The 57,671-nt window shown below is 44.3% G+C and carries 43 protein-coding genes and 1 tRNA gene (2 of these 44 cut by a window edge); 13 read left to right on the plus strand and 31 right to left on the minus strand.

Annotation, left to right across the window (positions count from 1 at the left end):
- Positions 1-1,615 carry the 3' portion of a DNA gyrase subunit A gene (gene gyrA, locus FEM55_RS03485; protein WP_138279911.1) on the plus strand. The gene continues 1,019 nt to the left of window position 1, outside the view, so 1,615 of the gene's 2,634 nt are visible here — the last part of the coding sequence; the start codon falls outside the window, past its left edge; it ends in the stop codon at positions 1,613-1,615.
- Between the two features lie 75 nt (positions 1,616-1,690).
- The gene (locus FEM55_RS03490; RefSeq protein WP_138279912.1) at positions 1,691-3,148 is read left to right on the plus strand and encodes a tetratricopeptide repeat protein; all 1,458 of its coding nucleotides are present in this window, start codon (positions 1,691-1,693) and stop codon (positions 3,146-3,148) included.
- Between the two features lie 61 nt (positions 3,149-3,209).
- Here FEM55_RS03490 and FEM55_RS03495 read toward each other — a convergent pair whose 3' ends face one another.
- The 8 genes from FEM55_RS03495 to FEM55_RS03530 all read right to left on the minus strand — a co-directional run bounded on the left by FEM55_RS03495 (position 3,210) and on the right by FEM55_RS03530 (position 16,673).
- A complete protein-coding gene (locus tag FEM55_RS03495) occupies positions 3,210-4,448 on the minus strand; it encodes a hypothetical protein (RefSeq protein ID WP_229209072.1) in 1,239 nt (412 codons plus the stop codon).
- Positions 4,449-4,537: 89 nt separating this feature from the next.
- Positions 4,538-5,401: a glycosyltransferase family 92 protein gene (locus FEM55_RS03500; protein ID WP_138279913.1), complete on the minus strand. Its 864-nt coding sequence runs from the start codon at positions 5,399-5,401 to the stop codon at positions 4,538-4,540.
- 366 nt (positions 5,402-5,767) lie between these two features.
- Entirely contained in the window at positions 5,768-6,613 is an 846-nt protein-coding gene (locus FEM55_RS03505; protein WP_138279914.1) for a glycosyltransferase family 92 protein, read from the minus strand.
- A gap of 378 nt (positions 6,614-6,991) precedes the next feature.
- Positions 6,992-7,858, minus strand: a complete 867-nt coding sequence (locus FEM55_RS03510) for a hydroxypyruvate isomerase family protein (protein ID WP_138279915.1) — start codon at positions 7,856-7,858, stop codon at positions 6,992-6,994.
- Positions 7,859-7,888: 30 nt separating this feature from the next.
- Entirely contained in the window at positions 7,889-8,800 is a 912-nt protein-coding gene (locus FEM55_RS03515) for a ThuA domain-containing protein (protein ID WP_138279916.1), read from the minus strand.
- A 126-nt stretch (positions 8,801-8,926) separates the two neighbouring features.
- Positions 8,927-11,626, minus strand: a complete 2,700-nt coding sequence (locus FEM55_RS03520; protein ID WP_138279917.1) for a c-type cytochrome — start codon at positions 11,624-11,626, stop codon at positions 8,927-8,929.
- A gap of 308 nt (positions 11,627-11,934) precedes the next feature.
- Complete coding sequence (locus FEM55_RS03525) at positions 11,935-13,446, minus strand: RagB/SusD family nutrient uptake outer membrane protein (protein ID WP_138279918.1); 1,512 nt, start codon at positions 13,444-13,446, stop codon at positions 11,935-11,937.
- Positions 13,447-13,481: 35 nt separating this feature from the next.
- Positions 13,482-16,673, minus strand: a complete 3,192-nt coding sequence (locus tag FEM55_RS03530; protein WP_138279919.1) for a SusC/RagA family TonB-linked outer membrane protein — start codon at positions 16,671-16,673, stop codon at positions 13,482-13,484.
- 719 nt (positions 16,674-17,392) lie between these two features.
- Here FEM55_RS03530 and FEM55_RS03535 point away from each other — a divergent pair.
- The gene (locus FEM55_RS03535) at positions 17,393-19,303 is read left to right on the plus strand and encodes a T9SS type B sorting domain-containing protein (protein WP_138279920.1); all 1,911 of its coding nucleotides are present in this window, start codon (positions 17,393-17,395) and stop codon (positions 19,301-19,303) included.
- A 26-nt stretch (positions 19,304-19,329) separates the two neighbouring features.
- On the opposite strand, the gene FEM55_RS03540 is transcribed toward FEM55_RS03535, so the two are convergent.
- Both FEM55_RS03540 and FEM55_RS03545 read right to left on the minus strand, forming a co-directional pair.
- On the minus strand, positions 19,330-19,767 hold the full coding sequence (locus FEM55_RS03540; protein WP_138279921.1) for a helix-turn-helix transcriptional regulator: 438 nt from the start codon (positions 19,765-19,767) through the stop codon (positions 19,330-19,332).
- Between the two features lie 245 nt (positions 19,768-20,012).
- The gene (locus FEM55_RS03545) at positions 20,013-20,828 is read right to left on the minus strand and encodes a 2,3,4,5-tetrahydropyridine-2,6-dicarboxylate N-succinyltransferase (RefSeq protein ID WP_138279922.1); all 816 of its coding nucleotides are present in this window, start codon (positions 20,826-20,828) and stop codon (positions 20,013-20,015) included.
- Positions 20,829-21,403: 575 nt separating this feature from the next.
- On the opposite strand from FEM55_RS03545, the gene gap reads away from it, so the two are divergent.
- Complete coding sequence (gene gap, locus FEM55_RS03550) at positions 21,404-22,420, plus strand: type I glyceraldehyde-3-phosphate dehydrogenase (protein ID WP_138279923.1); 1,017 nt, start codon at positions 21,404-21,406, stop codon at positions 22,418-22,420.
- 69 nt (positions 22,421-22,489) lie between these two features.
- Here the strand turns inward: gap and trmB are convergent, their stop codons facing one another.
- The 7 genes from trmB to FEM55_RS03585 form a co-directional block, all read right to left on the minus strand.
- Positions 22,490-23,149 carry a tRNA (guanosine(46)-N7)-methyltransferase TrmB gene (trmB, locus tag FEM55_RS03555; protein ID WP_138279924.1) on the minus strand — a complete coding sequence of 220 codons (660 nt, stop codon included), beginning with the start codon at positions 23,147-23,149 and terminating at the stop codon, positions 22,490-22,492.
- A 14-nt stretch (positions 23,150-23,163) separates the two neighbouring features.
- Positions 23,164-24,465 carry a bifunctional folylpolyglutamate synthase/dihydrofolate synthase gene (locus FEM55_RS03560; RefSeq protein ID WP_138279925.1) on the minus strand — a complete coding sequence of 434 codons (1,302 nt, stop codon included), beginning with the start codon at positions 24,463-24,465 and terminating at the stop codon, positions 23,164-23,166.
- A gap of 5 nt (positions 24,466-24,470) precedes the next feature.
- Positions 24,471-25,397, minus strand: coding sequence for a hypothetical protein (locus tag FEM55_RS03565; protein WP_138279926.1), 927 nt, complete (start codon positions 25,395-25,397; stop codon positions 24,471-24,473).
- 106 nt (positions 25,398-25,503) lie between these two features.
- Positions 25,504-26,586 carry an HU domain-containing protein gene (locus tag FEM55_RS03570; RefSeq protein WP_138279927.1) on the minus strand — a complete coding sequence of 361 codons (1,083 nt, stop codon included), beginning with the start codon at positions 26,584-26,586 and terminating at the stop codon, positions 25,504-25,506.
- A 29-nt stretch (positions 26,587-26,615) separates the two neighbouring features.
- Complete coding sequence (locus FEM55_RS03575) at positions 26,616-28,286, minus strand: TonB-dependent receptor (protein WP_138279928.1); 1,671 nt, start codon at positions 28,284-28,286, stop codon at positions 26,616-26,618.
- Positions 28,287-28,321: 35 nt separating this feature from the next.
- Complete coding sequence (locus FEM55_RS03580) at positions 28,322-31,339, minus strand: tetratricopeptide repeat protein (RefSeq protein WP_229209073.1); 3,018 nt, start codon at positions 31,337-31,339, stop codon at positions 28,322-28,324.
- A gap of 152 nt (positions 31,340-31,491) precedes the next feature.
- On the minus strand, positions 31,492-31,743 hold the full coding sequence (locus FEM55_RS03585; RefSeq protein ID WP_138279930.1) for a hypothetical protein: 252 nt from the start codon (positions 31,741-31,743) through the stop codon (positions 31,492-31,494).
- A 65-nt stretch (positions 31,744-31,808) separates the two neighbouring features.
- Between FEM55_RS03585 and FEM55_RS03590 the strand changes: the two genes are divergently transcribed.
- A complete protein-coding gene (locus tag FEM55_RS03590) occupies positions 31,809-32,801 on the plus strand; it encodes a tetratricopeptide repeat protein (RefSeq protein WP_229209074.1) in 993 nt (330 codons plus the stop codon).
- A gap of 4 nt (positions 32,802-32,805) precedes the next feature.
- Here the strand turns inward: FEM55_RS03590 and menD are convergent, their stop codons facing one another.
- The 6 genes from menD to FEM55_RS03620 all read right to left on the minus strand — a co-directional run bounded on the left by menD (position 32,806) and on the right by FEM55_RS03620 (position 40,037).
- Positions 32,806-34,515: a 2-succinyl-5-enolpyruvyl-6-hydroxy-3-cyclohexene-1-carboxylic-acid synthase gene (gene menD, locus FEM55_RS03595; RefSeq protein ID WP_138279932.1), complete on the minus strand. Its 1,710-nt coding sequence runs from the start codon at positions 34,513-34,515 to the stop codon at positions 32,806-32,808.
- Positions 34,516-34,590: 75 nt separating this feature from the next.
- A complete protein-coding gene (locus tag FEM55_RS03600; RefSeq protein WP_015810559.1) occupies positions 34,591-35,454 on the minus strand; it encodes a sigma-70 family RNA polymerase sigma factor in 864 nt (287 codons plus the stop codon).
- Between the two features lie 63 nt (positions 35,455-35,517).
- The gene (gene pnp, locus FEM55_RS03605) at positions 35,518-37,653 is read right to left on the minus strand and encodes a polyribonucleotide nucleotidyltransferase (protein WP_138279933.1); all 2,136 of its coding nucleotides are present in this window, start codon (positions 37,651-37,653) and stop codon (positions 35,518-35,520) included.
- Between the two features lie 112 nt (positions 37,654-37,765).
- Entirely contained in the window at positions 37,766-38,041 is a 276-nt protein-coding gene (rpsO, locus tag FEM55_RS03610) for a 30S ribosomal protein S15 (RefSeq protein ID WP_026628777.1), read from the minus strand.
- Positions 38,042-38,145: 104 nt separating this feature from the next.
- Positions 38,146-39,645, minus strand: coding sequence for an LptF/LptG family permease (locus FEM55_RS03615; RefSeq protein WP_138279934.1), 1,500 nt, complete (start codon positions 39,643-39,645; stop codon positions 38,146-38,148).
- Positions 39,645-40,037 (minus strand): START-like domain-containing protein, encoded by a 393-nt coding sequence (locus tag FEM55_RS03620; RefSeq protein WP_138279935.1) that lies wholly within the window; start codon positions 40,035-40,037, stop codon positions 39,645-39,647. Before FEM55_RS03620 ends, FEM55_RS03615 begins: the two co-directional genes overlap by 1 nt.
- Before the next feature lie 200 nt (positions 40,038-40,237).
- Here FEM55_RS03620 and FEM55_RS03625 point away from each other — a divergent pair.
- Both FEM55_RS03625 and FEM55_RS03630 read left to right on the plus strand, forming a co-directional pair.
- Positions 40,238-40,311, plus strand: a tRNA-Met gene (locus tag FEM55_RS03625).
- Positions 40,312-40,473: 162 nt separating this feature from the next.
- Positions 40,474-42,252: an ABC transporter ATP-binding protein gene (locus FEM55_RS03630; protein WP_138279936.1), complete on the plus strand. Its 1,779-nt coding sequence runs from the start codon at positions 40,474-40,476 to the stop codon at positions 42,250-42,252.
- A 34-nt stretch (positions 42,253-42,286) separates the two neighbouring features.
- On the opposite strand, the gene FEM55_RS03635 is transcribed toward FEM55_RS03630, so the two are convergent.
- From FEM55_RS03635 to FEM55_RS03645, 3 genes are all read right to left on the minus strand, one after another.
- On the minus strand, positions 42,287-43,192 hold the full coding sequence (locus FEM55_RS03635; protein WP_138279937.1) for a DNA-3-methyladenine glycosylase family protein: 906 nt from the start codon (positions 43,190-43,192) through the stop codon (positions 42,287-42,289).
- 41 nt (positions 43,193-43,233) lie between these two features.
- Positions 43,234-44,253: a DNA polymerase III subunit delta gene (gene holA, locus FEM55_RS03640; protein ID WP_138279938.1), complete on the minus strand. Its 1,020-nt coding sequence runs from the start codon at positions 44,251-44,253 to the stop codon at positions 43,234-43,236.
- Positions 44,254-44,320: 67 nt separating this feature from the next.
- Positions 44,321-44,923: an acyl carrier protein phosphodiesterase gene (locus tag FEM55_RS03645; RefSeq protein WP_138279939.1), complete on the minus strand. Its 603-nt coding sequence runs from the start codon at positions 44,921-44,923 to the stop codon at positions 44,321-44,323.
- A 97-nt stretch (positions 44,924-45,020) separates the two neighbouring features.
- Here FEM55_RS03645 and FEM55_RS03650 point away from each other — a divergent pair, with 97 nt between their 5' ends.
- Positions 45,021-45,536: an FKBP-type peptidyl-prolyl cis-trans isomerase gene (locus tag FEM55_RS03650; RefSeq protein WP_138279940.1), complete on the plus strand. Its 516-nt coding sequence runs from the start codon at positions 45,021-45,023 to the stop codon at positions 45,534-45,536.
- A gap of 41 nt (positions 45,537-45,577) precedes the next feature.
- Here FEM55_RS03650 and FEM55_RS03655 read toward each other — a convergent pair whose 3' ends face one another.
- On the minus strand, positions 45,578-46,069 hold the full coding sequence (locus FEM55_RS03655) for a deoxycytidylate deaminase (protein ID WP_138279941.1): 492 nt from the start codon (positions 46,067-46,069) through the stop codon (positions 45,578-45,580).
- Between the two features lie 70 nt (positions 46,070-46,139).
- Between FEM55_RS03655 and FEM55_RS03660 the strand changes: the two genes are divergently transcribed.
- Positions 46,140-47,228, plus strand: a complete 1,089-nt coding sequence (locus FEM55_RS03660) for a DUF922 domain-containing protein (protein WP_138279942.1) — start codon at positions 46,140-46,142, stop codon at positions 47,226-47,228.
- Between the two features lie 16 nt (positions 47,229-47,244).
- Here FEM55_RS03660 and FEM55_RS03665 read toward each other — a convergent pair whose 3' ends face one another.
- From FEM55_RS03665 to FEM55_RS03675, 3 genes are read right to left on the minus strand one after another with little or no spacing between them, the layout of a single operon-like run.
- Positions 47,245-49,023, minus strand: coding sequence for a ComEC/Rec2 family competence protein (locus FEM55_RS03665; RefSeq protein WP_138279943.1), 1,779 nt, complete (start codon positions 49,021-49,023; stop codon positions 47,245-47,247).
- Positions 49,024-49,025: 2 nt separating this feature from the next.
- Complete coding sequence (locus tag FEM55_RS03670) at positions 49,026-50,312, minus strand: zinc-dependent metalloprotease (protein ID WP_138279944.1); 1,287 nt, start codon at positions 50,310-50,312, stop codon at positions 49,026-49,028.
- Positions 50,293-51,240: a PhoH family protein gene (locus FEM55_RS03675; RefSeq protein WP_138279945.1), complete on the minus strand. Its 948-nt coding sequence runs from the start codon at positions 51,238-51,240 to the stop codon at positions 50,293-50,295. The genes FEM55_RS03670 and FEM55_RS03675 overlap by 20 nt, the downstream gene beginning before the upstream one ends.
- 246 nt (positions 51,241-51,486) lie before the next feature.
- Here FEM55_RS03675 and dnaB point away from each other — a divergent pair, with 246 nt between their 5' ends.
- The 3 genes from dnaB to FEM55_RS03690 all read left to right on the plus strand — a co-directional run bounded on the left by dnaB (position 51,487) and on the right by FEM55_RS03690 (position 55,040).
- Positions 51,487-53,106: a replicative DNA helicase gene (gene dnaB / locus FEM55_RS03680; RefSeq protein ID WP_138279946.1), complete on the plus strand. Its 1,620-nt coding sequence runs from the start codon at positions 51,487-51,489 to the stop codon at positions 53,104-53,106.
- 132 nt (positions 53,107-53,238) lie between these two features.
- Positions 53,239-54,564: a C10 family peptidase gene (locus FEM55_RS03685; protein ID WP_138279947.1), complete on the plus strand. Its 1,326-nt coding sequence runs from the start codon at positions 53,239-53,241 to the stop codon at positions 54,562-54,564.
- A gap of 92 nt (positions 54,565-54,656) precedes the next feature.
- The gene (locus FEM55_RS03690; RefSeq protein ID WP_138279948.1) at positions 54,657-55,040 is read left to right on the plus strand and encodes a hypothetical protein; all 384 of its coding nucleotides are present in this window, start codon (positions 54,657-54,659) and stop codon (positions 55,038-55,040) included.
- Positions 55,041-55,117: 77 nt separating this feature from the next.
- Here FEM55_RS03690 and rlmD read toward each other — a convergent pair whose 3' ends face one another.
- Positions 55,118-56,518: a 23S rRNA (uracil(1939)-C(5))-methyltransferase RlmD gene (rlmD, locus tag FEM55_RS03695; protein ID WP_138279949.1), complete on the minus strand. Its 1,401-nt coding sequence runs from the start codon at positions 56,516-56,518 to the stop codon at positions 55,118-55,120.
- A gap of 61 nt (positions 56,519-56,579) precedes the next feature.
- Here rlmD and FEM55_RS03700 point away from each other — a divergent pair, with 61 nt between their 5' ends.
- Positions 56,580-57,671, plus strand: the start of a protein-coding gene (locus FEM55_RS03700; RefSeq protein ID WP_138279950.1) for a T9SS type B sorting domain-containing protein. The gene runs 1,116 nt beyond the window's last position; 1,092 of the gene's 2,208 nt are visible here — the first part of the coding sequence; its start codon is at positions 56,580-56,582; its stop codon lies beyond the right edge, outside the window.

Genomic DNA, 57,671 nt, shown 5'->3' on the forward strand with positions numbered 1-57,671 from the left:
CCGTCCTGTAACGCTCAATCTGAAAGATCTGATCCGGCATTATGTCGATCACCGGATTGTTGTCATTACGCGCCGTACGGAATACGAACTGCGGGAAGCTGAAAAGCGTGCGCATATTCTGGAAGGTTTGCTGATTGCACTGGATAATCTGGATGCAGTGATCAATCTGATCCGTAATGCCCGGGATCCGGAAACGGCAAAAGTCGGTTTGATGGAGCAGTTCCAGCTGAGTGAAATTCAGTCCAAAGCTATTCTGGAACTTCGTTTACAACGTCTGACAGGTCTGGAAAGAGACAAAATTGTAAAGGAATATGAAGAGATCATGCTGTTAATCAATGATCTGAAAGATATTCTTGCCAACGAATTCCGGAAGTATGAAATCATTAGAACGGAGCTGACCGACATCAAAGACCGGTACGGGGACGAACGCCGTACGCAGATTGAATTTGCTGCCGAGGAATTCAGTGATGAGGACATGATTCCGGATGACGAAATGCTGATTACGATTTCGCATGAGGGCTATATCAAAAGAACGCCTTTGTCGGAATACCGTACGCAGACCCGCGGCGGCGTTGGATCAAGAGGCGTAAAAACCAAGGACACGGATTTTACCGAGCATTTGTTTTCTGCAACCATGCTCAATTATCTGCTGATTTTTACTGAACTCGGAAAGCTGTTCTGGATGAAAGTATATGAAGTACCGGAAGGCAGCAAAACATCCAAAGGCAGACCGATACAGAATTTGATCAGTCTGGAAAACGGGGATTCGATCCGCTCGGTCATCAATGTACGTACCTTGTCAGATGAGGATTATATCAACAATAATTACCTCATTATGTGTACACAGCAGGGCACTATCAAAAAGACCTTGCTGGAAGCCTATTCGCGTCCGAGAGCCAACGGAATTATCGCCATTTCCATTAATGAAGGCGACCGTTTGCTTGACGTAGCATTAACGAACGGAGATAACGACATTGTGATTGCTTCCAGTGCAGGCCGTGCCGTCCGCTTCAATGAAAAAGGAGTAAGGCCAATGGGAAGAACTGCCGCCGGTGTACGCGGTATCAACCTTAATGACGCGGAAAACAAGGTAATCGGTATGGTTTGTATCAACCGGGAAGATGCCCAGCTGCTGGTAGTTTCGGAAAATGGATTTGGAAAGCGTTCGGATATAGACAGTTATCGAATCACAAACCGTGGCGGAAAAGGCGTTTCAACTATGAATGCTACTGAAAAAGTAGGTAAACTTGTTGCCATCCGCGAAGTGACCGAGCAGGATGACCTGATGATTATTACCCGAAATGGCATTGCAATCCGCATGAGCGTACTGGATATCCGACTTGCCGGACGTAATACTCAGGGCGTCAAGCTGATAAGGTTGAACAATTCGGATGAAATTACATCGGTGACCCGCATCTTGAAAGATCCGGATGAGAAAGCCGCCGAACTGGATGAAGACGGAAATATCATTGCAGCACCAGCCGAAATTATTCAGGGGTCGGATGAAACCGGGATGATTCTGGCAAATGACAGCGAAGATGATCTGGACGAAACAGATGAAATCCTGGATGAGCCGGAAGACGATGAAGAACTCTCAGATGACGCTGAGGTATGATTTTTGTGAAAAAATTGTATATTTTTGTTTCAAAGTAACACGCGAACAATCAACCACAATCAAAGTTTATATTTTATGAAAAAACTGTTTTTTGTTTCTGCACTTAGCCTTTTCAGCCTTTCTGCGTTTTCGCAGGATGCTGTTAACAAGGCCATGGTAGATCAATTTCGTAAGGATAAGGAAAAGAGTGATAAAGATATGTCGGATGCCAAGAACAGTGCGAAAGCATCATTCTGGATGGACCGGGCCAAATTATATGAAAACATTGCATTACAAGGTTCAGAAGTAGATTCCAGCGCTGCAAAGACTGCCCTGGAAGCTTACAAAAAAGTGGTTGAACTGGATCTTACCAAAAAAGGAGAGCCGGGCAAATCTGCCAAGGAAGCCCAGAATATTCTGAGCGGCGGTGAAGGATCACAGCTTTTCAATGCATTTGTGAAACAGGGTGCTGAAAAATATCAGGCTAAAAACCTGAACGGCGCACTGGAAATGTTTACCGCTGCACAGGAAATTAATCAGAAAGATACACTTGCTTCGCTTTACGGTGGTATTGCAGCTCAGCAGTTGGAAAAAAAGGATATTGCAAAAACGCAGTTTGAAAAGTATGCTGCGAATGGAGGTAAAGACCCGAGTGTGTTTTATGGTCTGGCCCAGTTGTACCGCGCTGACAATGATTTCGACAAAGCGATTGCAACATTGAACAAAGGACTTGAAATGTCTCCGGGTAACAAAGACCTGAAAGCAGAAGTAGTTAACATTTTGCTGGCATCCGGTAAAGAAGATCAGGCAATCAGTGAACTGACTGCTTTGACCACCAGCGATCCAAACAATGCGCAGAACATTGTGAACCTGGCTATCCTATACGATAACACCAGTGCTAAAATGAACCAGAAGATCAAAGAACTTCAGGGAAAACTGGGTGCAGGAAGCGGAAAAGCAAACAGCGCAACGACCAATCTTGAAAGTGAAAAAGGTAAAATCGAGGTTTATGACGGTGAGGTAAAACGCATTAGTGCATTGATCAAGAAACAACCTAAAAATGCGGATCTGAAACGTCAGCTGGCTGAGGTAAATGCAAAGAAAAAAGAATCTGTGGCAGCCATTGCAAAACTGGAAGGTGAAGTAAAAGCATCTCAGGAGGCGGCCAAAGGAAGTGATATGGCTTCTTTGGAAAAAGAACTGGCAGACTTGAAAGCAAAACAGGCAGAAGCAAGCAACAAAGCAGTTGAAAACTACAAGAAAGTATTGTCCATTGATGCAGCCAACTACGATGCACTTTACAATTTGGGTGTATTTTACTTCAACGAGGCGGTTCAGCTCAAAGGTGAAGTGGATAATATGAATATGACTGAATATCAGCAGCGCGGTAAGGAAGTAGAAGGCCGTGTATGCGGAAAGTTCAAAAAGGCTAAGCCTTATTTTGAAAAAGCGATTCAGTCAAAAGATGAAGCCGAAGCAAAAGAAAACCTTAATACAGTGAATACGGTTCTTGAACAATTTGCAGGCAAAGGTGTTGCTTGTGTAGAAGAATAAGATCCATTGTTTTTGAATACAAAAGAGCAGCAACGAAAGTTGCTGCTCTTTTTTTGTCTGTTCAGATATGCTTACTGCCACTGATTTCGGGTGGAAGCAGCCTGCGAATAGTCGGGTTGTCCAGCAATTGCTTCAGGCGTATGGAATCCGGATAAGGAATATGCATGGCTGGCTGCTGAAGGTAAACCGGATTGTGAGTTTTAAGATACTTTGTAACGTTGTCTGTTTGAATAACGGAATGCCTGTAAACCCTATGTATATCTTCCATATCAAACTTGAACCGTTTTTTATGCCCGTGAAGAAATAATGGAAAAATAGCAAGAATGAAGTATTTCTGCCATTTCCGTTTTTTATACTCCTCCATGAACCGAATTGCAAACCAAGCATTGGCAACCAGTCCGATACTAAGTAATTCTGTGTACCGGGAAGGCACCGACGAGAGTTCCTGCCCCCGGCCATATGCAATAGCGATTGCCTGTGCAAAAGACCACATGTAACATCCTGCCATAAACAGATCACTTTTTGAAAGTTTTTTATTTCTTAACAAAAATGAAACTGCGATCAGGCCCGGTGACCAAAGCGGTGCAGCGATCCAGTTATGCGGACCAACAGGCCAACTCAATATCCGCAAAAACGAATGTGTCCATTCGGATATGCTTCTGGCACGGTATATATGATGAGCTGCAATGTGCGGTATTTGCATATATGCTGTTCCTGCAACGATTACCAAGGTTGCAATAAACAAGAAATGCTGCAATGCTTTTTCCTGTTTGTCAAGCCAGTGAAGTAAATAAACGCCTGCAACGGCCATCGGTGTCAGAATACCGGATGCCATCGTTAATATACTGAGCAAACACAATACTAAAACGAACACGTTGGCCACGGCTTTTTGCGGATAGGTAACAGCCAGACCGACAGCAATTACTGTAAATAGAATCAGAAAGTAAAACTGGCTTTGAAATCCGACCAGCATATTTTCGAAAGAGAAAGGAAGCGTAAATTGAGCAATCAGAACGGGTAAAATGATCCATTTATAACTGTTCAGACCATTGAACCGGATAAGAAAACCAAGCAAACTTGCCGGAATTGTGGCTGCAAGGATGATATTTATACGTGCAGAAACCAGATTATTCCATTGACCGTTAACAATATACGAAGCAAGGGAAAGCAGTCGGGTAGGGAAGATGCGGTGTTCATTATGCAATTTCCACAAATCTGAAATTTTCAATGTACCGTCCACCCATGGCCTTAGTAATAAATCGCCTTCGGAATCCCATTCATCCCAGAACGGGATCGGCATGGCGTAATGATTGACAAAATGGTAACGTATCAGGATGATTAAACTAACAGAGAACGTAGTGATAGTAAATTTGGTAAGATTATTCCGCACTATGAGTTGATTGAATTTGAATTTGTAATGTGATCAGGGTTTCGGATTTTGAGAATGGTTTCATCGAGGACGGTATTCGCTTCATGATCATGATTATAGAATTCCTCAATACTTCTTTTCCGGTCTGTGTCGGCACGTCCTCTTTTAAGTTTGAAATGATACTCTTCCAAGGACTTACAGAAATAATGATTTAGTTGAACCTTGTTGACACTTACCTCGGAAAATGAATCAGAAATAACCTTGTAATATTCATTTACGCAGTAATAATTTTCTTTAAATAAAAACGCATGTGGACTAACAGCGTGAATTACAAATTTAGGTTGTACAATGCATTTGATATGCCTGTTTGTATGAAAATCATATTCGGCTCGAAGCTGAAAACGTTCAGTGACCGGTTTGCTTGATTTTTTCAGATGTCCGCTTGATCCAAACACTAACCAGTTTATTCCCAATCCGCCAAACTGTACGTAATCTTTCAGTAATTCAACCAAATTGCCATTGGTACTTTTTGGAACAATAAACTCATCTACATCAATAAAGGCCATCCATTGTGAAAACCTTCCGAATTTCTTTAAGCATTTGTTGTACGCTTCCAATTGTTTAACTTCTCCAAAAATACTACTTACTGTAACATAATCAGATAAACCTACTTCTGATAATGTTTTTTTAACAGGTTTTTTGCTGCCATTATCATAAATATAGAAATGCTGAATTCCAATTCCTCTGTGATAATTGATCCATTCCTCTATGTATTCATTTTCATCTTTTACAATACAACATACAGTCAGCTTATACTTAAACCATAATTTGAAAGTTAAACTGCATTTGATAATTTCCCGGATATAGTGTGTTTTGTAAAACATACGATTATGATTTAATTAAATTCTGATCATGCTTAATTCTGTTAAGCATGATCAAAATCTTAAGTACATTCGCATGTAAGATTTGTTATTTAGACGACTGTTTACCTAAATAGTTATTCTTTGGCACTGATGAATGTACTATCGGAGTAACTATGACAGGTAAGTATTTTATTGTAGAATTAATTTGTGATAGACAAATGAAGTAGCAAAACCTGATGAAAGTTAGAGTGGGAGTGGACGGTTGTATTTTGCATGCCGAATAAGCATTGATTTGATTGGGTCGGATAGGACTGAATTGCAGAAATAAGAGAAAAAATAAAAGCCGGTTAGTGAAAGGAGCAATGTATATTTCAAATTATTAAATAATTATTTTATAGTTTTTGTATCAAAAATTATAAGAATTGTTTCATCCTGCTCGACATTTGCTTCTGCATCATGATTGTAAAATTCCTTTAAACTCCTTGTTCTCCTACTTGTATCTGCGAGACCTCTTGCCAGCTTATTATAGTACTCTTCAAGAGACTTACAGTAATAATGGTTAATATGTATTTTGCCGACACTTACATCAGAAAATGAACTATTAATGATCGTGTAATTCTCGTTAACACAATAATATCCATCCTGGAAAAAAAATGCATGTGGCCCAGCAGCCTGCCTTACATATCTTGGCTGAACTATACATTTGATGTGTCGGTGAACATGAAAATCAATTTTTGCACGCATAAAGTAACTTTCCATTATAGGTCGATTAGTTCTTTTTACATGTCCATTTGAACCGAAAATCAGCCAATTGATACCCAATCCGCCATAGCCTTCATAATCTTGTAACAACTTAGTCAAGTTTCCGTCTGTACTTTTAGGAACAATGAATTCGTCAATGTCAATAAATCCAATCCATTGTGAATAATTGCCGTAATTTTTCAAACAGTCATTGTAGGCTTGCAGTTGTCTTACTTTTCCATAAATGCGGTTAACGGTAACATATTTCATCGAACCTATTCTTTGCAATGTTTGTCTTACGGGTTTTTTGCTCTCATTATCATAAATGTAGAAATGTTGTACGCCGATTTTTCTGTGATAATTAATCCATTCTTCCAGATATTCATTTTCATCTTTAACAATACAACAAATCGAGAGGTAATGGTTGTAACTTGGCTTGGAACGTAGTTTGTGTTGTACTTTATTCCAAAAATTACAAATATCAGCAAACATAGATTCTGAATTATTTTTAGCCTTTGAACTATACTTCCTGCTATATGCGGAAAGTATAATAATAGCACTATCAATACAGATGTAATATTTGATAATATTACTGAAATGTCATTTATACAATTATCATGCGGTTAGGATGAATATACAAATGGAGATGATCCTTATCAAAAAAGTCTATTTAACATAATATAAATTATACAACAAAGGTATAGAAACAAAAACGCCTGGATTTTGGCTATTTCCAGGCGTTTAGAATCCAATGAATAAGGCTCAGTATAAGATCATACTTATCTGTGCAAACGTCAGCAGGACTAAAAAGCTGTTTTTATAACTTACAAGGTTGTAAATGAATTATTTAAAACGATTTTCAGACCTATGTCAACTGATGTCGCAAATTTCAACGCACTTCTTCAAAGATGAAATGGGCTCTCTTTTAGGGATAAATTCCTGCGCAACGAAGCCTTTGAAGCCGGTTTCTACAATTGCTTTCATGATGGCCGGATAATACAGCTCTTGTTCTTCGTCAATTTCATTCCTTCCGGGAACGCCGCCTGTATGGTAATGCCCGATATACTGGTGATATTTTTTAATCGTTGCAATGACGTCGCCTTCCATGATCTGCATATGGTAAATGTCATAAAGCAGTTTGAATCTTTGTGAACCCACCATTTCGCACAAGCCCGCGCCCCAGGCTGTGTGATCGCACATGTAATCCCTGTGATTTACTTTGCTGTTCAGCAATTCCATGATCATGGTCACACCGTACTTTTCAGCAGATGGCATTAATCTTCTGAGTCCGATGGCGCAGTTACGCATGCCGTCTACGTCCGACATGCCACGGCGGTTTCCGGAAAAACAGATTACCGTTGTATAACCCGCAGCCTGTAATTTGGGGAAAATCTCTTCGTAACTTTTTACAAGTTCGTCATGATTGGCAAGATCATTAAATCCCTTCTCAATGCCCATGCCTGCGCCTTGCGGCAAAGCGCAGGTCAAACCATACTTTTTCAATGTCGGCCATTCTTCCGGTCCAAGCAGTTCAATAGAAGTGATACCGATCTTCTTGCATTCCTGTGCAAACGTATCCAGCGGAATGCTGCCGTAGCACCACTTGCAAACGGAATGATTTATCTTACCATTCAATTTAGTACCCAATGCTTTTTCATTTGCTGCAAAAACTTCCGAAAGCGATAACACTCCCGCTCCTGCTGCGATATTCTTTAATACGGAACGTCTACTTGACATGTTGAAATGGTGAATGATTAATTGGATTGTTTAAGGTCTTGCACTTCCTTTGGAAGCTGTCGGGAAATTGTCAGGCACTTTTTGGGTGACCTTTCCTGTTGCAGCCCATTCAGTGCCGCGTTGTAAAGTTGTAATGAAACCGATGCATTTCTGTGAATAGTTCTCATGGCCCAGCGTTGTATGAAAGATACGGCCTTTTCCATATTGCAAAGTCATCAGGATGGGTTCATTTCTTCCCGATCCTTTTTGTTCCAGCGGGCTGAAAGCCGTTGCGAGCACAATCATGTTTTCCGCCGGACCTCTTAACCGGTCATACAGTTCATCTTTCTGGTGAAGCCATTCGGCCGGAAGCCCTTTCATGATCGGATGTTCGGGAACGCGGGTTTTAACAACAAACTCGTGCTGTAAACCATGACTCCCGCCTTTCCCTGCGCTGGAATCCTGAACGATTTTCTGCTGATTTTCATCAAAATAGACATATGGGCCCGACTTTTCGTTTCTGCCTTCCCAGCCTCCGATCCCGATCATTTTGTTGTACGCTTCCCAGTTTGGAAAAGCATTGTCTGCGGCATGAACAACCACGAGACCTCCCCCATTTTGTATAAACTGCTCAAAAGCATCGTTGGTCGCCTGGTTCCAGGATTCGCCGTTGTAATTGGAAAGTATAACGTCATAACCGTCAAAACTTGGATTGAAATCGGCCATGTTTTCTCCTTTTTTCGGAGCAGTAACAACATCTGCGGTGAACAATCCGGTTTCTTCCAGATAACCTTTCATCAGTGCTGAGCCTTCCTTCATATTCCGGTGATTGCTCTGACCATCAATAATCAGCACTTTATACGATTTTACAGGATTTAACCTGCTCACAATCAAAAAGCTGGATAGTATCAGCAAGGAAAAAACCGCAATAACGGATAATTTATAACCAGAAATTTTTCTCATTATGGTAAATTAAAAATAAAATAGTGATGCCTTGGGAAACGCCTGATGTTCGAAACACCAACGTCAGCACCATGGCACCACTATCTTAAGTCTGAATAGCCGATTTCTACTCAAAACAGCAAGGATCTATTTCCCGCCTTTCTGCGTTTTGCTGCCTTCTGTGTAGATCGGGTTTTGTTTGTTACCGCCGGACATCAGATAAGCCACAAGATCTCTGAGTTCATCCGGGTTCAATCCGTTGATCAATCCCGGAAGCATGATGGAAACTGGAGACAATTTGGTTGAAGCTACATCTTTTTTGCTGATCTTGCGGATGGTTTTGGAATCAAACGGGTTCTGCGCAATGTGGTAAAAATTGGCATCTTCATTGATCTGACGGCCTACAACGGATTGTCCGTCTTTCAAGGTATAAGCCACAGAAGCATACTGATCCGAAACGGTTTTGTCCGGTAGAATAATGGATTCAAGCACATCCTTGGCTGAAAAACGGGTTCCAAGCTGCGTAAGATCCGGTCCGACGTCCGAACCTTCACCTTGAATCATGTGACAACGGCTGCAAAGTACAGCAGAGAAAATCATTTTACCGCGGTCAAAATCACGGTTTGCCAGACTGTCCTGTACCAAAGCTACGGCTTCTTCCACTTTCCAGCCACGGCCCGGACCTTTCGGCGTGTACAATTTAGCAAGATCATTACCAGTTCCTGTCAGCAATTCAGCCCCGGACAGTTTGTTGTAATAGGCAACTTTGTCTTTCGGAACATTTTTCAAAGCCATTTGTCTTGCTTTGTCAATAAAACCGATGTAGCTGCGCCCGCCCTGATAGCTGAATGCTTTATGGAACCATTTGAAGTACTGTTCGCTCAGTTGTGGAGTCCAGCCGGTTTTGGCGCTGCTTAGCATGATGGCATAAAAAGTCTGCTGCTGTGGTGGCATTTTCTCCAGCAAGCCGGCAAGATCCAGTCCGTACTGCGGATTGCGCAGGATCAAATCGGCAGAAGCCGTAACCATTTCATTGTCCTTATCATCGAATTTCTCGTTCTTCTCGATCAATGCAAGTGTTTTTTCAACTGCTTTCGGCGCTTCCAATGTAATCAGGATTTTACTTAGAAAGCGATTCTGCAAGGCATTCGGAGAAGGATATTTTGGATTCAGGTAAGCAATCACGGCTTGTTTGGTGGCTGCGTCCGGCTGTCCGGTCCGGTAAAGCGTTACTTCCACCGCACGCAAAAGGGCCTGCTTCTGAAGATCGTCCAGTTTGTTATAATCAATTTTTGTCAAGCCTTTCAGGATCGGCCCTCCTACTTTGGAAGAATCGCCTTCGCGAGCCAGTGCAATGGATGAATAAATCAATGTCTGCGGATCTTTTTCAGCGTAAACTTTATTTTCCCATTCTGCAACAGGCTGATGTTCAATGGCTAAACGAGCTGCAAAACGCAGGAAACGATCCGGGCTTTTCAGGTATGGCCAGGCTGTTTCCACTGCTTTCGGATCTTTTCTAGCATGGAATTTTTCCAATTCTGTACGTTGCTTGTGCTCTGCAGTAAGCTGGGGTTTTACTTCATTGGAGCCAGCTGGAATGTTCTGATAATCACCGTAATAAACGCGGTAAAGATCCGACTCCAGGCGACGGCCGCCGGTCAGGAAATACAATGCGCCGTCCGGGCCAATGGCTCCGTCCGTCAGTGGCAGCGGTGCACCGGAAAGGAATTCTTCATGATCAGCAGAGTAAGTCGAGCCGTTCGGTTTCAGGTGCAGGCCATGTACGATACCAAAACTCCAGTCAAATGCAAGCAGCGTGTTTTTGTATTTGGCAGGAAACCTTGCGTTACTTAAATAGATCAGGTTTGTCGGCGAACCCTGACCGATGTTCATGATGGGCGAAAGGAAATCGGCAAATGCCGGCGAAGTATTGGCGGAACCCGTTCTCCATCCATAATCACCGCCGCTGGTTGCATGACAAACGCGTGTCGGACGATACCAGGGCGTTCCGAAATCCCATTCCATATCCGAGTCATAAATGAAAAGGTCTCCTGCTTCGTTGAAGGCAATGTCGTACGAATTTCTGTAACCCGCGCTTACAAGCTCCCATTTTTTACCTTCCGGATCGGTATGTGCAATCCAGCCACCCGGCGCGTTGCGGTCTACGGCATGACCGCGCGGATCTTTTATCCATGGGAACAGGTTGTCATTTTTCCAGTTTGGCATCAGCCGGTACGAATCCATTTTAGGCAAATCGGTAAAATTACCCGCGACTACATAAAGAGACTGTTTATCCGGCGACAGCACAATGCTGTGCGGTCCGTGCTCGCCTTCTCCAACCAGTGGTTTGATCAGCGTAATTTTGTCATACTGATCGTTGTTGTCCGTATCCTGTAAACGGTACAAGCCGCTCCCTTTCGGAAATTTCGGATTTTCACGATTGTTGATCATGACATAAAGGCTATTGAAAGCATATAGCAGACCGTGCGCGTAACCCATTGCTACTTTGGCTGTATCGCCTTCCACTCTCAATGTTTCTACTTTCGGTTTTTCCGTAGAGCCGATTGCAGGCAGCACAAGCCGGAACAGGCCGCCATACTGATCGGATGTAATCATCCGACCTTTGTCGTCAAAAGTCATGGAAACCCATGAGCCGTTTTTTTCTTCAGAAGGGCTATATAAATGTTCAGCTTTAAATCCTTCCGGTAATTTAATTTTATCGACCTTGGAGCCAGGCGGACGGTGTTTGGCAGTCCGGTTGCTCAGCATCACTCCGCAAAAGACACAGACAGCTACCAGTGCTGCCAGCATCATCGGAAGTTTAAACCATTGTTTTTTTGTGTACATTTTACGACTCAGAGTTTAAGTAATTGGAATTGAAACTGGATTTGAATGCGTTTTCCGGAAAGAAAATCAGTTGAAGTAAGCCTTCCGTGTTGCCTATTCATCTAATTGAATATCGCGTTATTCTTAAATAAAACAAACTTAAACTAAGAATAATCTGATATGCAATGATAAAGCGAATGGCTGAACGTTCCATCCTGTGGTGTCGGAAATGGATGTTAATTAAGGATATTCTAAGTTTTTAATGCAAAAAGTGTAGTCAGTAATCATCTGCTACACTTTTTGTTTATTGAGCTTTATGAATGTTGTTCCTAGAAATGCGGGGTCAACGCAGCTTCTACTGCGGGCAATCCGTAATAATCGTCCAGAACGGTAAATGCATTCGGAGGAGGAACGGCTCCTTTCGGGAAATAGTAAGCGGCCGGATTGGCTTTTACCTTTGCACCATACGCGCCTATGATTTCCTTCACACGTCCGGTTCTTGTCAGATCAAACCAGCGCTTGTTTTCAAATGCAAGTTCAACACGTCTTTCTTTGAAAATGGCTTCCCGCATGGCAACCTGCGATGTTGCCGTTGTTGCGGCAAGTCCCGCCCGCTTACGCACCTGGTTCAGATAAGTAGCTGCTTCGGTTGTTTTCCCCTGCTCGTTCATCGCTTCTGCGGCAAACAGCAGCACTTCCGCATAACGGTACACCGGCCAGTTCTGACCGGTATTGTTATGCTGCGCATGTGTTTTGGCATATTTCTTAATATAAGGGAATGTTTTGTTTTCCGTCAGAGCCTGGCTCAGCGTCACATAACCGATGGATGCATCCTTGCGTTTGTCACCCACTTCATAGGCGGCAATCAGATCCGGTGTTGGAATGTTGTTACTTTCCTGCGAAGTAGGCTGCGGATTGGCAGTACCTGTAATGGGCGCTATTTCAGCTGCCGTAATCGGAGACGGAAGGAAACGATAAATCTGATTTCCGTTGTATCCGGCCGAGCCTTCCATATACTGGATTTCGAAAATGGATTCCTGATTGTTCTTGTTGGCAGTTGTTGTCGAGAACGCATTGGCGTAATCCGGCATAAGGCTGTAACCGTCATTGGCGATCACGTCCTTTACGAGGGTTTCAACCTGTGCCCACTTTTTCTGCGTCAGGTAAAGGTTGGCAAGAAGCGTTTTGGCGGCTCCCGAAGTAGCCCGTCCGGCTTCCTGTTTGGCCTTGTTCCGTAGCATCGTACTGGCAGCCTGTGCATCTTTTTCAATTTGTGCATAAATTTCCTCCGTACCGGATAAAGGCAAGGCGGCATCTTCACGACCTGCAACCGGTGTCAGGTGCAAAGGCACTTTGCCAAACAGACGTACAAGGTCAAAGTATGCAAAGGCCCGCAGAAACAATGCCTGTCCACGCAAGTTATTTTTCGACTCTTCAGCAAATTCAATATCATCGATGGAGGTAATCACCTGATTGGCCCGGGCAATGATCTGATAGTTCAAACGGTATTGCACCAGTACGTTATCATTGGCCGTAACGCCGCCGGCAGTCGGAACTGCAAAATCGGCGACATTCTCCGTCGGGTCCACCGCACCATACAGCGTATTTCGTGCATAATAGGTATTGTCCGAATGCATTTCTTCCAGTACCCACGCTCTTTCGTTGAACATCTGGCGGAGCGGAACGTAAATCCCGTTGACAGCTTGCTGGAAATCAGCCTCGTTTTTGAAGAATGTGGCAGAGCTCAGAGCCGTTTCGGGCACCACGGTCAGGAATTCTTCCTGGCAGCCGGCCAATGCAAATACCAGAAGACAGCTGGCTATGTATTTTGTTTTTTTCATTTCTGATCAGAATTAATAAATTGAAATATGCTGACTTAGAAGTTCAGGTTTACACCCACGGTCCAGGTACGCGGAACCGGATAGCTGGAAAAGTCAACACCCTGGCTCAGGTTGCCGCCATCGCCGTTTCCATCTCCCTGTGCACTGGTTTCCGGATTAGGTCCGCCTTTGTATTTGGTAAATACATAAACCTGCTGGATAGAAGCATACAACCTTGCCGACTTGAATACTTTGTTCACTTTACCGATGTTGTAACCCAGCGTAATGTTCTTGATCGTGAAGTAAGAAGCGTCAGCCACGAAATGCGAGCTGTTCCAGTCACGTTCGATTCCGGTATAGTTTCCACCGTTGTTGGTAGCTCCGAACATGCCGTTTCCGGTAGAAATAACCTGTGTTGCCACGCCGTTTGCATCATTCTTGACACGGAAACGGTCTTTAACGCCTGCCACCATGTTGAATACACCGTCGAGGTTAGCCGTACTGTAAAGGTGACGAATCCAAAGCTGGTTTCCTTGTGAACCTGATCCGGTAATGGACAGATCCCAGTTTTTATAGCTCAGGTTGTTGGTGATCCCGTAAGTAAATTTGGGGAACGGATTTCCGATAATGGTTCGGTCATCAGCGTCACCGCCATACGTAATGACACCGTCGCCGTTCACATCTTTCATTTTGATCGTACCGATAGCTGAACGGCCCGGAATGATCGGGGAACTGGCCAGGTCTTCAGCATTCATGTAAAAACCTTCTTTTACCAGACCGTAAAATTGTCCGAATGGCTTGCCGACCTGCGTAATGTGGAAAGAACCGTAAACGCGGTCGATACCCGGAGCCAACTCCAGTACTTTGTTGCGGTTAATGGAAATGTTTGCATTGGTCGTCCATTTCAGTCTTCCTTCCAGATTACGTGTCGTCAACGAGAATTCATGTCCCCAGAACTTGATTTCTCCGATGTTGTCATTGAAGTTGGTAAAACCTGCTTCCTGCGGAATCTGTACGGCATACAACAGATTTGTTGTCCGTTTGGTATAAAAGTCATAGATGAACTGGATACGGTCGTTGAACAAACCCAGATCCAGACCCAGGTCCATTTGTTTGGTTGTTTCCCAGCCGAGGTTGTTGTTCGCCAGAGAAGTAACAACGGCACCTGTTGCCACATTATTTCCAAATACCGCATTGGTTGTATTATTAACCAGCGCATACTGCGTATAGTTACCGATGTTATTGTTACCGATCACACCATAGCTGCCGCGGATTTTAGCAAATGACACTTTGGAAATGTTTTTGAAAAATTCTTCATCGGACATCACCCAGCCGGCCGAAACAGAAGGAAATGTTCCCCAGCGGTTATCCGAACCAAAACGGGAAGAACCATCCGCACGAATCGCTGCCGTAAACAGATATTTTCCTTTATAGTTATAGGAAAGACGGGACAGATACGAAGTCAGAGACCACTCATTGAATCCGCTGAAAGTTCCACCGCGGTTGATGTTGAGCGCACCCTGAATGGTTGGAAGCCTGTCATCGGCATAGGTGTCCGCCTGAATACGGGCGAAATCCTGGGTATAACGCTGCTGTGTAAAACCGGCCAGTAATTCAAAATTGTGGTTCCCGAAACTGGTGTTATAAACCGCGGTGTTTTCATTCAGCCAGCTGATGTTTTCCAGACTCTGGCGGGTTGTAACGGCCGTAGTCGGAACCGGAACGTTGATGTTGCTGGTGGCTGTGGACGGGTTGAAGAAGAAAAACTTGTTGTTTTCGTATTCAATGTTAAGCGTCGTTCTGAGCGTAAGCCCTTTGACAGGATTCAGTACCAGATATGTATTGCCCAGCAGTTTTGTAGTCTTGGTTTCGTTAACCAGTTCTTCGGCTGCGCGCACCCAGTTCGGATAATCAAAGATGTTGCCTGTGCTTCCCGGAAAGTTGTTGTATTTCGTCAGTTGGCCATTTGCATCATAAATCGGCATGACCGGCCATGTATGCAGCGCGTTGAAAAGAATTCCCGTTCCGCGGTCGCCATCCGTTCTCGGCGTATTGTCGTAAACATATTGCGGTGCGATATTGAAGCCGATCTTTACTTTGCTCGTAATATCGTACTCCGAGTTCATACGAAGCGAATAACGTTTGTAGTCATTGTTCAGGACAACACCCTGCTGATTGAAAATACCTGCCACCAGGGAAGTTTTCAGGTTTTCCTTGTTGGAGGTCACCGTCAGGTTATAGCTCTGAATCGGCGCTGTACGTAAAAGGGCATCATACCAGTCATTGTTTTTTCCTCTGAAGCTGGACGGATTTTCAAATTCTTTCGGTACAGGCTGATTCTGGTCTTCGTAGTATTCTTTTTTAAACTGTGCGAATTCTTCGGCATTAAGCATTTTCACACGGCCTTTTTCAGCCACTTTCTGAAAACCGTAGAAGGAATTCAGGCTTACGCTTGTTTCGCCAGGTTTACCTTTTTTGGTTGTAATCAGGACCACGCCGTTGGCAGCGCGGGAACCGTACAGCGAAGTGGAGGCTGCATCTTTCAGAATGGAAATATCCTCGATCTCGTCCGGGTTTATCGTACCGATATTCCCTGTGATCGGAAATCCGTCAATTACATATAAAGGATCGCTACCCGCCGAAACCGAAACCTGTCCGCGGATACGTACCGACATACCCTGTCCGGGCTTGCCTGTCGTTTGGTTGATCTGCACACCGGCAAGCCGTCCCTGCAATTTCTGTGTAACCTGTGAAACGGGAATGTCTTTGAGTTCTTCGCTTTTTACGGTCTGGACAGAACCCGTGATTTCTTTTTTTAACTGACTGCCGTATCCGACTACGACTACTTCGGAAAGCGCCTTGGAATCCGTAGCCAATATAACATCAATGGTGGAGCCGCTTCCAAGCGGAACTTCCTGCGACAGAAATCCGACTGAAGAAAAGATCAGCGTGCCGCCCTGATCCGGGACATTGATGCTGAAAGCCCCGTCTGCATCCGAAACGGTTCCGGTTGTAGATCCTTTCAGGACAATGCTGACACCGGGAACCTTTTCACCGGTCTCGTCGGTGACTTTGCCGCTAATGGTCCGGTCGATGGTAAAATTGCTTTTTACAGCATGGCCGGGGAACGGGTGATGATCTGCCATTGCATTTACGCCGCAGGCAACACCAATAAGCACCTGGCTCAATGATATTTTCAGTATGGAGTGAAGCCGGGTACAATGTAACGATTGTCGAATTTGATTCATACGATTAAGTTTAAGAATTGGAAATAGTCATGGATTTCAGTACTGGTATGCAGGCGAATCCGCTGCTTTACGACTCCTTCTGTTTACATCATGTGTTTTGGGGGTTTGGGTTAATGGATTTTTAAAGGTTTAGGAACAGGCAGTATTGCATAACTAAGGGGTAATAATAGTTTAATTTTTTACCGTTTTAATCTCATTTGATTTCTGGTGCTTTTATTCCTTTATGCCGTTAAAAGCATTTGAATGGTGCCATTGATTTAAGTGGATGGGATTCCTTTAAGAAAAAAGTATGCTCTTATATGTAAAAGCACAATTTATAATATATATAATAATATTACTGCAATAGTAAACTGAATGCAAGAACTGACTGTCCTGCTCTGTCTGGTTTAATCAATATTTAATAAGCATGACTTTATTGGATATATCCGGTAAAGTCAGAAAGCTTGCGCTTTCAGCCAGGCATTAATAGTGTCACGATTCTGAATACCTCAGGCACTAAGTAAAGGTTCTGTGTGACTTCTACATCAAAGAAAAGAAGCAGGCGCAAAGGCTGGTCTTGCTTTGCTTTGTCCCTGCTTCAAAGAAACAAAACAAAAAGCAAATGGATTAGTGACGTTATTTCTATAAATTTACGGTGTAGGTGTTTTTCAACCCTTTTCAACGATTCCAAAGGCAATGCTGAATATCAATGGATTCTACAATGAAATGCTTGCAGGCAAATGATTAGAAACTTATCCTGTTTGTTGCTCCTGTTTTTGCTGACGTGGTGTACAGGCTTTCATGCCGCAGCAAACCATATTGTGGGCGGGGAGTTACAAATGAAGCCATCCGGGGCAACCGGCAACTTCGAAATTACACTGATACAAATCTGGGATCAGAACAACGTGGTTGTTTCCACACCGAATGTCACCGGAAACCGGGATCCGGAAGCAACCCTCTATATCTACAGGAAAAAGGACGATCGGATGATGGGTGAAATACTGGCCACATATGTTTCCGTAAAATCCATTCAGTACCAGAACAAAGCCTGTGCGATAATCCGCTCGCTCAACACATCCATCGGTACATATAAGGGCAATATTTTTCTTGATCCTCAAAAATACAATGATCCGGAAGGTTATTACATGGTATGGGAACGCTGCTGCCGGAACGATGATATCAATAATATTGTCAGGCCCGGCGATAACGGAATGGTCTTTTATCTGGAATTTCCTCCGGTAACAGTAAGCAATTCGTCACCGGAATTCCTTCCGCCGAACGGGCAGTACATTTGCAGCAACCGTCCTTTTTCCATGAACATGTCCGCCACTGACGAGGATGGCGACGAATTGCGCTATTCGCTGGTAACACCCTATCGTGGAAACACGAGTCCGGACGATCCTTATGGTACTGCTAATGTCAGCAACGGTTATCCGCTGGTTACGTGGGCACGCGGGATTTCGCTGTCCAATGTGATCCCGGGTTCCAGTCCGTTAAGCGTTGGCAACACGGGAATGTTAACCGTAAATGCTAATAAAATTGGTCTGTACGTATTCGCCATTCAGTGTGAAGAATTTCGTAATGGTAAAAAAATTGGTGTGGTCAGAAGAGATTTTCAGTTGCTTGTGATTGACTGCAATGATGATACGCCTGAAAAGCCGGTCATAATGTATGACGCAAAGCCGGTTACAGAAGTGGAATTCTGCCCGGAAAAAACCATTGAACTCAGTACGGCAAGTGCACCGGGCTGGGCTTATCAGTGGCAGCTGAACGGACTGAATATTCCGGGTGCGGACGATCCGAGTATCATGGTAAAAGACAGCGGATCGTATTCGATCATTAAAAGCTTTGTTGGAAAATGTTCCAGAGACACTGCATCGGAAATGGTCCGTGCACGTTTCTCGGATCCGATTCCTGCGGTCATAAGCTCAGATCAGAATGTTCTGTGCCCCGATGCAAGGATGAATTTATCTGCGAACGGCGGCAACGTGGCCAGTGATCTTGTCATTGAATGGAAAAAAGACGATGTCATTCTGACCAGTTCTGCACCGGTGTTGAGTATCGGTGATGCCGGTACTTATATGCTGAAGATTACCAATCCTGCGGATGGCTGTACCGGAACCGATACAACCCATATTGCAGAAGATAGTTTTGATGTGGTACTGCCGGAAAGAACTGGTGTAATAACCGGTGCCAGTGTAAAGCTGGCACCAACGATCTCCCCGCCAAATCTGAATTATGTTTATAGCTGGTCGCCGCCGGAAGGAATGGTTTCAAAGGACAACGTTAAAGAAGCGGTTGTAGCTCCGCAGACGGACACGCAATACACTCTTTCGGTCACCTCGGAAAACGGATGTATTGCAAAGGACAGCACGCTCGTGTTTGTGATTGAGAAAATACATATTCCAACGACGTTTAGCCCGAACAATGACGGCCATAATGATACTTTCAAAATAATCGACAGCAAAAACCGCATTGAAGAAATAAGCATTTTTAATCGCTGGGGCGAGGTGATTTTCCATTCAAAAGGATATTCCGAGCCTTGGAACGGAACATATCAAAACAAACCGTTGCCGGCGGGCAGCTATCCGTATATTATTAAGGCACAACTTCAGCAACCCGTCGAAGGCTCTGTTCTACTCTTAAAATAAAAGGTGTCAGAAATCACCTGACGCTATCAGACACCTTGCCTGAATTCCTGGAAAGTACCGTTGCTGTAGAAAATCAAAATCCGCTCCACGGTTTTATCCTGTTTAGAAACCGCGTCATTCAGCATGCCATTCTCGCGTGATCGGGCAGTTTGATGATTGTATTTTCTGCTTGATTCCGATGCCGCCGGGTACTGCGGTTTTCTTTCATGAACCGGAGCGTAGGAAGTGTGTCTTTCCTGATATTCGGTTTGATCCAGAGGCAGACTTTCATCATCCATAATCCAGTTCAATCCGATCTCTGGAAACCGGCGTATAATCTTCTGTACAATGTCCAGGCTAGGCTTGTTTCTGCCAGCAAGAATATGTGAAATGCTCGAACGCTGAATGCCGATTTCATCTGCAAACAAGGACGGTGATATATTCTTTTCAATCAGTATTTGTTTAATCTTTTCATTCAAATCCATAATTGCATTTTGTAATTTAATGTAACATGGCTCAAACTTAATCAATTCACATCAGTAAACAAATAAAGATTTATAATGTTAAACTTATAATTGTAAATTGTTTACAAGTATAAATAGCCATTAATTTAATAATGTAAATTTAACTTTATGCATTATTTATGCCATTAAGACACTTTACATACTTAAACAACAAAAAAGGCTGCCTATGCCAATCATAAGCAGCCTTAATAATCTGATGTAATATTCTAAACTGCTACCTGATTTTCGCGCAATGCATCATTCAAGGAAGTCTTTAAATCCGTACTGGCTTTTCTTTTTCCAATGATTAAAGCACATGGAACATGATAAGTACCTGCGGCAAATTCTTTTGGCAAGCTGCCCGGAATAACTACACAATCTTCCGGAACATAACCCTTGTATTCTATGGGCGAGTCACCAGTCACATCGATGATTTTAGAACTTCCGGTTATGGTTACGCCAGCTCCAAGAACCGCTCTTTTACCGATATGTGCACCCTCTACAACAATACATCTTGATCCGATAAAAGCACCATCTTCAATGATAACAGGAGACGCCTGTACGGGTTCCAGGACACCGCCCACTCCTACTCCTCCGCTCAGGTGAACGTTCTTTCCGATCTGTGCGCAACTCCCTACTGTGGCCCACGTATCGACCATTGTTCCCTCATCGATATAAGCTCCGATATTTACATAAGAAGGCATCAGTACAACACCTTTGGAAATATATGCACCATACCTTGCAACAGCTGGCGGAACAACCCGGATTCCGAGTTTATCATAGCCTGTTTTCAGTTTCATTTTATCATGGTATTGAAAAATGCCGACTTCACTGACTTCCATCTGTTGAATCGGAAAGTAAAGAATGATTGCTTTTTTTAAAGCCTGATTAACTTTCCACTCTCCATTTGGCAGTGGTTCTGCTACTCTTATTCTACCTTTATCTACTTCTTCAATAATATCCTTTATAAAGTTGATTGCTTCCGGTTGTTTAAGAAGCGCTCTGTTCTCCCAATAAGACTCAATTTGTTGCTCGTAACTCATGTTAAACTAATTAATTAATAAACTATATTTAAAGTATTGAAATACAGGAATTTGTACTGTTATGTAAAACAATATTTTATAAATCAGGTAATCTTAAATAGAATCTATGGCCTTTCCTCCTACCCTAAATTTAGCTTAATTAAAGCAGGTTATCAAATGGTGGATATAATTAATGTTTCTCCTGTGCAAACAGCGGTAAACCGGAAATCGCATGCGAAAATCATAGGCTTTGCCGACAAGCTTTACTGTCATGAGCATTAAGCATCTTGTCATTCAATAATAAAGTAAGTCACAACCAGTATTTGTTTTGCATTTACTAAATTAAAAGTACATTCCAGATCGATAATAAACATTTGCAAATTAAATAAATACGCAGAGATAAACATAAAAGAATACTATTTAAATTAGTATTAAGCAATAAAAAATAATGCTAAATTTAGTATTTGATTGCAAATTTGCTAATGTGTGTAGCTATCTAGTGATAATCTTACTATTGATGAATTTTCAGATATTCCTTTAAATCCGTATACATTTTTATTAATATTGCCCTTTAAATAAATCAAATTAAGAAAGACATGTCTAACGTAAAAGTTGCAATTAATGGATTTGGTCGTATCGGCCGTCTGGTTTATCGTCAGATTTATAATATGGAAGGCATTGATATTGTTGCCATCAATGATCTGACCAGCCCAAAAGTATTAGCACACTTACTTAAGTACGATACGGCACACGGACGCTTTGATGCAGAAGTTAAAACAACTGATAATTCTATTGTTGTAAATGGTGAAAATATCGTTATTTATGCACAGCGTGATCCTGCACAGATTCCATGGGGATCTCATGATGTCGATGTTGTCCTGGAATGTACCGGATTTTTTACCAGCCAGGAATCAGCAAGTGCACACATCAAGGCAGGTGCCAAGAAAGTAGTTATTTCTGCTCCTGCAACCGGCGATCTGAAAACAATCGTTTACAATGTTAATCATGACATTCTGGACGGATCTGAAACCATCATCAGCGGCGCTTCCTGCACAACCAACTGTCTTGCACCAATGGCGCAAGTTCTGGAAGAGAAGTTTGGTATTGTAAATGGTTTGATGACAACGATCCACGCCTATACCAACGACCAGAATACACAGGATGCCCCACATGCTAAAGGTGATTTGAGACGTGCCAGAGCTGCTGCACAGAATATCGTTCCGAACAGTACGGGTGCTGCAAAAGCAATCGGACTTGTATTGCCATCACTGAAAGGAAAACTGGACGGATCTGCTCAGCGTGTTCCGACTCTTACCGGTTCATTGACTGAACTTACGGTAATTCTTGGCAAGGAAACCTCTGTTGAGGAAATCAATGCTGCCATGAAAGAAGCAGCAAATGAAAGCTATGGCTATACTGAAGACGAAATTGTAAGCAGCGACATCATCGGCATCAGCTACGGCTCCTTGTTCGACGCTACTCAGACAAGGGTTCAAAAAGTAGGCAATACACAACTCGTAAGAACTGTTAGCTGGTACGACAACGAAATGTCTTACGTTTCTCAGCTGGTAAGAACTGTTTATTACTTTGCGGGTTTGATCGGTAACAAATAAGATCAATCTCCTACGAATAAAAAAGCCGTTTTAACATGTGTTAAAACGGCTTTTTTATTCGTCCATGCTCTATAGAACAATCGCATTAATGTATTTGATGGTATAACCTTTAGCCGTAAAAATCCGCTCATAATGTGTAGTTACACCGAAATGATCATCAAGCAGATGAGAATTATATAAATCAGCAGTATGCTCAACGATCCGGTATGCACCGGACTTTTCAATTGTCTCCAGCGTATAATCATATAAGAAAGTACTGTCTGTCTTTAAACAAAACTTTCCGTCCGGTTTCAGAAAAGCTGCATAATCGTTCAGGTATCTAAGATTGGTGAGGCGCTTGGCTTCATCACGTGCTCTTACCTGCGGATCAGGATGAATAAGCCATATTTCACTTACTTCATTCGGAGCAAAAAATTCATGCGAATACTGGATACCTGCCCTTAGAAAAGCAACGTTATGCAGGTTTCTTTCTGATGCAAGCTGGCTTCCCCTTGCAATCCTATCGCCTTTCAGATCCATTCCTATAAAATTCTTGTCTGGAAAATGGGTGCTCAAACCAACGGTGTATTCTCCTTTTCCACAAGCCAGTTCCAGTACAAGCGGATTATCATTTTTAAAGTAAAACTCGTTCCAATTACCTTTTATCTGCGTATACAAAGGTTTTCCTGCTTCAATTACATTTTGCGCTTCAGCACTGAAGCGGTAATGATCTAACTTTCTTCTGCTCATTAACTGTTTTTGATTTACAACTGTTCAAGGTCCGCTACGACAAACGTACTTCCGCCAACGTAGATCGTATCATCAGGATCCGCTTCCCAGATGGCTTCTTTCAGCGCTTCATTGACATCCGGGTAAACATTTCCCTGCAAACCAACTTGCAAAGCCATGCGCTGAAGATCTTCTGCCTTTAAGGCACGCATGTTGGAAGGCTGACAAAAATAGAATTTCCCGTTAGCCGGAAACAATTTCAGCATGCTGCTGATGTCCTTGTCTCCGACAAACCCGATGACAAACCTTGCCTGGCCGCTTGAAATGCTCGTGAACTGCTTCATGGTTTCCGACAAACCGGCTGGATTGTGCGCAGTGTCGCAATAAACGGCGGGATTATCCTGTAATTTTTGCCATCGACCCTGTAATCCGTTTAGTTCAACAACTGATTGAAGTGCCGAAACAATATCATCATCCTGTATTTGCCAACCTTTCGACTTTAATATTTTAACGGCTGTCAGAACGCCGCCGAGGTTTTTTACCTGATAATCGCCCGTAAGATCAAGCTGGAGATTGGGAAAGACAAGCTCCATCGTAGACTTTTCAAAAACCTTGACATTCATCCTGCCGTTTGAAAAACCTACTTTGGTAATGTCGTAAAGTTGTGAACCGTAATATAGCGATGCATGAAGTGAGGTAGCAGCCTGTGTGAAAACAGTACTGATCTCTTCGCTCTGATATTCACTGATGACTACGGGAACGCCTTGCTTGATGATACCTGCTTTTTCCGCAGCAATCTTTTCCAGCGTATCGCCCAGAAATTGTGTATGATCCAGACTGATGTTTGTGATCAAAGATAGCTCCGGATGAATAATATTGGTTGAATCCAGCCTGCCTCCCATTCCGACTTCAATGACGGCTACATCCACTTTTTCATAGTTGAAATATGCAAATGCCATAGAAACAGCTACTTCAAAAAAAGAAGGACTCAATCTATCGATGTTAGATTTGTGATCAGCTATAAAATTCGCTATGAAGTCCTCGTTTGCAAATATGCCATTTACCCGTATTCTTTCCCGGAAATCTTTCAGGTGCGGGGAAGTATAAAGTCCTACTTTATAGCCGGCCTTTTGCAGGATAGCAGCAATCATATGCGAAGTACTGCCTTTTCCGTTGGTACCGCCAATATGAATGGTTGGATAATCATTTTGTGGATTTCCCGCCAGCTTGCAAAGCTCCATGGTAGTCTGAAGGCCGGGTTTGAAGGCCCGGGCTCCAATATTATGAAAAACCGGTAATCTGCTGTACAGGTAATCCAACGTTTCCTGATAATTCATTCTGCTTACCGTGAACGTATTTTAAAAGTGATGGTTCCGATGGATTCATCCGGAACGTTATCCGATTTAGGCACAAACGTCAGATCGCGGACTGCACTTTTGTATTTGTTTACCACAGCATAATCGGTTACAGTTGTACTTTGCGTGATAATGCTCTTGACACGCCCGTTTTTATCCACGGTAATCTTGAACGTAATATCGCCGGTAGCATCGGAATTATCATCCACAACCGGTTTGCGTGACCAGCTCCAACCGGAAAGGCTTAGACCAACTGCCGTTCCGCCACCGCCGCCTTCACCCTTGTATGTCTTGGCAAACAGACTGCCGCTTTTGGAACCTTTGTCGCCGACACCTTCCGCATCATCTCCGTTGTTGTTCCCGCCAACCCCGCTCCTGGTTCCGTTGGTGCCATTGCTGCCGGATTTGCTTCCGGACGATTTTGTAAAAAGTGCATCCCGGTTAACAGCCTTTTCCGATGCCGGTTTGCTGACCGGCGCCGAAGTATTTTCACTTCCGGCCGATTTCTTCACATCCGTCTTTTCAGGCGCTTCCACAGGGCTTTCTTCTTTCGAAGAGATAACCGGCTTTTCGGCTGCGGTTTTTACCGGCTTCGGAGACTCGATTTTTGGCGGTGTGGGCGGCGTCGGCTTGGGAGTGGATACAGACTTCACCTTTTTGACTTCGTCGGCATCTGCACGCATATTTTCGGCTACCTTGCTGTCATTGGGTTTATTGAAGGTCTGCACATTTCCTCTTCCAACTTTTTCCGTACCGTAGTTCACTTCCACAAAAAGCTCCATAGGCGCCACTTTGGGTACTGAACTGTTGAGCCGGATGAAGAAGAACAATCCAAGCATGGCAATTGTAATTCCGAAGGACATAGCCCATGAAACTGCGATTCTCTGACGATCTTCTGCCTGTTGTACAATCATTTTTTTCAGTAATTAATTTTTTTATTCAACGTGCAATCAAAAAATATCTTGTATAAACGTAAAAAGAGGAAGCTGGTTATGCTTCCTCTGCAATCATGCTGTTTTTCTATCTCTTTTTATAAACCCAGCCGGCTTCCCCAATGACTGTCTTCAGTTTGGCGGATGCACGGTAAGCATCACTTTCATTATCAAAACCGCTAACGGCCACTTTTACCTTTTTGCTATACTTATCAGCCGGTATGATAATTGTTTCTGTAAAACCTTTTGCCTGTAATTCTTTCAGCAGGATTCCGGCCTGCCTGGCTCCTTTGAAAGCACCTGCAATAACATAGAAACGGGCATCTGCCGGGATAGCGGAAACCGGCTTTGCTGTAACCGCTTCTTCTTTAACGATTGGTTTAACAGCCACTTCCGTATTGGTTACTGCCGCAGCAGAATCCGGCGCTGCTACTTTGACAACTTCCGGAACAACAGCAACCGGCATTTCAGCAGCTTTGCGTGTTGCTTTAATAGTTTTAACTTCCTTTTCAGGTGCTGAAGGCAGCGACTTGCTGGCAAACAACTCTGTAAATGGATTCAGCGTACTTTTGATATCGGCACGTGAATTAACCAGGAAGAAGCTCAGTCCGCATAACAAACCTGCAATGACAGCAGCGGCAGCCCAGTTGGACCACTTGATTACGGTAGTTTTTTCTTCCTCTGCTTCCAGAACTTCTGCTGCTTCCTTCGGAACATACTTTTCATTCTGAAGAGCCACTGTCGGCCTGGCCTTGAATTCCTGAACCTTTATTTTCTGGAATCCATACCACTCATCTTTGAAATATTTCTCCGTGCTTGGCTCAAATACCAGTTTCCCTTCTACATTCTTGCTGAACTCACCGATGCCGGCAATTCTGGCCCGTCCATCTTTTTCAAGCCTGGAACGGAGCTGATCGGTATATTTTCTTACATATTCAACCGCTTCTGCATGCGTCAGCTGCTGGTTTCTGGAAATGTAATTGGCCAGGAAACCGTCATCCAGTTTAAGAAACTCGTTAAATGCCAGCTTTTTAACCGGTGGTGAAAAAAGCCCTGAACTGGTATCATACGCGGCCGGGATCTGATGCGAAAGCAATGCTCCGAACCCGGGAATGATTACAAATTCATATTCCCCAACTAATTTCCTGATAATGGTTTCGACTGCGATCATGGAGCGTCTATTGAATTAACTGAGCGAAGTTAAAAAGAAAACGATAATCCTCCAATAAAGTTAAGCCCTTGCTGCGGATAATACTGGTACCGCTGATACTGTTTCCCGAACATGTTGTTAATGGACACAAAAGCAGAGAAGTTCCTGGTTAACAGGTAATCAATCTTCAGATTCAGGTCTGCAATAACCGGCAGTTTCGTAACGGCACCGCTCTGAAAATTTTTTGCTTTTATACCTCTTAAAACATAAAAATCGGTGGTTACAAACAACTTTTTACTAATCGACAAAGCGTTAAACCAGTTTAACGTAAGATCCGGACGATGCCACGCCTCCTCAACTGCGCCGAGGGAATAATCAAAGAAGTTTACTTTAAGCGAAGTTTTAAAAAGGTCGTTAAAGTTGTAGCCGGCCTGTCCTGAAATGGTCAGCACCTTTGTTTTTGCATTATCATAAAGGATCGAGAATTTGCTGGTATCGGCCAGCGAATTGTTGAAGTTGTAAAAATTACGGTACTGGGTATAGGCCACTTTTCCTTCGTAATTAAAACCCGAAGTTGTTTCCCCTTTTACACCGCCGCTTATTTCTGAATTCTTCTCTGTATTTACAATTAAAACATTGGGCCCGAGCCACTGATTCTCGCTCAGCATGCTCCGCAATGTATTCCGGACAATATCGCCGTTCCAGCCTGCAAATACATGCAGTCCTGTAAAAGGCGTAACATCGATGTTCAGCACCGGAAATGCCTTTGTTTTGTTGATATCCAGCTCGCTGTCGGTTTCATTTACGGCATTGATCCCGGCAGTTACGGTGTACAGTTCCGTAACGTATTTGAAAGTAGGCTTTACCCTAAAAAGATTCCGGTTATATGTAAACTGGTCTACACGCTGCGATACAAAGGCATCCGCTTCCAGCAAGGCATAAAAACTTTCTGTAATGGGTACAGAAGCCATCAACTGCGTTCCCCAGTCCAGTTCCGAGGCATTGTAACGGTCGCGAAGCGTATGCAAGCCTGTTTTTACTGAATAATCCACCGCAACGGAAGCATCGGTATTTTCAAATCCCAGGTTAATCCCGAACTGGTTAACCGTTTGTCTCAGACTATCTCTGTTCACAATGTAACTTTCCGGCTGCGGCTTGTAGCCATAGAAATAGTAGTTTTTACGGTCGTAATCCAGCGATGCCTCTACTTTGTACGTGTTCCGGATGTATTTGCCTCCGACCTTGAAGTTGGTGGAAGCATTGGCCGAATTCTTTCCTTCCACGGGTCCGCTTGCGGCAGACAAATGTTTCAGCTGCGTTGTAAAAACCAGATCTTCCGTCGGTCTTGCGCCTACAAAAGCCTCGCCCAGAAACCGTCCGTAATTTCCGCCGCCCAGCTTGACATAGTTGTTCAGCACGTCAGGCTGTTCCTGCCTTTGCTGTTCATCAGAGGAAACCCCTACAGCGGGCGTTAGTTTGGGCGAAGCAATGTTGATCTGCGGATCAATGATTTCGTATGAAACCTTTTTCTTTGCAGCATCGGTTTGTACGGGCTGCACGTTGTCAAAAACCCGGTTTGCCGGAGCAAATTCGATGCTCTTTTCTTTGACAATCTCGTAAGTCTGGCTTTCTATCTCGCCTTTTTGCGCAAAGGAAAACGGAATTGAAAATCCGGTTAAAATGAATAATAAGGCAAAACGCATGGCACTGGTATTCGTCATGAATGTATATGTTGTCTTTTTTCTCACGGTATTCATCATTTAAGTTTTTCAATCTGGGCCAGTTTTTCCTTTGCCAGCTGAACGGCTTCCTTGTCATCCGAATTTTCGATGATCGAGCTTAAAGTAGCCTTGGCCTGCTTCATATCTTTCATTCCGACATATACTTCAGCCAACAGAATAAATGACCTTACGCGCCAGTAATCATAACCTTCGAAATTTTTGCCCATCTCGATGATGGCCGCCTCGGCATCCTTGTATTTCTTGTTCCTGTAAAGGATCATGGCCGACCAGTAACTTGCTTCTGCGCCGTATTCGTCCTTTGAAGCAGCCATGATTTTCTTGAATTCCTCTGCAGATTTGGCCAGATCGCCGCGGTCATACGGAACCTTGCCAAGATACAGCTGCGCTTTGCCGGCGCTTGCGGGAACTACATCGGCGGCGTTGATGACTTCTCTTGCGTAATAGAGCGTAGAGTCATAACTTTTTAACGTGTAATACGTATCCATTAACCCGATCCATGCCTGCGCCTTTTCCTTTTTACTTTCCGAATTTCTCAGCAGCATTCTGTAACTCGTTACCGCATTGTTGAAGTTGCCACGTCCGATTTCCAGCTCCGCCGATCTTTGCGCCGCCGCACCAACGAACGTGGAGCGGTTTTCCTGGATGACCTTTCCAAAATACTGCAGTGCTTCACTCACTTTTCCGATTTTGTCATACGATGAACCGATGAAATAATTGGCGTCGTACTGATGCGGGCTGGACGGATAGCTTCGTATAAATTCCTGAAGTGAACTGATAGCATTCTCGTATTTTTCAGCGTAGTACAAGTTGCGTACGTTATCGAACTCGACTTCTTCCAGTTTTTCATTCGCCGGATTGTTTTTGCGGACAACGCCAAGAACCTGTGTAAATTCCTCCGGACGGCCCACGGCGGTATAACTTTCCTGAATTCCTTCCAGTGCACTGCTGGCAGAAGGAGAATCCGGATATTCGGTCAGCAGCTTTCTGAAATCGACAATGGCCTGTTCGTATACCTGAAGATTGTAATAGGATTGTGCTCTCCGCAACAATGCAGCAGGAATCAGAACGCTCGTCGGTTTTTCATTGATCAGGCGGGTGTAGCCTTTTACCGCAGCCGAATAACTCTGGTTCTGGAATTCAATATCTGCCAGCTGAAAATAGGCATCGTCCAGGTAATCCGAAGACTTGTACTGCTTGATCAGCATTTCAAACTGCTGGCGTGCTTCGGGTTCCCTGTTCATATATACGTAAGCCCGCGCCTTCTGGAAAATCGCATAATCTTTATCGACCTTCCCTTTGGCGGCAACTTGCTCGTAAGTCCGGATGGCTTCATTGTAATTCTTGGCGGCAAGGTAACAGTCCGCAAGGCGGGCATATGCATCTTCGATCATATCGCTTTCCATTCCCTCTATATTGCTGGTGAATTCCTTGAAGTAATTCAGCGCCTGTCCGTACTTTTTCTGGTTATAATAGATGTATCCCAGTGCATACAGACTTTTTCTGGCGTAAATGCCCGATTTAGGGTTTTTGGTGATTTGTGTATAAAGCTGGGCTGCTTCGTCTACTTTCTTCAATCCATACGTTGATTCTGCTTTATAATAGGCAGCAGCATTGCTTATTTCTTCGTCAATCGGGAATTTCAGCGACTTATCAAAGTTAACAATGGCGGGATCAAACCTTTGCTGGTTGAGTTCGGTAACGCCCTGATTGAAAGTAAGCCGCTGATATGTCCCATTAATTTTAGCATTACGTTTGGAAAGCCCTTCAATGTACTTAATGGCGCCGGTACTGTTGCTGGCATTGGAGTAACCTTCTGCCACCAGCTCCGTTGCTTCTTCCACATGCTTGCTTTGCGGGTATGTCGCCATAAAACCATTGAATTCCTTCACCGCATCGTTGTTGTTTCCAAGGTCAAGCTGAACTTTGGCGTGGTTATATGCAGCTTCTTCTTTTACGACGTTATTGAATTCCAGCTTGGCAGCATTATCAAATGACGTTAAAGCGTTACTTAAACTATTTGTCTTTAAGTAGCTGATTCCCAATATATATGAAGCGTACTGCGAAACAGAATCCTTTCCATTACCAACCGGCTTCAACGAAGTAATGGCTCCGCTGTAATTTCCGCTCCGAAACTGGGAATGGCCGTAATGCAAGGCAACACTTGGCGGGACGGCGCCCGGCTTCATTCTTTTATAACGTTCATAGGCTGTAACAGCCGCAGCATAATCTCCTTTTTCATAGTAAACTTCTGCCACGTATAATGCTACATCATCCAGTTTAGTATTTCCTCTTTGCTGCGTCAGCAACCTTTCACCATATTTTAAAAGCTCATCATATTTTTTCAGCTGGTACAAAGATGAAATGATCCAGTTGGGAGCTTCATTTTTATAGTACTCGTGCGATTCTATTCTCAGAAAATCCTGGTAAGCTTCTTCAAAATTGTTCTTCTGGTAATTGATGACGCCGGCGTAAAAGGATGCATCGGCAGAATTGGCAAAACCGGTTTCTGTTTTTACCTGGTTAAATAGCGGAAGTGCGGCATCCAGCTGCTGTGTTTTATAATAAGACATGGCCAGCTGGTAAGTGCTTTCCAGCTTGTTCGGATTATTGCCCGTCAACGTAACAGCTTTTTGCAGGTAAGTAATGGCTTTTTCATACGAACCGGCTTCATAATAATAACGTCCCAGATCACCATAGATCTGCTGTGCTTTGGGATGTTCGGAATGGTTCTTGACGAAACGATCCACCTGTACTTCTGCTTCCGGGTAATTCAGGTATAATCCGGTTACTGCCACGTAATATTCCGCCGTAACCTTGTTATAATCACTGGTGCTCAGCAGCTTGTCCTGATTGCTAAGATACTCTCCAAATTCCTGTCTTGCAGCGACATAGTTGGATTTCTCATAATATTCAAGGCCATTGCGGAAATGAGCTTCAGGTTCTGTAAAACTCAGCGTATTCTGAGCCGAAACAGAAGTTGCACCCATAAAAATAAGCGTTCCAACTGCGGAGGCGCCATGTTTAAAAATCATAGAAAGTGAGTTGAGGGAATTTTGATTTAAATTATTCTTGACCATATTCAGTTAAATAGCGTATTTCACTGCACACATACTGCTCCAATTGGTTTGTAACTAACGAAATGTGAATCAAAACCGTATACGTCCGTAATCATCCCGGATAATGGTTAAAACAGGATGTTGTTTCTTCTTAATGAATCTGAAAAATCGTTGTGCATGGCATTGAACCGGTCGGTAACTGCCGCAAGAAAAGCTTCATCCATACACGCTTCGATTTCTTCCTGACTCTGGATTTCGTAATCATCGATTTTGTAAGTTTGCTCATACATGCCGGATTCAATTTTTATAATGTATTTATTATTCCATTGGTAAAGCCCGATCTTGTATTCCGAACCAGGTAAATCCTTAATATATCTCATTTCAATTTATTATTTGTAACATCATGAGTATCAGGTTAGAACTAATAGTAATACTAATCTTATTAGTGCTAAATATTTTAAGCTGCACCAGTCAGAGCAAAAAAGACGCTGCCGATTTTTTTTTGAAAGGCAATCAGGCCCTCAATCAAAAGAACTATGCCGAGGCAGTCCGGTTTTACAATGAAGCAATTGCCAAAAATGCAGATTTTTCAGACGCATACCTTAACAAAGGTATAAGTTTATTGAAAATGAATAAAGCCGAAGAAGCCTTCGACGTTTTGTCAGAAGCAATCCGGATTGACCCAACGCTTGTACAGGCAAATCTCGTCCGTGCCGAAACCAGCCTTCATCTGGGCCGATTACGTGAAGTACGGCAGGATTTGCAGGCCATTGAAAAACAGTACCGGGATTCTACCCGTTATTACCTGATTAAAGGAGATTTGCTGAGTGCAGAAGGAAATTCCGCGCTGGCCATTCCCGAGTATGACAAAGCCGTTCAGCTGAAAAGCAGCAACGTGGAAGCTTTGGTAAACCGCGGTGCCATTTATTACAACATGCATGCTTACAAACAGGCGAAAGCGGATTTCAACGCCGCTGTTTCCATCAGCCCTTTGCTGCCGCAGGCCCTGAACAATCTGGGGCTTATTGCAACAAAAGAAAAGAACTGGCCGCTTGCCCTTGCTTATTTTGATAAAGTGCTCGATGCGGATCCGTCAGATCCTTATTCACTGAACAACAAAGGGTATGTTTTGCTTCAGACCGGACAAGCCGAAAAGGGAAAGGAACTCATCAGCCGCTCGCTGGAAAAGCTACCTGAAAATGGTTACGCATTGCGAAACCTGGGCATGTATTATCAGCTGACAGGAAATATTGATTTGGCTGTTGAAACCTACAAAAAAGCCATTGATTTGTCCGAACCCGTAGACATGCTGTACGGACTTGCCGGAAGTGCTTACTGGCAGCAAAAGAACGCGTCAGAAGCATGCAGAATATGGAAGCAGGGAATCATCCTGAAAGATTCTGCTTCCATCGCTGAGGCGGCGAAAAACTGTAAATGAATTTTCAGGACCGCAATAATCCTTTCAGTAATTTCCATACTTTTTCATTTTCATACGGATCGGTAAAGATTTCCAGCAGACTGATTGTCTGGTTTTCCCAAAACGCATGTAATATTGCATGCAGCGAACCCATGTCAGTTGCCTTGAAATAGGCTATTCCGGAATCCTCACAGGTTCTTTCCGCTGTAAAGGCATGCCGGGTTTCGAAATAAGTCTCCATTTCCGGCAAAGCCCCGGGGCCTTCGATCATCCGGAAAATATTGCCGCCGGCATTGTTGATGACAACGATTTTTAAATTTGATGGCAACGGAGCAACAAGCAATCCGTTGCGGTCATACAAAAATGCTACATCACCAACGATCAGCAGCGTGTTCTGTTTGTTGACCATTGCTGCTCCGATGGCAGTGCTCACACAGCCGTCAATGCCGCTTGTTCCGCGATTGCAGAAGACACCGGACACAGCATCGTTTACTCCCATAGCATTAACGTAGCGAACAGACATACTATTTGCCACATGTAACTGATAAGATGCATCTGAATACCTTAAAATTCTATCTAACGACGTTAGATCATTTAACGCATCTATATTTTGAAGGAAAACAGCCTTCTCAGATCTGGATCGGTATTCCAGTTGAAGCCATTTCTGTTTGAATGCAGCTTCGGTTTCAGGTTCTGAATTCTGGATAAACAACTGATTGTCAATACGGTCAAATAAATTTTTGAAAAAGTAGTCCGCTGAAACCGGAAGCTGCTTTGTAAGGGACTGCGTCGGATCGGTCAGGAAATCATCTTCTCCTATGTGCCAGTGTCGGCGCGGCGGGTTTTTACGGATAAATTGCTTGAATTCTTTTGAAATAAATGACAGTCCGAATGTAACCAGTAAATCCGGCACCAGTTCCTGACCTGCATCCGGTAAGAACAGATCATGGCTTTCTATAAATTCATCATCTCGTATATTGGTGATACAATCTCCGAGAACAGGAATGTCCCATTCTTCCGAGATCGTTTTGAGCATCTTTTTCAGTTCAGGATCAGGCTTGTTCTGGCCGCCGGCAATCAGGATTTTAGGCGATTCATCCCATTCGTTCAACAGCCCGTGCCAAACAGACTCCGGAAAAATGACAGCAGAATTTGGCCTTTCAATAATCCGGATATACTCGGACTCCTGAAAAGATTCCGAGCCGGACGGGTAAAATGGCTCACGAATCGGAACATTAATGTGTACCGGGCCCATGGGAACCATTCCCGCAAGGTTAACCGCTTCATTGGCCATGCGGTTAATAGCCCATTTTACATCCTTATGCTCGTACTCGGTTGAAAATTCAAACGACCTTTTAACGTGCTTGCCGAAGATTTCCGTCTGATAAATGGTTTGCCCGTCATATTGATGCAGCCATTCTTTTGGTCTGTCGGCGGATAAAACCAGTAACGGGACCTGCTGAAAAAAAGCTTCTGAAACGGCGGGCGCATAATTGTAAGCTGCACTGCCGGAAGTACAGATCAATACCACCGGCATACCCAGTTGCTGGGCCATTCCCAGCGCAATAAATCCCGCTGATCGTTCATCCATACATACGTGTAAAGAAAACCCTTTATAACGCGTAAAAGCCAGCGTTAAAGCTGCACTGCGCGATCCCGGAGATATAACAACATGCCTGATTCCTTTCCGATAGCAAACGGCGGCAAGATCAATAAGTGGTTGTAAAATAGCCATACTGCAAATGAAAATAGCCTCGGAAAGAGGCTATTTAAATGAAATATTCAGAAATAAACGGATATGTTAAGCAAATTAACCCAGATAAGTCTTCAAAGCTTTGCTTCTGGAAACATGGCGCAGCCTTCTGATGGCTTTTTCCTTGATCTGGCGAACTCTTTCACGAGTCAGGTTAAACTTCTCGCCAATTTCTTCCAAAGTCATTGCATGCTCGCCATTCAGACCGAAATAAAGGGCAATAACATCGGCTTCGCGTTGGGTCAGCGTGCACAGGGCTCTCTGAACTTCCTTGCGCAACGATTCATTCACAAGCCCTGAATCCGGCTTGTCTTCCAGGTCGTTTTCCAGAACATCCAGCAGACTGTTTTCTTCTCCCTGAACAAAAGGCGCGTCCATCGAAACATGCCTTCCGGAAATCTTCATAGTATCCACCACTTCTGAAGATGAAATTTCAAGTACTTCCGCCAGTTCTTCAGGTGACGGCTCACGCTCAAAGCGCTGTTCCAGTTCTGAAAAAGTCTTGGAGATTTTATTCAGAGAACCTACACGGTTCAATGGTAAACGTACAATTCTGGATTGTTCTGCAAGTGCCTGAAGAATGGACTGGCGAATCCACCAAACAGCGTATGAAATAAATTTAAAACCTCTTGTTTCATCAAAACGCTGAGCAGCCTTAATCAGACCCAGATTTCCTTCGTTGATCAGGTCACCCAAGGACAAACCCTGATTCTGGTACTGTTTGGCAACAGAAACCACGAAACGAAGATTGGCTTTGGTCAGTCTTTCCAGTGCAAGCTGGTCACCATCCCTTATTTTTTGAGCTAACGTCACTTCCTCATCCGGCGTTAACAAATCCACCTTACCGATCTCTTGCAAATACTTATCTAGTGACTGACTTTCCCGGTTGGTAATTTGCTTACTGATCTTTAGCTGTCTCATCTATTCTTTTATTAATATGTATATACAACGACATTAACTACTGTCCTTACAGAAAACAACATTTTACTCGTTTTTGTTCTCCGGTTTTGGCAGTAACACTTTACGTGATAAACGGTATTTCCCGGTTTTTTTGTCTATTTCAACCAGTTTTACCTGAATCTCTTCTCCTACTTCAAGAACGCCGTCCATTTTCTCGAGACGTTCCCATTTTATTTCAGATATATGCAGCAAACCGTCTTTTCCGGGTAAAAATTCCACGAATGCACCAAATGGCATAATTGATTTTACCTTTCCGGTATATACTTCGCCGATTTCCGGAACGAGGATGATTCCTTTGATTCGGGAAACTGCTTTATCCATGGAAGTCTTGTCGGCCGAGAATATACTTACGAAGCCGGCGCCATCTTTTTCTTCAATGGAAACGGTGGCTCCGGACTCTTTCTGAATGTCCTGAACTACTTTTCCGCCAGGCCCGATTACCGCTCCGATCATTTCGCGGTCAATCTTGATAACCACGGCACGAGGCGTATGCGGTTTCAGATCCGGACGGCTTTCCTGAATGGTCTTGTTCATTTCACCCAGAATATGCAGCCGGCCTGCTTTGGCCTGCATCAGCGCTTCTGTCAGTACTTCGAACGAAAGTCCGTTCACTTTCATATCCATCTGACAAGCCGTAATCCCGTTTTCAGTACCGGTTACTTTGAAGTCCATGTCGCCGAGATGATCTTCATCACCAAGAATATCGGAAAGAACCGCGTATTTGCCCGTTGCTTCATCTGAAATCAGACCCATTGCAATCCCGGAAACCGGCGCTTTTATTTTAAGGCCTGAATCCATCAATGCAAGCGATCCGGCACAAACGGTAGCCATGGAAGACGAACCGTTTGATTCTAGAATATCGGATACAATACGGATGGTATACGGATTATCTTCCAGTGGCGGCAATACTTTTTTCAATGCACGCAAAGCAAGATTTCCATGACCTACTTCCCGGCGGCCCGGTCCACGGTTTGGTTTTACTTCACCGGTTGAAAAACCCGGAAAATTATAATGAAGCAGGAATTTGCTGTAACCGTACTTCATCGGCGTATCCACAATCTGCTCATCGTTTTTCGTTCCGAGCGTAACGGTGGTCAGCGACTGCGTTTCTCCTCTTGTAAAAAGTGCCGATCCGTGTGCGTTCGGAAGAAAATCCACTTCAGAAGCAATTGGTCTTACTTCATCCAGCTTGCGTCCGTCCAGACGTTTTCTTTCGTCCAGCACCAGGCGGCGTGAGCCTTCCCAAACCAGATCATTGAAATAACGCTTGGCAAGTCCTTTGTTAAATTCTTCTTCTTCCGGAATTGAGGCAACAAATTCTTCCCAAACTCCTTTGAAGCCGTCTTTACGAACCTGCTTGTTGGTAGAGCCGCCTTGTGCAACGACATATATTTTATCATAGCAAAAAGATCTTACGCGAGCTTCCAGTTCTTCATCAGACTCGTCGCCTACGTATTCTCTTTTTTCTGTTTTACCGACAGCAGCTTCAAATTCTTTCAATGCAACGCACTGGTCTTTGATGGCTGCATGTGCAACTTTAAGTGCTTCGATTACTTCTTCTTCTGATACTTCGCTCATTTCACCTTCCACCATGGCGATGTCATTGTAAGTAGCGCCCACCATCAGTTCCAGGGTAGCACGTTCCAGTTCCGCAGAACCGGGATTGATCACGTATTCCCCGTCCACTTTGGCAACACGTACTTCCGAAACCGGACCGTTGAACGGAATATCCGAAGCAGCCAGTGCAGCAGAAGCCGCCAGTGCAGCCAGCGCGTCCGGCAATGCGGTCTGGTCTGCGGAAATCAAAAGGAGGTTAACCTGTACTTCAGCATGGTAATCATCCGGGAACAACGGACGCAGTACACGGTCAACCAGACGGCTGATCAGTACTTCATGATCCGACAATTTTCCTTCACGACGCTGAAAGCTTCCGGGAATTCTTCCGGCGGAAGCAAATTTCTCCTGATAATCAACAGACAAGGGTAAAAAATCCAGACCCTCTTTTATATCTTTATTAGCAACAACCGTTGCGAGCAGCATGGTATTGCCCATTCTGACAACCACTGATCCATCCGCCTGTTTTGCTAATTTTCCTGTTTCAATTGTGATTTCCCTGCCATCAGGTAAGGTTATAGTCTTGTTAACTATATTAAAGAGCATAGAATATTTGATTTTTGTAGCTGCGAAACGCCGTCCTGACGTTCTTGATGTTTGTTAATTTTCCGCAAAAAATCAGGGAACTTACATTTAGCTGAAGTTCCCTGATCTTAAATTACTTACGTATGTTCAATTCGGCAATAATTGCACGGTAGCGGTTAATGTCTTTCTTATAAAGATAATCCAGCAGTCTTCTGCGCTTTCCTACCATTTTAAGAAGTCCAAGTCTTGTGTCGTTATCTTTCTTGTGCGTTTTAAGGTGCTCGTTCAGATAATTGATACGGTACGTAAATAAAGCAATTTGTGATTCAGCAGAGCCGGTGTCTCCGCCTTCTTTTTTAAAACCTTTCGATTCGAAGATCTCCGTCTTCTTTTCCGCGGTTAAATACATGATTGTAACAACAGATTAAGTATTTGTAAGTATTTTACAGCACCCTGCCGTAAATAAGGTTGCAAAATTACGATTTTTGAACTGAATTAAAAAATATAATTTTACTATGATTCAATAAGCCGTGCTTTCCCGAATCTACTGGTCCATGCACTTTTAATTCTTTTTCCCAGCATGATGTAAACATCTTTCTCAAAAAGCCTTGAATCGCTCCGGGCACGGTCAATGAAATACAGGCCGGTCAGGAACAGAAAAGTATTGGCGATCCACGCTCCTACGGGCACAATCAGCAATCCTTCCTTCACCCATTTGTCGCCCTGGTTGCTTAAAACGTAAAGCAGGATGAAAAAGATAATCGACACAAGGACCGGAACCCCGAAGCCGCCTTTTTTGATAATGGCACCCAGCGGCGCCCCGATCAGGAACATGATCAGACACGACAATGCCTGTGTGTATTTATGGTGTTTTTCCAATTCGTACTTGTTGGCATCTTTCAGTTTGGTCTGCAGGTATTCCGTCTGCGATTTGGCGTAGCCCAGCATGCTGTTGGCTGCACTTCTCGTATTCTGCAGGATTTCTTTTTTTAAACTGTCCGAAACGGGTCTGGCCAGCAAAGAATCAATCCACGGCCCTTTTTTGATCGTCTTGTCCGTTCCCTCACGGAAATTGTACGAATAATACTGCTGACTTCCCGAAACCAGGTTTTTCTTCGTTTCGTCATAGGAGTTGCGAAGGGAATCCGCCGTTGAGGTCAGATCGCTGATATTTTTCATGAACTCATGGTATTTGAACTGGCCTTCGTCCGTCCTTTTCATACCGAAAGAGGCCAGACTTTCCGTCAGCCGGTAATGCTTGAAGGAATTCCGGCTGAAATTGGAATAACGCGGCATACTGCCGGGACCAATTGCCAGTGTCGTATACGCCGGCCTTGAATTGCCCGAACTGACTTCATCCGTATAGCGCGTCCCATTGTAAAGCTCAATAACCAGATACCGGTTTTCATTGATGGAATACATCCGTCCCGAATCCGCAAGGATCACTTCGGTATTTCCGAATTCATAAGAACGGTTGTTGTGCTTGTAAATAACCATTTTCTTAAGCTTGCCGTTTTCCTCTTTCTCGTCTACTTTAATGCTGTATCCCGGCAAATCATTGTAAAAAATACCTTCCTTGATTTTAAGTGTGGCCTTTGTGGTTTTGATATCGTACAGCAGACTGTACCCTTTCAGATTGGCCCACGGAGAAATGCGGTCGTTGAAATAAAAAGAAAAAAGACTGATCAAAACGGCCACGATAAAGAGCGGCGCCATGGCACGGACAACCGATATGCCTGCGCTCTTGATGGCAGTCAGCTCAAAGAATTCACCCAGGTTTCCGAATGCCATCAGAGAAGAAAGCAGCATGGCCAGGGGAAGTGCCGTAGGTACGGTGATCAGGCTGAAAAAGAAAAAAAGCTGCGCATAGTCCGTAATGCCCAGGTCTTTGGATACAAAATCATCAATATAAAAAATCATGATCCGCATCAGAAACACGAAGACCACAACAGACATGGTAATTACAAACGGCCCCCAAAAGGACTTCAATATAAGCTTGTCCAGCTTTTTCATCAACTGCCTACTATTTCTCTAAGATTATCAATAAATCCTTCCCACAAAGACGCCAGCTCATCCTGGTCCGGGTTCGACGAATAATCAATCACACGCAGAAAGGTTGTCTGGGTTAACTCGCTAACTTCCAGTTTTAGTTCCACATGGTTATTGTCAAGATTATTGTCACTCGTATTTTCAAAATCAAACCGTACCGCTTTATTGATCCGCATTCCGGTCTGCCTGGCAATATGACTGTCTCCATCCCACTGAAAATCAAACCGGTGATCCGGCAGAACCGTCACTTTTTCAGCAAACCAGCGTTCCAGTCCTGATGGTGTGGAGATATATGGAAATAATACTTTCGGAGAGGAACGTAATTCGAATTCGGTAATAAATTTATATTTTTCCATAGGAACTTGAATTAAATAGATAATCCTTAACCCCAATGCATTGCATCCGGAATTTTAAAAGTTGTAATATAGCATAATTCAACCATAAAAGTGCTCCGTCTTCATTTGCTTCGGTATACGTAACGCAGAAATCATTTTAAAATTGAAAAACAGGTTGTATTGTAAATTTATTTAACATACTTTTGCACCACAATTAAGACGGCGGGGTAGCTCAGATGGTTAGAGCGTAGGATTCATAACCCTAAGGTCGGCAGTTCGATTCTGCTCCCCGCTACTTGCATACAGACATCCTCTCCGGGATGTCTTTTTTGTTTTAATGCCTGCATATTCCGGGTTTTTCGCCGTCAAAGCACATTAGTTTGCGCTTTTCCGAGAATTAAAATTCGGAACTTTCGGTTTACTGTGTTAGGCAAAGCCACCGAATCCTCACGAGCATATGAAATTACTGATACAATACCTCAGCCGGTATAAAGGCCTCATTTTCCTGGCTCTTGTCCTGGCAGCAATCAACCAGATTTTTTCGCTTTTGAACCCGTACATTCTGGGTAATTACCTGATTGATCCTTATGCCAACAAGGCGAAGTATTTCCGGGATAACGGGCTGAACGATGCTTTTTTCCGGGGCGTACTTATTGGTTTGCTGATGATTATCGGCGTAGCCATGGTATCACGGATCGCAAAAGCTTTTCAGGATTACGTACTGAATGTCGTCATTCAGAAATTCGGTGCCAATCTTTATACGGATGGCCTGCGGCATGCGCTCAGACTTCCTTTTCAGGATTTTGAAGACCAGCGCAGCGGCGAAACCTTGTCGGTCCTGCTGAAAGTCAGAGCAGATTGTGAAAAGTTTATCACCAGCTTTGTCAATGTGCTTTTTGCGACGCTCGTCGGAATTGTTTTCGTGGTCATCGTGGCTTTCAGGCTAAGCCCGATGCTGCCGGTCATTTACCTGGTCGGAGCGGTTGTCCTGGCCATTCTGACCAGCGTACTCAGCCGTAAAATCAAGGCAATCCAGAAAAATATTGTAAAGGAAACGACTTCGCTCGCAGGTTCCACTACGGAATCTTTGCGGAATATAGAGCTTGTAAAAAGCCTCGGACTGACGCAGCAGGAAATTACCCGGCTCAATACAACCACGTTCAAAATCCTGAAACTGGAACTGCGGAAAGTAAAAAGCATCCGTTCCATCAGCTTTATTCAGGGTACTTTCGTGAATTTCCTGCAGCAATGTATCATGTTTGCGCTGCTCTTTTTTGTTTTCCGTGACCAGATTACGGTCGGACAAATGATGATGATGCAGTTCTATTCCTTTTTCATTTTCGGACCGCTGCAGGAACTGGGCAATGTGATTCTTTCCTACCGCGAAGCAGAAGCGTCACTGAACAACCTGCAGACTTTGCTTGCAAGACCCGTTGAGCACAAACCCGAAAATCCGGAAAGGATTGCAAGCATCGAATCGCTGCGTTTTGAGCAGGTGCGTTTTCAGCATCAGTCCGCCACAAGACCTGCGCTGGATGATATTTCCTTTCAGGTTAAAAGAGGCGAAACCATCGCATTTGTAGGTCCTTCCGGCTCCGGCAAAACAACGTTGGTGAAGCTGCTCGTGGGTTTATATCATCCGAATTCCGGATCTGTATTCTATAATAATCACAACGGCAACAACATCGATTTTGACGAGATCCGGAATAAAATCGGCTTTGTAACGCAGGATACGCAGCTGTTCTCGGGCACCATCAAGGAAAACCTGCTTTTTGTTAATCCGGAAGCAACGGATGAAATGATCCAGGACGTGCTGATGAAAGCGGCCTGCTACAACCTGCTTTCCAGAGCCGAAAACGGGATTGATACGGTAATCGGCGAGGGTGGGCTGAAACTTTCCGGCGGCGAGCGCCAGCGTTTGTCCATTGCCCGTGCGCTGCTCCGCGTTCCGCACCTGATTATATTTGACGAGGCAACTTCTGCACTGGATTCTCTTACGGAAGAAGAAATTTCAAACACGATCCGGAACATCACTGATCAGCGCCAGCATATTACGGTCATGATTGCGCACCGCTTGTCCACGATCATGCATGCAGACCGGATTTATGTGCTTGAAAAAGGCCATATCGTGGAAACCGGCAGCCATCTTTCCCTGATTGAAGAAAAAGGGCTATATTATGCCATGTGGCGGCAGCAGATCGGTGAACGCAAAGACGATCAGGTTCTTTCGGCCTGAAAACATACGACAAGTACAATGCATTTCTCCCAGCTTAGATCCGGACGGTAAGACTGCGCCACAGATAAAATACAAGGTAACTTTCCCATCCGGCAAAGCTGCTGAAGAGCGCATCTATTTTGTCCGTCTCGCTCCTGTCACCGATGATGCCATTGTTGGCCAATGCCTGCAAAAGCCCGATGTCGCCATGTGGAATGGCCTGCGATTCGTGCAGGGATTTCATCAGGGCGTAGTTGGCTGTCCATAATCCGATGCCTTTGTGCGCGGTAAGCACTTTTACTTTGGAATCAAAATCCGGCAGCATCCGGATGGCTTCCTTATCCAGCGTTCCTTCATGAAATGCTTTGGCAATGCCGATGACATAAAGTGCCTTCCTTTCCGAAAACTGCATGCTTTTCAGTTCCTGCAGATCGGCTTGCAACAGCACTTCGGGATCAGGAAAAATGTAGTACGATTCGTTTTCATAGTTCACTTTTTCACCATAACGCTCCACAAGCCTCCTTTTAACCTTATACGCAAAACTCAGGTTGATCTGCTGGCCCACAATGCACCAGCAAATGGCTTCAAAAATATTATATATGCCGATCAGCCGAAAACCCTCGTATGTCTCGGTCATGTATGCCAGCTGCCCGTCTGTTTTCAGAAGGTCATAAAATGGCTGGATATTCCGGTTCATATCAAACCATTCCGCGATGTATGCAATCAGGAAATCCTTGTTTTCTCTGGAAGCTTCTCCCGCCAGCACCGTTACTTTGAGAAAACTGCTTTCCGCTTCTATGGAAAACAAAACCGGCTCCGCTCCTATTTTAACGGCTTTATACAAAACTTTGCCCTTGATTACATGCAGGCAGTCGTCGTAATTCCTGTCCAGAAACCAGAGACATTCGTCAAAACTGAAAAGGGACGGGACGGGTATTAAAAACGTTTGGTCAGAATTCATGAATGCTGTTTACTGCAGTTCCTAAACGGCTGCAAGGCGACTTAATGTACAATTTTAAAAACGAGCTCCTTCAGCAGTTCACTTTCCGGAATGCTTACGCCGTCCAGTCCTTTGAGCCGGCTGTCGCATTCGCGCAGATAATGGATGACATGCGCCACTTTGGGCAGCGGATAATTCCGGATGGCAAGCAAATAATCCTTTACAAAATACGGGTTCACGCCCAGTTCTGCGGCAAGGCCTTTTTCCGATTTGTCCTTGCTGGCATGTGCCAGCAGCAATTTTGCAAAGAAATTATACAGGATAATCAGAATGGGCGACAATGGATTGTCTTTGGAATTAGCCGAAAAGTACGAGGCGATCTGATTGGCTTTCAATACATCGCGCTGCATCAATGCTTTCTGGAATTCGAAAACATTGTATTCCTTGCTTATGCCTACAAACCGTTCCACCGCCGCGGCATCGATCCCTTCATCCACGCGCAGATTCACCATGATTTTACGGACTTCATTGGAAAGCCTTTTCAGGTCGTTGCCAATGTTGTCCACAAGCATCTGAATGGCTTTGGGACTTATTTTGACGCCTTCCTGCTGACAGAAAGCAGCAACCCAGTCCGGCAGTTTATTGTCGTACATCTTTTTGGACTGCACGACGGCGCCATGCGTGCCGATGGCCTTGATAAAAGACTTTCTTTCATCCGCATTTGCATGAAAGCAAAGCACCAGCACGGTACTCGCTGCTGGGTTCAGGGCGTAATCTTCCAGCCTGGCCTGCTGCTCTTTCTGTTCGATTCCGCCGAGCTTGTTCGCATCTTTTACAATGACGATTTGCCTTTCGGCCATAAACGGAAACCTGCGCGCATACCCCAGCACGCCGGTCAGGTCCGTGTCTTTACCATAGATGATAAACTGGTTAAACCCTTTTTCCGCTTCGGGAACCACGCGTTTTTCAAGTTCGTCGGCAATTGCATCAATGTAATAAGGTTCGTCGCCGTGAATAAAATACAGCGGTTTGAACTTCTTGCCTCTAATTTCTTTCAGGATTGTTTCCGGTGTCTGGGCCATTGTCAGTTTCCGGCGAGCCGGCCAATATATTGTTTACGCAGTGATTCGATTCAACAAAGTTGCAAAGTTAGTGCTCATTCCCGGAAATAAACCGGGCGGATTGCATCTGAAGTTCAGGAAAAAAACGATTAAATTTTTCGTGGTAAAAATCCTCGTGCTCCCGGAGCTCTGAAACAGCCGTCCGGATCGGGGCCAGAAAACCGGCCCGTCTGGACAAACGCTGAAAGGTAAGATCGATGCCGTCCAGCGTTGCATATTCCGTAAGCCAGTCCTGCCGGATCATGGAATGCACCATCGGTACCATGCCCGGCGGGATCAGATGCTCGTTTTTTTCAACGATCGTATAGAAATGATGTGCATAAACAGGCAGCGGTTCAGAAGCATAATCCTGAAAGTACCTGGCCAGAAAGTAGTCAAAATAGATATCCGTGACAATCCCGGCGAGTTTTCCGTTTGATCTGGCAGCCCTGATTTTCGCTTCTCTGACCAATTCGTGTGTGTCCGTAAATGAATCAATAAAGCGGTGCAGTTTCAGCCCGAGCACGTATTGCGGATTCCAGTCCTTGGTTTTTTCTTCTGTTAAAAGCCCTTTAATGAAATCGCCGACATAATTTCCCATGATCACGCCTTCCTGGTTTCCTGACAGCAGAATATGAGCTAAAAAATTCATATAAATGGCATTTTAATAAAATTGCCGTACGTTTGTTCAGACGTATTTAAGATGGAACAATTTTTTACAACAACCATTATTTTAACCAAACTAGCAAATGAAAGTCGAAAAAAATAACGTAATCTCATTGATATACAGCCTCAGGATTCCCGATTCAGAAGGTGAAACCGATGTTGTTGAAGTAGTTACCGAAGAGGATCCGATGTATTTTATACAAGGAATCAGCGGCCTTCCCGAAGGTTTCGAAAACCAGATCGAAGGACTGAAAGAAGGCGATCATTTCGAATTCACCGTTTCACCGGAAGAAGGTTACGGCGACTTTGATGAAGAAGCGATTGTAGAGTTGCCCAAAGCCGTTTTTCAGATGGAGGACGTAAACCAGGACGAGTTGCTGCAGATCGGTAACATCATTCCGATGACCAACGAAGACGGCGAGCGTATGCACGGACAGGTTGTCGAAGTACAGGATCAGGTTGTCATTATGAACTTCAACCATCCGCTCGCAGGAAAAGAAATGCACTTTAAAGGCAGAATCCTTTCAATCAGAAATGCCACGCAGGAAGAAATCAGCCATGGCCACATTCACGGAACCGGTGGTGTGCATCATCACTAGAAAAAGAAATGAGTAAATCCGGATTCCCCCTGAAAACGGATTTACCCATTAACCCTGTATTTTGCACCGTACTGCTCCACTTCCACCCCGAACCGCCTCAGAAACTCTACGCCTTCTTCTACCGTAATTCCCTTGTAGGCTGCATAGGAATGCAGAAAGATCACTTTTTTGATTTTCATGGTATAGATTACCCGCGCACATGCAATGCACGGGGCCAACGTTACGAAGAGTGTGGAACCTTCAATGTTGGAACCATTTTTTACAGCAAACAAAATCGCGTTCTGTTCGGCATGTAAGGCTAGCGAACAGCTTCCTTTTGCATCCCTCGGACAGCCCGTTTCGGGAAATTCCTCATCGCAGTTGTGTGTTCCCGCCGGCGGCCCGTTGTACCCGATTGAAATAATGCGCGTATCTTTTGTCAGAACGGCTCCTACCTGCGCTTTGATGCAATGGGAACGTTTGGCAAGATTTTTAGCCAGTTCCATGTAAATATCATCAAATTCCGGCCGCAAATTCGTTGTAAGTAAAGTCATTCGTTTTTCCAATAGAATATACATGCAAACTTATATAAATGCAGCTGGGATTCCATACAGAATACCAAGTATGATCAAAGGCACGCTGCTGGCCTTCCTTCTGGTTTTTACCTTTTCCTGTGCTTACAGCCAGCAGGACAAAATCGTACTGAACCTTGCAAAAGAGTCTTTGGCGTTATTTAAAAATTACAAATTTTACATCGAGGACGTAGAAGATCAACGGATTATACCTGGCGCAGGATTGGGAAAAGTCATTGCACTTGGCAAGGAGGTGCCGGTTGTATTTCCTGCCAGAACCGACCGCGAACTGTACAATTACTGGACGTTTGCAGCACCGAAAAAAGAGCAGACGTGGCTTCCGCTGATCATCACCGTAAAAGAGCTTTCCGTCAATGAAAAAAGGGTTGCACCCAACAAGGTAACGGGCGAGATCAGGCTTTCGGTAAAATTCCGCTGGTACCGGAATATGCAGCCGGTTGAACTGACCGGCTATCAGACGGCGGCAAGTTATACAAGACCGGAAAAGGAATATGAATATCAGCGGCTTGTCAAGCAGCTTGTGGATCAGGCACTGACGCATTTTCAGAAATGGATGGCAACAAATTCCGGCAAAAATCCTGCACTGACCAGAAACCTTCAGCTTGTTTTCAAGGAAATTACCCAACAGGACAACGACTCGGATACGGTTTTTTATTCTCCGAAAAGGCCGCTCGTCTGGGATGATTTCAAAGTCCGCAACGGAAAGCCCGGAAGCCGGTATGCAGCGGCTGTTTTTACAAGTTTCGGCTATGAAGGCCGCTCCTATCCAAAAGAAGACGATCTGGTTGTTGAAATCGGGCTGAAAATCTTCATGGTCAAAAGCATGTCATGGGGCCGGCCGGAAGCACGCAACGCAAGTACTTTGCGCCACGAACAGATCCATTTTGACATCACACGACTGGTTGTGGAGAAATTCAAGGAAAGGCTGCGCAAGGCAGATCTGACGATTGAAGATTATGACAGTGAAATCCAGTACCAGTTCCTGGAAGCATTCAGGCAAATGAACGATGATCAGGAGCAGTATGACGGAGAAACGGGTCATGGCCTGAACGGCGCGGCGCAGGCAAGCTGGGACCGGAAAATCGCTGAGCAGATTGCGGCCGTTTATGCGGTTCAGTAAAATTTCAAGCGGATGGCTACTGATCTGAAATGAAGATGGTTTTGTCAATTTCCTGATTTGCCACGTAATTTCTGACGTAGTAATCATATGCATTTGTGTCACGCCTGAAAGCTTTGTCCGCTACCAGATAAAGTCTTGCATTTTTCTTGAAACCCATAACGGAATGACCGGGAATGGCATAAATAATCGTGTCTTCTTTAAGAAAAGTTATCATGCTGCCGGAAACTGCGCAGCTTATAAAAATGAAGACCAGTGCGTAGGCATATTTGAGGTAAACGTATTCACGCGATTGATACGCATACCAGACCAGAAACAGCAGAACGTACAGCATCAGCACTTCAGGCATATTCAGATTCAAGTTTTCAATCAGAAAACCCGGCAGTTTTTTAGGTATGGCAACGGAAATATTGGTCAGCCGAGCAGAAATGTCCACCACAAAGTTAACGGCCGTCTGCAACCAGAATACATTTACAAAACTGACCACCAGCAACAGCAACGCAGCAGGAAGCAGCACATTCGTGAACGCAATGACAAACGGATTTACCAGCCAGAAATAGCTTGGAAACTGGTGAAAATAATAGAGGCTGATTGGAAAAGTAGCCAGTTGTGCAGCAAAGGAAAGTGCGGTAATCTGCCATGTAAATCTGATTACACGATGGGTCGGAGCAAAAATGCTGCAAATGGGTTCATACAAAAGAAAAATACCCGTCATGGCAAGATAGGAAAGCTGAAAGCCAACGTCATACAAGGCATACGGATCAAAAAACAGGATCAGAAATGCGGAAACAGCCAGCGTATTCACCGCATGCTGCTTTCTGCCGAATACTTCCGCAACCACAAAAACAATGCACATCAGCGTCGCGCGTTGTACAGACGGCGGCATACCCGTAACCAGCGCATAAAATCCAAGCATCAAAATACTGGTTACGAGATAAAGCATTTTCCCGTATTTCCAGCGCTTCATCCAGCCCAATAAAAAGCTGACTGTCAGAAAAATAATGGCCACATGCATGCCCGAAACGGAAAGGATGTGAACAGTTCCGGAGGTCGTATAATCATCCACCTGATCCGAACGAAGGTCATCCCGACGTCCGAGCAGCATGGCTTTCACCAGCCCGTATGAACGATCGTCAGTCATGTTTTTCCGGAATTCATGATCCGCCCATTCCGATACTTTCAGGCTCCACAAACCCGGGCCATCCTGAATTGCTGTTTTAGGTAAAATGGCAAAAGTGCCGTCCGGAAGAAAAACCGTCCACTGAATGCCTTTATTCCTGAGATACCTGCGGTAATCAAATTGAAACGGGTTTGCCGGCGCTTCCGGTACTTTCATGTTGCCATGCACGACAAGCCGGTCACCAACTTCCGGTATGCTTTCCGCATCGGTCGGAATGCTGACCAAAGCTTTTGCAGAAACCGGGATCCATTTCCCACAACTCAGAATCCGGTGAACGGTTGCTTCCATGCGGACGGATTGCTGTCTTTTTTCCGGCAAGGTTTTTATTTCCAGCTCGTAATCAGAGTAGGAGTTCAGCTGCAAAGCGTTCAGTTCTGCATTCAGTTTGTTATCCTGAAAAATCCTTACGTAAATACCCGTAAAAAGCAAAAACACAGAAAAACTGACTGAGAAAGCTGTTTTTCTGTGTTTGAAATGAAACAGGGCGGAAAGTATCAGTAAGACTGCTGCTGCATATGCGGCATATTGCGGAGGCAAAATAGTTGTAAAATACCCACTCAGCAAAATACCTGTTACCAGAACCGCAACAATACTGACAAAAGGAGCACGGGACAACATAATTACTTAACCATAAACCTTTTGGTAATTGTTTCCTTGCTCGTTTTTACCTTGAAAAAATAAATACCGCCGGAAAAATTGGTTACATTCAGAAACGTGCCGTTTACCTGATCTTCTGTCACTTTCTGGCCTTTCTGATTGTATACGCTAACGGTGAACGGTTCGTAATCCGGCGTAAAAACATTGGCTGTAAGGTAATCGCTGACCGGATTCGGGTACAGTTCCACAATCATCTGATCAGTCGTAATCCTGGAATATTCAACCAGCTTTGCCCTTCTCGGACTCAGCTCCAGAACCGCGTGCATCCGCTCCTTCTGATCGTTTGTAAATATGCTCATGCATGCATCCGGCGAATAATCCATGTAATTTTCGATCATATTCCGGGATGTAATGCCGTTGCATTCCGAAAAAACAGGCGAACAGGAAAGGTCGGTCGTTTCATTCTTTGTAAAAGCCGTTGGTGTATCATTACAGTAATCCGTACCGCATGCCGTATCGCCCCACGTATGGATCAGTCCTAGCCAGTGCCCTACTTCGTGCGTTGTAGTACGGCCGAGATTGTAAATGGAACTCGTAATGGCTTCGGAATTTCTGCCGAAATAGCGGAAATCAATGATTACTCCGTCAGTCTGCGCGTCTGTTTCATCCTCCGCTGTTCCTAACCCGGCAGTTTTGTCGTTGATATCCGTTACTACGGGAAACTGCGAAGTTCCAAGGTACCGGTCCGAAAGCCGGCAAACCCAGATGTTCAGGTAACGATTTGTAAACCAGGAAGCAGAGATTTCGGCAAGTTCATCGGCATCGGACAACGGACTGAACTGCGATTTTTCGTTATAGGTCCGGACAATTGTAACCAGTTTGAAACGGATTCTGGTATCCACGGCAAGCGAATCGGTATAATAGCCTTTGTAACCGGATGTATTGCCGTAATCTTCATTCAGAACGTCAATCTGGCTCTGGATCTGTTCAGCGGTGATATTGGCATTTCCGGAACCGCCGATCCGGTTGTTTTGCTGATCATGCACAACATGAACGACAACCGGAATGGTCACTATATCGTCTGCAGAAGTCCGGAGCCGGGAACGGTTCATAAGAATCCGTTCCCGGATCAGATCTTCGGACCTGGACCTGGACTTTGCAAGTGCCGGGTTTCGGAGCATTTTCAGCGAATCCAGCTGTGTAGTGGCACACCGCTGCACGCCGGAATCTTTTTCCTGGGCCGTTGCCTGTGTGAAAAAATACAAGATCAGGAATAGCCCTGAAAAAAGTTTACTGCTCCGATTTTTCATATGCTGCTAGTATATCCTTGACAAGGCGGTGTCTGACCACATCAGAACCGTCCAGTTCCACAAAACTGATGCCCTTGATTCCTTTTAAAACATTCAGTGAATCGATCAGGCCGGATTTTAGATTTTTGGGCAAATCGATCTGCGATTTATCACCGGTAATGATTGCTTTTGAACTCGGGCCCATCCGCGTCAGGAACATTTTCATCTGCATCGGCGTCGTGTTCTGCGCTTCGTCAAGCAGGATAAATGCATTGTTCAGCGTACGTCCGCGCATGTAAGCCAGCGGCGCTATTTCAATCACACGGCTTTCCAGATACAATTTCAGCTTTTCGGGCGCGATCATATCATCCAGTGCGTCATAGATAGGTCTCAGGTAGGGATCTATTTTTTCTTTCAGATCGCCTGGCAGAAATCCGAGGTTCTCTCCTGCTTCCACGGCAGGGCGTGTAATGATAATTTTCTTGACTTCCTTATTTTTCAATGCCCGTACAGCAATGGCCACGGCTGTGTACGTTTTTCCTGTTCCCGCCGGTCCCACTGCAAATACAAGGTCATATTTGGCAGCCTGTTCAACGAGTAATTTCTGGTTCGGCGTCTTGGCCTTTACGACAAGCCCTTTATTGCCGTAAATAATGACATCGTCATCATCCTCACCGGTCTTGGTACTTGTTTTGGAAATTCCGTTTAAATATCCTTTTACATTATCGTTGGTCACTTTTCCATACTTCTGATAATGCGCAAGCAATGAATCCATTACATCTGTGATTCTGATTATTTCGGGAGCAGTTCCCTGAATGCGGATCTCGTTTCCGCGTGAAATGATTTTACTTTCCGGGAAAGCGGCGGCGACTTCCTTGATATTCGAATTGTGAATACCCAGAAAATCCACCATGGAAACGTCTTCGAGCGTTATGATTTTTTCCAGCAAATGAATTAAAGTTTAGTGTTTGTCTATTTGTTCTAAAATTTAGTAATAATAACCACATTTATAAAACATAAAACGCGTTTTTGCAATTATAATATCAAAACTCAACCGGAAAAATGAATATATTCCAACCAACTCTTTCATTATCAGATATACAGAAAAAACAACCTTTTTTGAAAATATTTATTTGATTCAAGTTAGCTGATCTTTCTTTTGTTCACACGGTGCAATCATTAACTTTGTCTTAACATGGAAAACGAAAAAGCACCCAATAACTACTCAAGAGCAGGATCAAAGCAAGGTATTGCTGCCAAGAAGCCCTACGGCACCCGTACACCAGCTATCGAACAGACTTTCAGTAAGTTACCTCCTCAGGCCATTGATCTCGAGGAAGCTGTTCTGGGTGCTTTAATGATCGAAAAAGACGCATTGACAGCCGTTGCCGACATTCTGCGTCCGGACAGCTTTTACAAAGAAGCACACGTCCGGATTTACACGGCAATCATAACGCTTTTTGCTGATTCCGAGCCGATTGATATGCTTACCGTTACTTCCAAGCTGCGCAGCACCGGCGAGCTGGAACTGATCGGCGGGGCAGCTTACATCATGGAGCTTACTTCCAAAGTGAACTCCGCAGCCAACATCGAATTCCATGCGCGTATTATTTCACAAGCCTTTATCAAACGCGAACTGATCAAGGTGGCTTCCGAGATCCAGCGTGATGCTTTTGAAGATACGACCGACGTGTTCAGGCTGCTGGACAAAACGGAACAGGCGCTGTTTTCGATTTCGGAATCCAACATCAAGAAAAATTACGCCGATATGGGCGCATTGATGCGCCAGGCTCTGGCCGAACTGGATCAGAAAAAGAACAATAAAGACGGTCTGACCGGTGTTCCTTCCGGTTTCAGTGCGCTGGACCGGCTTACTTCCGGATGGCAGAAAACGGAACTCATGATTCTGGCTGCACGGCCGGGTATGGGAAAAACCGCTTTTGTGGTTTCTTCTCTCCGTAACGCTGCGGTCGACTTTAATATGCCGGTGGCTATATTTTCCCTTGAAATGTCGTCTGTACAGCTTGTAAACAGGCTTATTTCAGCAGAGGCAGAAATTGACAGTGAAAAAATCAGGAAAGGAAGCCTTGCACCGCACGAATGGGAACAGCTTCACCACCGCATTCACCGTCTGACCAACGCGCCTATTTTTATTGATGACACGCCGGCGCTTTCCATTCTGGAACTGCGCGCCAAATGCCGCCGTCTGAAAGCACAGCATGATATACAGATGATTGTTATCGATTATCTTCAGCTGATGACGGGTGATACAGGCGGCAAAGGCGCAGGTAACCGGGAGCAGGAAATTGCCATGATCTCGCGCTCGCTTAAGAACCTGGCCAAAGAGCTGGATGTTCCGGTGATTGCGTTGTCGCAGCTTAGCCGTGCCGTGGAAACTCGCGGCGGTGAAAAACGTCCTCAACTTTCCGATTTGCGTGAATCGGGTTCTATCGAGCAGGATGCCGATATGGTTATTTTCCTTTATCGCCCTGAATACTATGGTATTACGGAAGACGAATCCGGTAATTCGGTAGCTGGCATCGGAGAAGTAATTCTGGCCAAAAACCGTGCCGGGTCACTCGATACCATTCAGCTGCGGTTTATCGGAAAGTATACCAAATTTGCCGATCTGGATTCACAGTTTACACCGGCACCTTTCTCTGTTGACCGGCCCCTGCAAACAACCAATCCGATTGCATCTTTTGAAAGTCAGAGCAAGCCGGCACCGGCGGGCGGAGGCGGAACTTTGAGAAGCCGCGCCAACGATCTGAGCAATTTTGATTACAAAGGCCCGGACAGTGAACCGCCATTCTGATGTGCGAATTTGTATAAAACAAATACCGTTTGAAAACTGAGACTTGCCGCTTGGTAAGTATTCATCCTGTTCATGGTTCTGTTCTGAGATAATTCCTTCATATAGCAGTGTTGTTGCCTGAACACATGCTGTATGAATAAAAAAACTACCCTTTTTACCTGTCTTTATTTCTTGTCCGCCTTGCTGCTGCAATGCAGCCGGCATGAAAGTCTTACGCCCAATAATCCTGCGGCTATTCACAGCAATTCCCTTTCAGTCAGCGATAAAGATGCGGCTGAACTGGCCCGTAACTTCCTGAAAAAAGATGAAAATCAAAACATGGCTGGAAATGAAAAGCTGCGTTTAAAGGAAAGTTCGGTTCATTCCGTACCCAGACGGGTCTGGAATGTTAAAACTTTGTATGATGATGCAGGCAATCCGCTGATGCATGTCATTCATTTTGAATCAGATCAAAGTGCGGAACATGGATTTGTGATCCTTGCTGCGGACAAGCGCGTTGTTCCCGTTCTTGCAAAAAGCGACAGCGGAACTTTCAGTCTGGAAGGAGAAAATCCCGGTCCGGGGATCTGGTTTGAGCGTGTCAAAAAAGAAGTTTCCGAAGGAACAAAAAGAATGAAAGTTCCGGAAAAAGGCATCGCCCTGATGTGGAAAAAACTGAATGAAAATAAAACCAGTCTGCTATCCGAAACACCTGATTACGAACCGCCTGTCGATCCGTATTACTGTCCGCCGGATACTTACTATGACAGCGGACTGCTGATTACATCAATTTGGAGGCAGGATGAAGTTTACAACATGTATTGTCCAACAAGATCTTGTGGTAAATGCTCTTATGCATATGCAGGTTGCGGAGCAGTTGCAATAGCTCAAGTCTGGAATGCAAAGTGTAACCAGAAACCCAAAACTTACTCCATTGCGCCCGGACCTGTATTAAACTATAATTTTCCATTAAAAGATGTAAGGTCAACAATTAGCTGCACTTCTGTTAACCCAAATGACATGCAGATCGCCAATATGATTCGGGTTGCGGGGATGTTTGCAGAATCTGACTATAATTTTCTGAACTGCAACACGATGACATGGAGGAAAGATATCAAAACTGCTTTTCAAGCAGCCGGATATTCCAATCCAGGAAGCTGGGTTAATTTTAATAATTCAACAAACCAGGTTCGTTCGGAATTAATGAGCGGACATCCGGTCATTATGGACGGTACAAACACCACTCTAGGCTTTGACAATTGGCATATTTGGGTCATGGTGGGTATTCGGGAGACGATTTTACACGGCGTGGTTGATCTAAATGGGTCACCTACCTGCATGGCGTGGACGTATAACATGTATTACCTCAACTGGGGCTGGGGAGGCAAAGATAATGGATGGTATGCCATGGGAAATTTTATTGGTGATAAAGTAAATTATGACACATCCTTAAACGTAACCCTTGGCATGCGGCCATGAGCAATTATATGAAGCCATTTAAATATCAATACACGCGTTTTTTTGTTCTAAGTCTTCTGATTTCTTCCTGCGAGTATCCATTTAACATTGTTATGGTTTCACAAACATATGATGTGAAGCAAGAAGCCGAACGGCGTTATTATACCAAAAGCAAAACTTCCATTTTCTTTGATCGTGTAAACTACCAGACACTGGAATTTAAAGGTGACACGATGATTCTGACGGTAAATGATAAAATCATGGATACCATTTATCTGAAAGACGATTATTGGCTGGGAAAAAAGAAAAAGGGAATCAAGATCTTTAAAGGCATCTCCGCCACTACCAAGGAACATAGAACCATTCGCTGCACAGTGGAACATATTAAAGATAGAGGCTTGCAACGACTGGTTACCAGTGAAATTATGACGGGTGATTACAATCCAGCTGCTGACACCGTTTGGACGTATTATGAGTTGCTTCCAAGCCAGTTTTAAACAGAGCAATATGCGGCATCAAATGCAACAACCCGGAACTGGTGATTCCGGGTTGTTGCTTGCTCATTGTATTTGCCTTAATTTTTCCGAACCAGCAATGCCACGTTTTCGACATGATGTGTGTTCGGGAACATATCCACAGGCTGGACTTTGGTTACTTCATAGTGCTCCGACATCAATGCCAGATCGCGCGCCTGTGTGGCGGTGTTGCAGCTGACATAAACAATTTTTTGCGGTTCTGCTTTCAGGATCGTTTCCACAACCGGTACATCCATACCCGCACGCGGCGGATCGGTAATAATGACGTCCGGTTTGCCATGCTGCATCAGGAAATTTTCATTCATAATCCAGCGCATATCGCCCGAAAAAAATGACGTATTGCTTATGCCGTTCAGTTCGGAATTCCGGCGTGCATCTTCCACAGCTGCCTCCACATACTCTATGCCGACTACTTTTTTTGCTCTTCTTGCCACGAAATTGGCAATGGTCCCGGTTCCGGTATAAAGGTCGTACACGGATTCATTTCCCGTCAGTCCGGCATATTCCCGTGCCACACTGAACAATTGATACGCCTGTTCCGAATTGGTCTGGTAAAAAGATTTGGGCCCGACCAGAAACGTCAGGTCTTCCATGGTTTCCCGGATGAATTTTTCTCCCGAATAATTGATTACTTCCTGATCCTGATACGAATCGTTTCCTTTCAGATTTACGATGTAATTCAGCGACGTAATTTCGGTATGCGTTTTTTTGAGGTATTCCATCACCAATTCAATGGCCTCGTCATGCTGCTCGCCAAATTGCACGATTACCATTACATCACCCGTATTGGCCGTTCGCACAACCAAATTGCGCAACGTGCCTTTATTAAAGCGTACATCGTAGTACGGAATGTTATGCAGTTCGCCGAAATGATGCAGCGAATTGCGGATCGTATTGGATGGGTCCGGCTGCAGATGGCAGTGATTTACCGTAAAAATTTTATCAAATCTTTTGGGCACATGAAACCCGAGCGCATGTTTGGAATACACCTGCCCGGAATCCATCTGTTCCTTGGTGAGCCAGCGCCAGTTTGAAAAGGTAAATTCCAGCTTGTTCCGGTAATATTCCGTTTTTGGAGCCGCAAGGATCTGATTGACAGCAACATTCCTGATCTTTCCGAGCCTTTCAAAATGATCGATAACCTGTTGCCGCTTGAAATGCAACTGGTGCTCGTACGCAATGTGCTGCCATTTGCAACCGCCGCATACATCATGGTGCAGACAGTAAGGTTCGGTACGCAGATCGGATTTCTTGTGGATTCTGGTTACAATCGCTTCCTTTAACTTCTTTTTTGTTTTAACCACCTGAAGATCGACTATGTCACCCGGAGCCACATTGCCTTCTACAAAAATTACGCCGTCTTCCGATTTAAATATACATTTGCCTTCTGCCGCAAAATCGGTAATTTCAACGTACTCATACTGATTATTCTTAAGCATATTCCTGTTTTTAAATTCTGATTCAACCTTATAGGACAAATTTTTACTGTTACATCAAGCCATGAAAATTCGGTTCATCCTATGCATTCTGATGCTGCTGGTCATTACTGTTGCAAAGGCCACGCATATCGTCGGCGGGCAGCTTTTCATAACTGAAAACAAAAACAGCATCTACAATTATAATATCGGGCTCACCATGTACTTCGATGCCCTTAACGGCAATCCCGGCGCCGAAGATCCGTTTGTGACCATCTATGTTTTCAGAAAACGGGACAATGCAGCCATTGGCTGGCTTGAAGCCCCAAAAATAGAACGAAAATCCGTCACGTATGCAAATCCGCTCTGCGGAATATCTTCTCTGGAGACGTACATGATCACTTACAGCTCGACTGTAAAGCTTGAAACCAGTGAATTCAATGATCCTGAAGGCTATTACATGGTCTGGGACCGGTGCTGCAGGAACGGAACGATCACCAATATCAAAAATCCCGGAGATGCAGGAAGCCTGTTTTACCTGGAATTTCCGCCCATCACTAAAAACGGCACGTCATTCAGCAACTCCTCCCCTGTTTTTCCAGCGGTAAAAGGCGATTATGCCTGTGTGAATTCACCCTTTTTCTTTGATTTCGGAGGTTCGGATGCGGATGGCGACAGCCTCGTTTACACCCTTGTAACGCCCATGCAGGGCTTTGCCGACAAAGCCAATCCGAGCCAGCCCGCACGCGGATCGTCCGCTTACCCGCGGCTTACATGGATTGATAACATTACGGTTTCCAATGTAATTCCCGGTCCCAAGCCTTTAACCGTAAACGGTAAAACGGGAATGCTTTCGGTTACGCCCGGATTTGTAGGTCTCTACGTCTTTGCAGTGCAAGTGGATGAATACAGGAAAGGACAAAAAATCGGAACGCTTACACGCGATTTTCAGCTTAAAGTGGTCGATTGTCCCAAAATGGATCCGCCCAAACTGCTGTTCAAGCCTGCGGGAAAAAATGTGTTTTATACGGAAAACGAAATCATCACAATAAAAAAAGACGATCCTGACTGTTTTGAAGTAATTGTAACCGATCCTTCCATAAATCAGCTTGTAAAAGTAAACGGAAGGGCTGTAAACAATTCCAAGGATTATTTTACGCTGCTTCCGGCCGAGTTC

This window comes from Dyadobacter sediminis, assembly GCF_005860765.1.
Classification (GTDB): domain Bacteria; phylum Bacteroidota; class Bacteroidia; order Cytophagales; family Spirosomataceae; genus Dyadobacter; species Dyadobacter sediminis.

What these genes read in the sequence shown, in the direction of transcription:
- FEM55_RS03515 (WP_138279916.1), bottom strand. Translation starts at nt 8,800, where the DNA reads ATGAGAAAAATTTCTGGTTATAAATTATCCGTTATTGCGGTTTTTTCC.
- FEM55_RS03545 (WP_138279922.1), bottom strand. Translation starts at nt 20,828, where the DNA reads ATGAGTTACGAGCAACAAATTGAGTCTTATTGGGAGAACAGAGCGCTT.
- FEM55_RS03505 (WP_138279914.1), bottom strand. Translation starts at nt 6,613, where the DNA reads ATGTTTGCTGATATTTGTAATTTTTGGAATAAAGTACAACACAAACTA.
- FEM55_RS03560 (WP_138279925.1), bottom strand. Translation starts at nt 24,465, where the DNA reads ATGAATTATCAGGAAACGTTGGATTACCTGTACAGCAGATTACCGGTT.
- FEM55_RS03500 (WP_138279913.1), bottom strand. Translation starts at nt 5,401, where the DNA reads ATGTTTTACAAAACACACTATATCCGGGAAATTATCAAATGCAGTTTA.
- FEM55_RS03525 (WP_138279918.1), bottom strand. Translation starts at nt 13,446, where the DNA reads ATGAAAAAAACAAAATACATAGCCAGCTGTCTTCTGGTATTTGCATTG.
- FEM55_RS03600 (WP_015810559.1), bottom strand. Translation starts at nt 35,454, where the DNA reads ATGAGACAGCTAAAGATCAGTAAGCAAATTACCAACCGGGAAAGTCAG.
- FEM55_RS03510 (WP_138279915.1), bottom strand. Translation starts at nt 7,858, where the DNA reads ATGTCAAGTAGACGTTCCGTATTAAAGAATATCGCAGCAGGAGCGGGA.
- FEM55_RS03670 (WP_138279944.1), bottom strand. Translation starts at nt 50,312, where the DNA reads ATGAAAAATCGGAGCAGTAAACTTTTTTCAGGGCTATTCCTGATCTTG.
- dnaB (WP_138279946.1), top strand. Translation starts at nt 51,487, where the DNA reads ATGGAAAACGAAAAAGCACCCAATAACTACTCAAGAGCAGGATCAAAG.
- FEM55_RS03530 (WP_138279919.1), bottom strand. Translation starts at nt 16,673, where the DNA reads ATGAATCAAATTCGACAATCGTTACATTGTACCCGGCTTCACTCCATA.
- FEM55_RS03655 (WP_138279941.1), bottom strand. Translation starts at nt 46,069, where the DNA reads ATGACTTTACTTACAACGAATTTGCGGCCGGAATTTGATGATATTTAC.
- rlmD (WP_138279949.1), bottom strand. Translation starts at nt 56,518, where the DNA reads ATGCTTAAGAATAATCAGTATGAGTACGTTGAAATTACCGATTTTGCG.
- FEM55_RS03585 (WP_138279930.1), bottom strand. Translation starts at nt 31,743, where the DNA reads ATGAGATATATTAAGGATTTACCTGGTTCGGAATACAAGATCGGGCTT.
- FEM55_RS03635 (WP_138279937.1), bottom strand. Translation starts at nt 43,192, where the DNA reads ATGAATTCTGACCAAACGTTTTTAATACCCGTCCCGTCCCTTTTCAGT.
- FEM55_RS03580 (WP_229209073.1), bottom strand. Translation starts at nt 31,339, where the DNA reads ATGATTTTTAAACATGGCGCCTCCGCAGTTGGAACGCTTATTTTTATG.
- FEM55_RS03520 (WP_138279917.1), bottom strand. Translation starts at nt 11,626, where the DNA reads ATGTACACAAAAAAACAATGGTTTAAACTTCCGATGATGCTGGCAGCA.
- gap (WP_138279923.1), top strand. Translation starts at nt 21,404, where the DNA reads ATGTCTAACGTAAAAGTTGCAATTAATGGATTTGGTCGTATCGGCCGT.
- FEM55_RS03495 (WP_229209072.1), bottom strand. Translation starts at nt 4,448, where the DNA reads ATGCCGATCCCGTTCTGGGATGAATGGGATTCCGAAGGCGATTTATTA.
- FEM55_RS03630 (WP_138279936.1), top strand. Translation starts at nt 40,474, where the DNA reads ATGAAATTACTGATACAATACCTCAGCCGGTATAAAGGCCTCATTTTC.
- FEM55_RS03650 (WP_138279940.1), top strand. Translation starts at nt 45,021, where the DNA reads ATGAAAGTCGAAAAAAATAACGTAATCTCATTGATATACAGCCTCAGG.
- FEM55_RS03570 (WP_138279927.1), bottom strand. Translation starts at nt 26,586, where the DNA reads ATGATCGCAGTCGAAACCATTATCAGGAAATTAGTTGGGGAATATGAA.
- pnp (WP_138279933.1), bottom strand. Translation starts at nt 37,653, where the DNA reads ATGCTCTTTAATATAGTTAACAAGACTATAACCTTACCTGATGGCAGG.
- holA (WP_138279938.1), bottom strand. Translation starts at nt 44,253, where the DNA reads ATGGCCCAGACACCGGAAACAATCCTGAAAGAAATTAGAGGCAAGAAG.
- FEM55_RS03565 (WP_138279926.1), bottom strand. Translation starts at nt 25,397, where the DNA reads ATGATTGTACAACAGGCAGAAGATCGTCAGAGAATCGCAGTTTCATGG.
- FEM55_RS03490 (WP_138279912.1), top strand. Translation starts at nt 1,691, where the DNA reads ATGAAAAAACTGTTTTTTGTTTCTGCACTTAGCCTTTTCAGCCTTTCT.
- FEM55_RS03620 (WP_138279935.1), bottom strand. Translation starts at nt 40,037, where the DNA reads ATGGAAAAATATAAATTTATTACCGAATTCGAATTACGTTCCTCTCCG.
- FEM55_RS03535 (WP_138279920.1), top strand. Translation starts at nt 17,393, where the DNA reads ATGATTAGAAACTTATCCTGTTTGTTGCTCCTGTTTTTGCTGACGTGG.
- menD (WP_138279932.1), bottom strand. Translation starts at nt 34,515, where the DNA reads ATGGCTATTTTACAACCACTTATTGATCTTGCCGCCGTTTGCTATCGG.
- FEM55_RS03685 (WP_138279947.1), top strand. Translation starts at nt 53,239, where the DNA reads ATGAATAAAAAAACTACCCTTTTTACCTGTCTTTATTTCTTGTCCGCC.
- rpsO (WP_026628777.1), bottom strand. Translation starts at nt 38,041, where the DNA reads ATGTATTTAACCGCGGAAAAGAAGACGGAGATCTTCGAATCGAAAGGT.
- FEM55_RS03575 (WP_138279928.1), bottom strand. Translation starts at nt 28,286, where the DNA reads ATGACGAATACCAGTGCCATGCGTTTTGCCTTATTATTCATTTTAACC.
- FEM55_RS03690 (WP_138279948.1), top strand. Translation starts at nt 54,657, where the DNA reads ATGGTTTCACAAACATATGATGTGAAGCAAGAAGCCGAACGGCGTTAT.
- FEM55_RS03540 (WP_138279921.1), bottom strand. Translation starts at nt 19,767, where the DNA reads ATGGATTTGAATGAAAAGATTAAACAAATACTGATTGAAAAGAATATA.
- FEM55_RS03615 (WP_138279934.1), bottom strand. Translation starts at nt 39,645, where the DNA reads ATGAAAAAGCTGGACAAGCTTATATTGAAGTCCTTTTGGGGGCCGTTT.
- FEM55_RS03645 (WP_138279939.1), bottom strand. Translation starts at nt 44,923, where the DNA reads ATGAATTTTTTAGCTCATATTCTGCTGTCAGGAAACCAGGAAGGCGTG.
- FEM55_RS03665 (WP_138279943.1), bottom strand. Translation starts at nt 49,023, where the DNA reads ATGTTGTCCCGTGCTCCTTTTGTCAGTATTGTTGCGGTTCTGGTAACA.
- FEM55_RS03660 (WP_138279942.1), top strand. Translation starts at nt 46,140, where the DNA reads ATGATCAAAGGCACGCTGCTGGCCTTCCTTCTGGTTTTTACCTTTTCC.
- trmB (WP_138279924.1), bottom strand. Translation starts at nt 23,149, where the DNA reads ATGAGCAGAAGAAAGTTAGATCATTACCGCTTCAGTGCTGAAGCGCAA.